The sequence below is a fragment of the Streptomyces sp. GbtcB6 genome (genome assembly GCF_019091475.1).
In the GTDB taxonomy this organism is placed as follows: Bacteria; Actinomycetota; Actinomycetes; order Streptomycetales; family Streptomycetaceae; genus Streptomyces; species Streptomyces hyaluromycini.
Genome location: NZ_JAGXJL010000031.1, coordinates 1 through 55,394, shown reverse-complemented (window position 1 = coordinate 55,394; position 55,394 = coordinate 1). Strand labels below are relative to the sequence as shown.

General features: G+C 69.4%; 51 protein-coding genes and 8 pseudogenes. 30 read left to right on the top strand and 29 right to left on the bottom strand.

The features are described 5' to 3' along the window. Positions 1 to 708 precede the first annotated feature (708 nt). Positions 709 to 861 (top strand): hypothetical protein, encoded by a 153-nt coding sequence (locus KVT45_RS56805; protein WP_254647945.1) that lies wholly within the window; start codon positions 709 to 711, stop codon positions 859 to 861. 380 nt (positions 862 to 1,241) lie between these two features. Next, complete coding sequence (locus KVT45_RS37875; RefSeq protein ID WP_217553723.1) at positions 1,242 to 2,201, top strand: hypothetical protein; 960 nt, start codon at positions 1,242 to 1,244, stop codon at positions 2,199 to 2,201. Between the two features lie 535 nt (positions 2,202 to 2,736). Here KVT45_RS37875 and KVT45_RS37870 read toward each other — a convergent pair. The 3 genes from KVT45_RS37870 to KVT45_RS37860 all read right to left on the bottom strand — a co-directional run bounded on the left by KVT45_RS37870 (position 2,737) and on the right by KVT45_RS37860 (position 4,703). Next, positions 2,737 to 3,483 carry a polyprenol monophosphomannose synthase gene (locus KVT45_RS37870; protein ID WP_217553722.1) on the bottom strand — a complete coding sequence of 249 codons (747 nt, stop codon included), beginning with the start codon at positions 3,481 to 3,483 and terminating at the stop codon, positions 2,737 to 2,739. A 147-nt stretch (positions 3,484 to 3,630) separates the two neighbouring features. Beyond that, a complete protein-coding gene (locus KVT45_RS37865) occupies positions 3,631 to 4,395 on the bottom strand; it encodes a hypothetical protein (RefSeq protein WP_217553721.1) in 765 nt (254 codons plus the stop codon). Then, positions 4,392 to 4,703 (bottom strand): PadR family transcriptional regulator, encoded by a 312-nt coding sequence (locus KVT45_RS37860; protein WP_217553720.1) that lies wholly within the window; start codon positions 4,701 to 4,703, stop codon positions 4,392 to 4,394. Before KVT45_RS37860 ends, KVT45_RS37865 begins: the two co-directional genes overlap by 4 nt. 82 nt (positions 4,704 to 4,785) lie before the next feature. Between KVT45_RS37860 and KVT45_RS37855 the strand changes: the two genes are divergently transcribed. Continuing rightward, positions 4,786 to 6,102, top strand: coding sequence for a hypothetical protein (locus tag KVT45_RS37855; RefSeq protein WP_217553719.1), 1,317 nt, complete (start codon positions 4,786 to 4,788; stop codon positions 6,100 to 6,102). A 352-nt stretch (positions 6,103 to 6,454) separates the two neighbouring features. Here KVT45_RS37855 and KVT45_RS57835 read toward each other — a convergent pair whose 3' ends face one another. The 6 genes from KVT45_RS57835 to KVT45_RS37830 all read right to left on the bottom strand — a co-directional run bounded on the left by KVT45_RS57835 (position 6,455) and on the right by KVT45_RS37830 (position 10,113). After that, on the bottom strand, positions 6,455 to 6,892 hold the full coding sequence (locus tag KVT45_RS57835) for a DUF6262 family protein (protein WP_302832618.1): 438 nt from the start codon (positions 6,890 to 6,892) through the stop codon (positions 6,455 to 6,457). After that, positions 6,882 to 7,526, bottom strand: coding sequence for a tyrosine-type recombinase/integrase (locus KVT45_RS37850; protein ID WP_254647944.1), 645 nt, complete (start codon positions 7,524 to 7,526; stop codon positions 6,882 to 6,884). The genes KVT45_RS57835 and KVT45_RS37850 overlap by 11 nt, the downstream gene beginning before the upstream one ends. Continuing rightward, positions 7,523 to 7,762 carry a site-specific integrase gene (locus tag KVT45_RS37845; RefSeq protein ID WP_217553718.1) on the bottom strand — a complete coding sequence of 80 codons (240 nt, stop codon included), beginning with the start codon at positions 7,760 to 7,762 and terminating at the stop codon, positions 7,523 to 7,525. The genes KVT45_RS37850 and KVT45_RS37845 overlap by 4 nt, the downstream gene beginning before the upstream one ends. A 356-nt stretch (positions 7,763 to 8,118) precedes the next feature. Further along, positions 8,119 to 9,042, bottom strand: a complete 924-nt coding sequence (locus tag KVT45_RS37840; protein WP_217553769.1) for a GNAT family N-acetyltransferase — start codon at positions 9,040 to 9,042, stop codon at positions 8,119 to 8,121. Between the two features lie 262 nt (positions 9,043 to 9,304). After that, the gene (locus tag KVT45_RS37835; protein WP_217553717.1) at positions 9,305 to 9,766 is read right to left on the bottom strand and encodes a hypothetical protein; all 462 of its coding nucleotides are present in this window, start codon (positions 9,764 to 9,766) and stop codon (positions 9,305 to 9,307) included. Beyond that, the gene (locus KVT45_RS37830; RefSeq protein ID WP_217553716.1) at positions 9,763 to 10,113 is read right to left on the bottom strand and encodes a hypothetical protein; all 351 of its coding nucleotides are present in this window, start codon (positions 10,111 to 10,113) and stop codon (positions 9,763 to 9,765) included. Before KVT45_RS37830 ends, KVT45_RS37835 begins: the two co-directional genes overlap by 4 nt. Before the next feature lie 61 nt (positions 10,114 to 10,174). On the opposite strand from KVT45_RS37830, the gene KVT45_RS37825 reads away from it, so the two are divergent. Further along, positions 10,175 to 10,957 carry an IS5 family transposase gene (locus KVT45_RS37825; RefSeq protein ID WP_217553768.1) on the top strand — a complete coding sequence of 261 codons (783 nt, stop codon included), beginning with the start codon at positions 10,175 to 10,177 and terminating at the stop codon, positions 10,955 to 10,957. Between the two features lie 193 nt (positions 10,958 to 11,150). On the opposite strand, the gene KVT45_RS37820 is transcribed toward KVT45_RS37825, so the two are convergent. Both KVT45_RS37820 and KVT45_RS37815 read right to left on the bottom strand, forming a co-directional pair. Continuing rightward, on the bottom strand, positions 11,151 to 11,852 hold the full coding sequence (locus tag KVT45_RS37820) for a response regulator transcription factor (protein ID WP_308310992.1): 702 nt from the start codon (positions 11,850 to 11,852) through the stop codon (positions 11,151 to 11,153). 107 nt (positions 11,853 to 11,959) lie between these two features. Next, on the bottom strand, positions 11,960 to 12,838 hold the full coding sequence (locus tag KVT45_RS37815) for a histidine kinase (protein WP_308310985.1): 879 nt from the start codon (positions 12,836 to 12,838) through the stop codon (positions 11,960 to 11,962). Positions 12,839 to 12,975: 137 nt separating this feature from the next. Between KVT45_RS37815 and KVT45_RS37810 the strand changes: the two genes are divergently transcribed. Then, a complete protein-coding gene (locus KVT45_RS37810; RefSeq protein ID WP_217553714.1) occupies positions 12,976 to 13,719 on the top strand; it encodes an ABC transporter ATP-binding protein in 744 nt (247 codons plus the stop codon). Further along, positions 13,716 to 16,061 (top strand): ABC transporter permease, encoded by a 2,346-nt coding sequence (locus KVT45_RS37805; protein ID WP_217553713.1) that lies wholly within the window; start codon positions 13,716 to 13,718, stop codon positions 16,059 to 16,061. Before KVT45_RS37810 ends, KVT45_RS37805 begins: the two co-directional genes overlap by 4 nt. Before the next feature lie 90 nt (positions 16,062 to 16,151). Here the strand turns inward: KVT45_RS37805 and KVT45_RS37800 are convergent. The 5 genes and pseudogenes from KVT45_RS37800 to KVT45_RS56800 all read right to left on the bottom strand — a co-directional run. Then, positions 16,152 to 16,352, bottom strand: a pseudogene (locus KVT45_RS37800) (IS5/IS1182 family transposase); the annotation flags it as partial. Positions 16,353 to 16,395: 43 nt separating this feature from the next. Continuing rightward, on the bottom strand, positions 16,396 to 16,665 hold the full coding sequence (locus tag KVT45_RS37795; protein ID WP_217553712.1) for a hypothetical protein: 270 nt from the start codon (positions 16,663 to 16,665) through the stop codon (positions 16,396 to 16,398). A 41-nt stretch (positions 16,666 to 16,706) separates the two neighbouring features. Further along, a complete protein-coding gene (locus KVT45_RS37790) occupies positions 16,707 to 18,119 on the bottom strand; it encodes a site-specific integrase (protein ID WP_254647943.1) in 1,413 nt (470 codons plus the stop codon). A gap of 118 nt (positions 18,120 to 18,237) precedes the next feature. Beyond that, positions 18,238 to 18,918, bottom strand: a complete 681-nt coding sequence (locus KVT45_RS37785) for a tyrosine-type recombinase/integrase (protein ID WP_254647942.1) — start codon at positions 18,916 to 18,918, stop codon at positions 18,238 to 18,240. A gap of 21 nt (positions 18,919 to 18,939) precedes the next feature. Next, the gene (locus tag KVT45_RS56800; RefSeq protein WP_254647941.1) at positions 18,940 to 19,224 is read right to left on the bottom strand and encodes a hypothetical protein; all 285 of its coding nucleotides are present in this window, start codon (positions 19,222 to 19,224) and stop codon (positions 18,940 to 18,942) included. Between the two features lie 445 nt (positions 19,225 to 19,669). Between KVT45_RS56800 and KVT45_RS37780 the strand changes: the two genes are divergently transcribed. The 3 genes from KVT45_RS37780 to KVT45_RS56795 all read left to right on the top strand — a co-directional run bounded on the left by KVT45_RS37780 (position 19,670) and on the right by KVT45_RS56795 (position 21,776). After that, positions 19,670 to 20,269, top strand: a complete 600-nt coding sequence (locus KVT45_RS37780) for an isochorismatase family protein (protein WP_217553711.1) — start codon at positions 19,670 to 19,672, stop codon at positions 20,267 to 20,269. A gap of 10 nt (positions 20,270 to 20,279) precedes the next feature. Continuing rightward, entirely contained in the window at positions 20,280 to 21,191 is a 912-nt protein-coding gene (locus tag KVT45_RS37775; protein WP_217553710.1) for a GlxA family transcriptional regulator, read from the top strand. Between the two features lie 372 nt (positions 21,192 to 21,563). Further along, positions 21,564 to 21,776 carry a hypothetical protein gene (locus tag KVT45_RS56795; RefSeq protein ID WP_254647940.1) on the top strand — a complete coding sequence of 71 codons (213 nt, stop codon included), beginning with the start codon at positions 21,564 to 21,566 and terminating at the stop codon, positions 21,774 to 21,776. Here KVT45_RS56795 and KVT45_RS57830 read toward each other — a convergent pair. Further along, positions 21,763 to 21,927 (bottom strand): annotated as a pseudogene (locus KVT45_RS57830) (transposase); the annotation flags it as partial. The gene KVT45_RS56795 and the pseudogene KVT45_RS57830 sit on opposite strands and share 14 nt — an antisense overlap. 313 nt (positions 21,928 to 22,240) lie before the next feature. On the opposite strand from KVT45_RS57830, the gene KVT45_RS37765 reads away from it, so the two are divergent. The 4 genes and pseudogenes from KVT45_RS37765 (at position 22,241) to KVT45_RS37760 (ending at position 23,989) form a co-directional block, all read left to right on the top strand. Beyond that, positions 22,241 to 22,786 (top strand): SMI1/KNR4 family protein, encoded by a 546-nt coding sequence (locus KVT45_RS37765; RefSeq protein WP_217553708.1) that lies wholly within the window; start codon positions 22,241 to 22,243, stop codon positions 22,784 to 22,786. Between the two features lie 122 nt (positions 22,787 to 22,908). Beyond that, positions 22,909 to 23,040 carry a hypothetical protein gene (locus tag KVT45_RS57825; RefSeq protein ID WP_302832617.1) on the top strand — a complete coding sequence of 44 codons (132 nt, stop codon included), beginning with the start codon at positions 22,909 to 22,911 and terminating at the stop codon, positions 23,038 to 23,040. A gap of 15 nt (positions 23,041 to 23,055) precedes the next feature. After that, positions 23,056 to 23,400 (top strand): annotated as a pseudogene (locus KVT45_RS56785) (DUF6228 family protein); the annotation flags it as partial. Between the two features lie 19 nt (positions 23,401 to 23,419). Beyond that, positions 23,420 to 23,989 carry a hypothetical protein gene (locus KVT45_RS37760; RefSeq protein ID WP_217553707.1) on the top strand — a complete coding sequence of 190 codons (570 nt, stop codon included), beginning with the start codon at positions 23,420 to 23,422 and terminating at the stop codon, positions 23,987 to 23,989. Between the two features lie 324 nt (positions 23,990 to 24,313). Here the strand turns inward: KVT45_RS37760 and KVT45_RS37755 are convergent, their stop codons facing one another. Next, positions 24,314 to 25,765, bottom strand: a complete 1,452-nt coding sequence (locus tag KVT45_RS37755; protein WP_217553706.1) for a PLP-dependent aminotransferase family protein — start codon at positions 25,763 to 25,765, stop codon at positions 24,314 to 24,316. A gap of 116 nt (positions 25,766 to 25,881) precedes the next feature. Here KVT45_RS37755 and KVT45_RS37750 point away from each other — a divergent pair, with 116 nt between their 5' ends. Beyond that, positions 25,882 to 26,475, top strand: coding sequence for a TIGR03086 family metal-binding protein (locus KVT45_RS37750; RefSeq protein ID WP_217553705.1), 594 nt, complete (start codon positions 25,882 to 25,884; stop codon positions 26,473 to 26,475). 378 nt (positions 26,476 to 26,853) lie between these two features. Here KVT45_RS37750 and KVT45_RS37745 read toward each other — a convergent pair whose 3' ends face one another. After that, entirely contained in the window at positions 26,854 to 27,057 is a 204-nt protein-coding gene (locus KVT45_RS37745) for a Dyp-type peroxidase domain-containing protein (RefSeq protein ID WP_254647939.1), read from the bottom strand. A 251-nt stretch (positions 27,058 to 27,308) separates the two neighbouring features. Here KVT45_RS37745 and KVT45_RS37740 point away from each other — a divergent pair, with 251 nt between their 5' ends. Together KVT45_RS37740 and KVT45_RS37735 are read left to right on the top strand one after the other, a co-directional pair. Beyond that, a complete protein-coding gene (locus tag KVT45_RS37740) occupies positions 27,309 to 28,484 on the top strand; it encodes a cytochrome P450 (RefSeq protein ID WP_217553703.1) in 1,176 nt (391 codons plus the stop codon). A gap of 178 nt (positions 28,485 to 28,662) precedes the next feature. Continuing rightward, a complete protein-coding gene (locus KVT45_RS37735) occupies positions 28,663 to 29,115 on the top strand; it encodes an excalibur calcium-binding domain-containing protein (protein WP_217553702.1) in 453 nt (150 codons plus the stop codon). 57 nt (positions 29,116 to 29,172) lie between these two features. Here the strand turns inward: KVT45_RS37735 and KVT45_RS37730 are convergent, their stop codons facing one another. Next, positions 29,173 to 30,507, bottom strand: coding sequence for an NAD-dependent succinate-semialdehyde dehydrogenase (locus tag KVT45_RS37730; RefSeq protein ID WP_217553766.1), 1,335 nt, complete (start codon positions 30,505 to 30,507; stop codon positions 29,173 to 29,175). A 134-nt stretch (positions 30,508 to 30,641) separates the two neighbouring features. Beyond that, a complete protein-coding gene (locus tag KVT45_RS37725) occupies positions 30,642 to 30,953 on the bottom strand; it encodes a hypothetical protein (protein WP_217553701.1) in 312 nt (103 codons plus the stop codon). Positions 30,954 to 31,232: 279 nt separating this feature from the next. On the opposite strand from KVT45_RS37725, the gene KVT45_RS37720 reads away from it, so the two are divergent. Continuing rightward, positions 31,233 to 31,856, top strand: coding sequence for a TetR/AcrR family transcriptional regulator (locus KVT45_RS37720; protein ID WP_217553700.1), 624 nt, complete (start codon positions 31,233 to 31,235; stop codon positions 31,854 to 31,856). A gap of 102 nt (positions 31,857 to 31,958) precedes the next feature. Here KVT45_RS37720 and KVT45_RS37715 read toward each other — a convergent pair whose 3' ends face one another. The 4 genes from KVT45_RS37715 to KVT45_RS57820 form a co-directional block, all read right to left on the bottom strand. Further along, entirely contained in the window at positions 31,959 to 33,662 is a 1,704-nt protein-coding gene (locus KVT45_RS37715; RefSeq protein WP_217553699.1) for an MFS transporter, read from the bottom strand. Positions 33,663 to 34,633: 971 nt separating this feature from the next. Then, positions 34,634 to 36,088 carry a WGR domain-containing protein gene (locus KVT45_RS37710; protein ID WP_217553698.1) on the bottom strand — a complete coding sequence of 485 codons (1,455 nt, stop codon included), beginning with the start codon at positions 36,086 to 36,088 and terminating at the stop codon, positions 34,634 to 34,636. Positions 36,089 to 36,424: 336 nt separating this feature from the next. Next, positions 36,425 to 36,925 carry a GNAT family N-acetyltransferase gene (locus tag KVT45_RS37705; protein ID WP_217553697.1) on the bottom strand — a complete coding sequence of 167 codons (501 nt, stop codon included), beginning with the start codon at positions 36,923 to 36,925 and terminating at the stop codon, positions 36,425 to 36,427. An 888-nt stretch (positions 36,926 to 37,813) separates the two neighbouring features. Then, the gene (locus KVT45_RS57820) at positions 37,814 to 37,936 is read right to left on the bottom strand and encodes a hypothetical protein (RefSeq protein WP_302832616.1); all 123 of its coding nucleotides are present in this window, start codon (positions 37,934 to 37,936) and stop codon (positions 37,814 to 37,816) included. 72 nt (positions 37,937 to 38,008) lie between these two features. Here KVT45_RS57820 and KVT45_RS37700 point away from each other — a divergent pair, with 72 nt between their 5' ends. The 7 genes and pseudogenes from KVT45_RS37700 to KVT45_RS37675 form a co-directional block, all read left to right on the top strand. Beyond that, entirely contained in the window at positions 38,009 to 38,947 is a 939-nt protein-coding gene (locus tag KVT45_RS37700) for a HEAT repeat domain-containing protein (RefSeq protein WP_217553696.1), read from the top strand. A gap of 360 nt (positions 38,948 to 39,307) precedes the next feature. Then, positions 39,308 to 40,846, top strand: a complete 1,539-nt coding sequence (locus KVT45_RS37695; protein ID WP_217553695.1) for a glycosyltransferase family 39 protein — start codon at positions 39,308 to 39,310, stop codon at positions 40,844 to 40,846. A gap of 241 nt (positions 40,847 to 41,087) precedes the next feature. Then, positions 41,088 to 41,300, top strand: a pseudogene (locus KVT45_RS58200) (putative immunity protein); the annotation flags it as partial. A 64-nt stretch (positions 41,301 to 41,364) separates the two neighbouring features. Beyond that, a complete protein-coding gene (locus KVT45_RS37690; RefSeq protein ID WP_217553694.1) occupies positions 41,365 to 41,604 on the top strand; it encodes a hypothetical protein in 240 nt (79 codons plus the stop codon). Next, positions 41,604 to 41,984, top strand: a complete 381-nt coding sequence (locus KVT45_RS37685) for a toxin Doc (protein WP_217553693.1) — start codon at positions 41,604 to 41,606, stop codon at positions 41,982 to 41,984. The genes KVT45_RS37690 and KVT45_RS37685 overlap by 1 nt, the downstream gene beginning before the upstream one ends. 297 nt (positions 41,985 to 42,281) lie before the next feature. Next, positions 42,282 to 43,019 (top strand): peptidase inhibitor family I36 protein, encoded by a 738-nt coding sequence (locus tag KVT45_RS37680; protein WP_217553692.1) that lies wholly within the window; start codon positions 42,282 to 42,284, stop codon positions 43,017 to 43,019. 308 nt (positions 43,020 to 43,327) lie between these two features. Then, positions 43,328 to 43,534: pseudogene (locus KVT45_RS37675) on the top strand (hypothetical protein); the annotation flags it as partial. Between the two features lie 36 nt (positions 43,535 to 43,570). On the opposite strand, the gene KVT45_RS37670 reads toward KVT45_RS37675, so the two are convergent. Then, positions 43,571 to 45,175, bottom strand: a complete 1,605-nt coding sequence (locus KVT45_RS37670) for a carboxylesterase/lipase family protein (RefSeq protein ID WP_254647937.1) — start codon at positions 45,173 to 45,175, stop codon at positions 43,571 to 43,573. Between the two features lie 71 nt (positions 45,176 to 45,246). Beyond that, on the bottom strand, positions 45,247 to 47,697 hold the full coding sequence (locus KVT45_RS37665) for a glycoside hydrolase family 3 C-terminal domain-containing protein (protein ID WP_217553691.1): 2,451 nt from the start codon (positions 47,695 to 47,697) through the stop codon (positions 45,247 to 45,249). Between the two features lie 186 nt (positions 47,698 to 47,883). Here KVT45_RS37665 and KVT45_RS37660 point away from each other — a divergent pair, with 186 nt between their 5' ends. The 3 genes and pseudogenes from KVT45_RS37660 to KVT45_RS58515 all read left to right on the top strand — a co-directional run. Further along, complete coding sequence (locus tag KVT45_RS37660) at positions 47,884 to 49,035, top strand: ROK family protein (RefSeq protein ID WP_217553690.1); 1,152 nt, start codon at positions 47,884 to 47,886, stop codon at positions 49,033 to 49,035. 516 nt (positions 49,036 to 49,551) lie between these two features. Further along, positions 49,552 to 49,926 carry a hypothetical protein gene (locus tag KVT45_RS37655; protein WP_217553689.1) on the top strand — a complete coding sequence of 125 codons (375 nt, stop codon included), beginning with the start codon at positions 49,552 to 49,554 and terminating at the stop codon, positions 49,924 to 49,926. A gap of 371 nt (positions 49,927 to 50,297) precedes the next feature. After that, positions 50,298 to 50,594 (top strand): annotated as a pseudogene (locus KVT45_RS58515) (IS3 family transposase); the annotation flags it as partial. Positions 50,595 to 50,698: 104 nt separating this feature from the next. On the opposite strand, the gene KVT45_RS37650 reads toward KVT45_RS58515, so the two are convergent. Beyond that, positions 50,699 to 51,664: a YafY family protein gene (locus tag KVT45_RS37650; RefSeq protein ID WP_308310984.1), complete on the bottom strand. Its 966-nt coding sequence runs from the start codon at positions 51,662 to 51,664 to the stop codon at positions 50,699 to 50,701. Between the two features lie 63 nt (positions 51,665 to 51,727). Between KVT45_RS37650 and KVT45_RS37645 the strand changes: the two genes are divergently transcribed. From KVT45_RS37645 to KVT45_RS56780, 3 genes and pseudogenes are all read left to right on the top strand, one after another. Continuing rightward, positions 51,728 to 52,114 (top strand): VOC family protein, encoded by a 387-nt coding sequence (locus tag KVT45_RS37645; protein ID WP_217553687.1) that lies wholly within the window; start codon positions 51,728 to 51,730, stop codon positions 52,112 to 52,114. Between the two features lie 111 nt (positions 52,115 to 52,225). Then, a complete protein-coding gene (locus tag KVT45_RS37640) occupies positions 52,226 to 53,311 on the top strand; it encodes a patatin-like phospholipase family protein (protein WP_217553686.1) in 1,086 nt (361 codons plus the stop codon). Between the two features lie 537 nt (positions 53,312 to 53,848). Beyond that, positions 53,849 to 54,121: pseudogene (locus tag KVT45_RS56780) on the top strand (TetR/AcrR family transcriptional regulator); the annotation flags it as partial. A gap of 42 nt (positions 54,122 to 54,163) precedes the next feature. On the opposite strand, the pseudogene KVT45_RS37635 reads toward KVT45_RS56780, so the two are convergent. Next, a pseudogene (locus tag KVT45_RS37635) lies at positions 54,164 to 55,174 on the bottom strand (IS1380 family transposase); the annotation flags it as partial. Positions 55,175 to 55,394 lie beyond the last annotated feature (220 nt).

Here is a 55,394-nt window from a genome sequence, read left to right as displayed (position 1 = left end):
AAGGCCGAACCACCAAGCAGTTGCACGGTACCCCGGACGTTCCTGGCCACGGTCTTGTGCCAGTACCAAGGCCCGGTAGGGGCGGAGTTCGCGGTATCGAAGGTCCAGCCCAACTTTCGCAGGACTGACTTCAGATGCGCGACGACCTGCGCGTCCGTGCCACCGCCGGTGAACCCCAAGTCCACCGTCGGCTCGTCCCACCCGTAAGTGGACGCAATCCCATCGCAGGAGTCCCACATCGGCTTGGCCGCGTACCTCGAAGAGATATGCGCCCCCGCTGGAGCGACGGCAAGCACCGGCTTGATCGCCGCAAGCAACCGTCCGCCCGGATCAGGATCCCCGACCGGCTGCGGTGTGCTGCTCCCGCACCCGGCCAGAACCACGGCTGCCGCAACCGCGACTGCTGAAGCCGCCACCCCGCGTCTCCACCCGTGTGCCGCCATCCTCACACCGTTGATCATGGCCTTCAGGACGCCCACCCACCCTATTCGGTTCCCCGCAGGCCACCCCCGCACAGGGGATGGCGGGTCCTGCTGCCGATCGTGGTGCTGTCCTGTCTGCTGCTCGCGGGCTGCAAAACCGGATTGCTGGGCGGCCTGTCGCCGTCCGGGAGCGCGACTGCATCGGGGACCGCCTCAAGCGCGAGCGGGGCGGGCTGCGGAGGCCGGGCGATCGCCGTGGGCGGCTGGCCCGCAGAAGAAGTACACGGTGCAGCAGCAGTCGGCCGCCGGATCGTGCCACTACCACTATGAGAAGGGCGAGCCGCTGGAGGACCCGGCCTGTACTCCGGGTGCGATTTCCCCGGCCGTCACCCAGGCCAACCTGACGACGACGATCTGCCGCAAGGGCGGCTACACCTAGATGTACGTTCCTCCATCTACGTCACCGGCAAGAAGAAGAAACCTAGCGCTGCCTCCTACGGCTACACCGGTGCCATGGGCGAAGCCGAGTACGACCACCTGCTATCCGGCGTCGTGACTGTATAGCGAGTCGATCCTCCTGTTCACAGCGTCAGCGGCGTGTCGCTGACGAGTGCTCGGCGCCCAGATGACCTGGAGTTCCTAGCTCGGATACCAACCGCAGCGTGGGGATCGTGGCCCTGCTAGCGTGCCGCCGTGCCTTCGGAGATACCCCGGCTCGTTGACGAGCTTGTCGCGCAGATGAGGTCTGGTTCGGCTCGCGGCTACCGGCGGGCGTTGTCGCGGTTGGGGGACACTGCGCGTGCGGGAGGTCCCGCGAGTTTGACCGCCGCGGTCGAGGCTCTTGCGCCGTGGCTGCCGGGTTTGGCGGGCGACTTCGCCAAGACGGCCGTCCTGGCGGGGGCGTGCGTCGAGTGGGGCGGTTCACCAATGGCGCTGGCCGACGTGCTGCCGCAGCGTGCCGCGGAGGCGATGATGCTCAACGATCTGGTCCCGGGGTGCTGGGCCGAAGCGGCTCCCGGGCGGCCGCTGCCGGAGCAGGTGAGCGCCAGTACGAAGCAGCTGGTGCAGGCTCTTGTCAGCCTGGCCAGACCGAAAGGGCGCCCGGACAAGGGGGACATGACCCGCATCGCCATGTCCTGGTTCGACATGGAGGACTGGCTCAAGGTGCTGATCACGGTCATGGCGCACGGTCCCTTCCGGGCAGCGGTGCCCACTGAGGTCAAGGCTGAGCTGCGGGAGTACGCCGCAGCGGTCGCCGACCGGTCGCAGCGCGCCGCCTGGGTCAGAGACCTGGCTGCCGTCCTCGACGACGAGCCTCTGGTTGTCCTCAACCCCCGTGCACGTAGGGGGTATGCCCTCACGATGAGCGGTGTCGGGGACAACTTCCAGCTGCACACCCTGCTCGCGGACCGGCTTATCGGCGACTCCGACCAAGGCATGGTTCCAGGAACGCGCCCCGACCGCTCGTGGGTCGCGGCAGCGACAGACGCCGACCCGTACCTGGGTCCCGAGAATCCGGCGCTCCGCCGTTTCCGCCTTTTCGACGGCCATGGCGCCTACGTCTACCCGGAAGGGGTGCCCGCCGACATCAAGCCGCTCGATGGCACCCGCGTGCTGGTACTGCACCCACCGCTTGGCGACTATGGCATGGGCCTCGGCCGGGTCTTCCAGAATATGATCCCCACCCTCAACCTTGATCGGGTCCTGGGACCGGACGAGGCGGAGTTCTGGCTCACCCGCATCGCCCCCGCCGTCGAGAACGACTTCATGGCTACCTAATAAGTCCGTTCTGGGGCTGTCGTCGAAGCGCGAGGAGCTCTCCGTGGGCCGCGGCGAGGGCGGCATCGCGTCGTGCCCTGCGGAGGGCCTCGACCTGCGGGCGCAGAACTGGGTGGCGGTAGATGAAGTCGGTGGACACGCCGGCCGCCCTGGCAATCGAGGTCACGCTTACGGGGTTGCGTGTCCTGCGGGCTTCCTTCAGTGCCTTCTTGACGGCGTTCTCCCCGCGTTCTCGGCGTCGGAGGGTGGCAGTCGTCAGGGCTTCGACGCTTCGGTTCATGTGCCCTCCGAGGTGTTCTGGGCGGTGTCGGGCGAGAGTTCGTCGCTGCGGGCCGCCGGCGCCGCGGACTGGCACGGTGGTGCCATCGGAGCGGCGAACACGCTCTCGGGGCCGGACAGGCCGTCAGTTAGATCCCGCTTCGGACACAGCGTCCGGCAGGGCTCGCCGGATGTCCTCGTCCAGCTCGTTGGTCGAAGGCCACCCCATGATCTGTTCAGCGACCTTCCGCCCTCGCTGTTGTAGGCAGAAAACCGCTCACAGACAGCGACGGTCCCGCCTGCCGAAGCGCAGCTTCCACGGGGTGAGTGCGGATTCGAGCTGCACACGGATGCTCATCTTCGAGGTCCCGTTCACTCGTTCCTCGAACCGGATGGGTACTTCGAGGATGGTCAGCCCGCGCTTGATGGTGCGGTAGTTCATCTCGACCTGGAAGGAGTACCCGTTGCTGCGGATCGACGGCAGGTCGATCGTGCGCAGCGTCTCGGCTCGCCATGCCTTGAATCCGGCGGTGGAGTCCTTCACGCCCAGGCGCAGGATCGCGTTGACGTACCAGTTGGCCCAGGCCGACAGGGCCTTGCGGTGCCACGGCCAGTCGGTGGCGGTCGAGCCGCCCGCGACGTAGCGGGAGCCGAGGACGACGGCGGCGTTCCTCGTCAGCAGAGTGTCGACCATGGCAGGGATTACCGAGGCCGGGTGGGAGAGATCGGCGTCCATCTGGACCACGACGTCGGCGCCCTCATCCAGCGCACTGGCCATTCCGGCGAGATAGGCGCGGCCGAGCCCGTTCTTGGCGGTGCGGTGCAGCACGCCCACAGCGTCCGGTGACTCGGCTGCGAGTTTGTCGGCGACTTCGCCCGTGCCGTCGGGTGAGTTGTCGTCGACCACAAGCAGATGCAGGTCGGGCATCGGCAGGTCCGCGAGCAGGCCGGCGAGGACGGGCAGGTTGTCCCGCTCGTTGTAGGTCGGTACGACGACAACGACCTTCGGGGGTGAGACAGGCATCGGCGTTTCCTCGGGAGGGGAGACAGGGAAGGTTCAGCGGTGCCGGTCACTCGGCGGTCGAGAAGCACTGGCCGCGCCCCCTCCGACATCGGATGAGATGCCCCGGGACGATCCGACGGGTAGGCCCGACCTTCGCTTCTGCTGGGGCTATGCCCTCTTGCGCCGCAGATCGTGGCTGACGCTGAAGGTTGCGGCGGCCAGGAGGCCCAGCGTCAGGGTCTCGGTGAGGGAGCCCGGATGAGGGACGGTCCGGAGGACGGCGAGGAGGTTCTGGCTTGCCGCGAGGGCCAGTCCTGTCCCGATGTACAGCAGGGCCGCGGACAGCCGACGTGTGGACGGCAGGGGAGTGGTCCGGGCGATGCGGGCGACGAGGGTGCACAGGCGCAGCGCGACGAATCCGAGCGTGAGCCAGTAGTAGAGGACCGCGGCGGCGTCGGCGAAGCCGGTGAGGTGGTCGGCCATGCCGCTCCATGCGATCAGGCACAGGGCCACGACCGCGGCGGTCGGTGCTGCCAGCGTGCGGATCGCTGCGGCTGTCAGGCGTCGGAGGGCTTCGCCTCGAAGTGGGGGATGCGGCGTGGCGAGGGCGATGCCGAGCAGGAGGGGGGCGAGCCAGAGGCTGGTGGCGGGGTGACGGATGTCGGCCGTGAGGGTGGTGGAGGGTTCGGCCGAGCGCAGCAGCAGCCCGGTGGTCGCAGTGAGGGCGAACAGTGCGACGGTCAGCACGCGGCGGGTCTGGCCGGTGACCGTCTCAGGCCAGTCGCCCGGGTGGAGCCAGAGCCGTGCGGCCCCCACGAGGGTGTCGGGCCATGAGCGGATGCCCGAGGCGGACACCTCGTGGCTGATGTCGTCGCCCCAGCGTTCGCGGACGGCCGGTGGGTAGAGGCGGGTCAGGAGTGTGGCCGCGTTCATGCCGGAGCGGTTCCGAGTGCGCGCAGGCCGGCGGCGGAGATACGGGCCATCTGCTGGAGTTCGGCGCGCAGTTGGTCGCGGCCCGCGTCGGTGATCTGCATGGTGCGGTGGCGTTCCTGCGTCTCGGCCGCCTCGTCCGCGGGCCGGATCAGCTCGCGTGCCTCCAGCCGGGACAGCGCTCCGTAGAGACTGCCGGGGCCGAGTTTGCGGCCCGTGAGCTCTTCGATCGCGGTGTTGATGGCGTAACCGTGCAGCGGGCCGTCCGCGAGGACGGTGAGCACGAGCATCTGGGCGTCGTTGCTGTGCATGGGTCTCCTTGCCTCCGGTTCCACATGCTACGAGGCTCGATACTACTTGTCACGTAGTACGAGATGCGTACTATGACGGCCCATGGAACACGTGGAGGAGAATGACCGGGCCGCATCGGCCGTGGTGTTGGTGAGTCTGGGCACGGCCGGTGTTTTCGAGGCGTTGACGCTGCTGGCGACCCAGGACAAGACGGTCAGGGCGGCCAGCCCCTGGCAGGACGACCCCTATGACGTGGCGGTTTCCCTGACCCAGTTCACGGTGCCCGTGCTCGCCTTGGTGATTGCGTTGCGGCTGCTCGCGTGGCAGGCACCAGGTGGTGCGGACCGGGCGTGGCAGACGGTGCGTGCCGTGGCGGCGATGACTACGCTGGTCGGACTCACGGTGGTGTCCGAGTGGGCCGCGGTCATCGCCAGGGTGCCGGCCCCGGTTCCGGGGGCCTGGACATCAGCGCTGATCGGCGGGCTGGTCGCCAACTCGGTACTCACCGCGGTATCAGCGGTACTGCTCGTGCGATGGCACCGCCGGCGGGCCCCGTCCGGCAGGTGGCGGTACGACTGGCTCGGCGACGCCCTCTTCGTCTGCCGGCGGATTCCCGTGCCGCGGCGCTGGGTCGGTCCGGATGTCGCAGCCTGGGTGCGCCGTCACGCGATGACGGTGTTCGTCACGCTGAGCACGCTGGCTGCGGCGGCCATCACCGGTGCACAGGCCGTCGGCGAAGACTGGACGGATCCGCTGCTCATCGCCTGGTTTCTGATCGTCGCGGCGACCTCCAATCTCGCGTTCTGCGTGATCAGCAACGCGGTCGCCGGATTCATCGCCCGGCCGCCGCGCACCCGGACCCGTCGCATCACCGAGGTGTCGGTGGTGGCCGGATGCGTCGCGATCAGTGCAGCGACGGCGTTCCGTGACGCACTGTGGCCGGTGTTCGGGACAGGATCGCTGACGTCCGCCCAGGCCCATCCTGTAGCGCAGATCAGGCATGATGCTGGTTCCCTGACCCGAGGTCTGGCGGGGTACCAAGGGCCTGTCGGGCAGCGGCCAAAAATCGTTTGCGGTGTTCTGTTTGTGCTCGTACTTCGTCCAAAGCCACGTCCTGCTGATGAGGCTCATCCGAGGGACGCTCCCGCAGGGCGACATACCGCTGGTGCTCGAGTCCTGCGGCTCTCGTCAGTTGCGCCGCGCGCTCGTCCACAGGTGAAGGGCCGACAACCGAAATGCGCGCGGCCTGCTCTTCCATCGCGCGCACCTGGGCGCCCATCGCGTCCACCTCGCTCGCTGAGGGCAGGCCCTCCGAGAGGCGGGCCTCACGACCGGACTGATCACTTCGTGACCGCCGCTCTTCAGCGGCTCGGAGACTCTCGGTGGCCACACGCGCGAAGCCGTCATAAGCGCGCATGAAGCCTTCGTAGGCTTCGAGACGTTGTTGCCGTAGCCAATGAGCATGCTCGGCATCAGCCTGGTCACGCACCTGCTGGTGCGTGGCCCGCGCAGTTCGCTCTGCCCCCGTTCGCGCGCCCCAGGCCGCCGCGGCACCCCCGATGGCGGCTCCCACCAAACCGAATGTGCCAGTGACTATCGCTGCTATCTCCTGATCCACGCAGAGATTGTGGCGTGCCCCGTCGACGGTGCGCGTACGTTTGCTGACGCGGACCAGGCCGCAGTCACGCGTGCGGGTCCCTCGCAGTTGGGGGATGATCACTCCTCAGGCCGGGGAAAGATCTCCAGTAGCCGCCGATGCGGCAGGCCCTGCTCATTCGTGAACAGCCCACCCGGGATTGCTCGCACCCGCTCGTGGCGGGCCCGTACGAGTCGTCGCGGTGCGTTGTTCGCTGAGTGCACGGGCGAGTTGCTCGCGAGGTTTCTGGTTCTCCTCGGTGAGCCGCCGGATGCGGGCGGTGGCGGCTTCGAGTCGCCGCAGCAACGAAGCATCGGAACTGCGCTGACATGCAGGAATGGGGGATGCTGGGTCTCGGCGGCGGGCTGTACGTAGTCGCTCGATCTCCGCCCGCAGGTCCGACTGGGCACAGAGCCAAGACCGGGACACTCCGGCCCACTTCGCAACGGTCTCGAAGGTGACCGGCTCACCCGCCGCGTCGAGTGAACGAAGGGCCTGGACGGCCTTGGCGCGGGTGTACTCGCTGCGGCGGCGGGCGGCATCGACGATGTACTGGCTGTTGTCAGCTCGCATCGGCGGTCGCCTCCGACTGCCCGGGGTCGGACTCCAGACCGGCGATGATTTTCTCCAGGTTACCGAGGACATGGCGGTTTATCTCGACCACGCGCGCTCGGCCGCGGGCCTCGGCGACCGAGATGATCTGCGGCAACTGCTGCCGTTGCTCGCGGTGTTGCGGCAGGAACTCGGGGGTAGTGACGAACATCGGGCATGTCAGGCAAGCATTGGCATGCGGACAGACCTTCTGAACCGGCAGGCCGCAGTAGCCGTCGGGCAGGGCCTGGGTCAGGCGGCCGAGCCGCTGCTTGGCCGAGGTGGCCGCGGCCAGCGGGCCTTCGGGATCGACGGTGACGCTCTCGCCCTTGATGTTGACCTTGCGGGCCTTCTCCCAGTGCCGGCGGACCGTCGTGTCGTGCAGCCGTGCATAGTGGGCGGTCATCTCGCCGGAAGAGTGATCGAGAAGGACACGTACGACTTCCTGCGGAACATCCCGGTTGATCAGCCTGGTTCCAAAAGTGTGGCGCCATTGATGGGGTGTCAGATGCACTGCCCTGCCATGTTCGTCACGGACGTCGCACCGCTCCAGCCAGCGATCGAGCTGCCTGCGGTAGGAGTGTGTAGTCAGTGGCCGGGTGCCGTCAGGGTTCATCCGCGCTCGCCCGGATCCTCCAGCCGGACCTCACGCCAGTCCAGGTGTCGCCGGTCGAGGAAGACGAACCAGTCCTTCAGGCCATGGGTGTATGCCTTGATCGTGTTCGGCGACCGCTCGATGCCGGCCAGGTAGGCCGGATAGCGCTCGATCGACTCGACTATCCCGCCCTCATCGCCGAGGACCGTCCATGACTCAAGCGACGAGTCGGGCATCAACACCCGTTGCACCAGCATCAAACCTCCCGGAGAACTGCCTGGCGGACGGCGGTGGATAACCACCTCCACCACACAGATCTCCGCCCAACCCGGGCTCGTGCTGCATGTCATGGACACACAGCCGAGGACTCAAGAGAAGCTGGACGAACCGCTCCGGGTACCCGAACTCGATCAGGTGTGTGATGTAGGTGTGCCTTGTGTCCGCAGAGGTCGTGTGCGGTGAGCTCGTGTCGCCTTTGAGTAGGTCCGTTGCCGGGACCGCTTTCGCGATGCTGGGAACGACACGTGTTGCACTCCGACCTTGTTGGTGTGCTGTAGATCACCGGCTGGGGGTGGGCGGGGACACCGTCTGCGGAGCCCCGCCCAGTAGTCGATCAGCTCCAGGTCATGTTGATCTCACGTCCGAAATTGATGTATCCAGCGCGCCGGAAGGCGTTCGCCATCGGGATGTTGCCGAGGTCTGTGGACGCGCGGATGCGGGGGACGTCCTGCTCGGCAAGGATTCGGGTGCCCTCGGCAAGGATGTCGTCGATGTAGCCGTTGCCGCGGTGTGAGGGCAGGACCGCGATGTAGGCGATGATCGCGTTGTAGTCGTTGCGGGCCGGGATGACGAACCCCACTGGCTCTCCGTGGGGCAGTGCTGCGATGCGCCACCAGTCCCGCGGGCTCGCGTAACGCGCCAGCTCGTCCTCGTAGTGCCGGACGGCCGCTTCGTGCACTGACATCCGGGTCAGGTCGTCACGGCCATGTGCGTCCAACGTCCCGTCCAGAACCGAGGCCATCAGAGCCACGAGTTCCTCGCCATCGTGGACCGGCCGGAAGATGAGGCGCCCGTTGGGCTCGGGGACTGGCGATTCCGGACGCCATTCCAGGCGTAGTCGTTCGACGAAGAGGCGGGCACCGGTCCGTTCAAGTACCGTCATGCGGTCTTCGACGGCTTGTCTCGTCACCGCGTTCTCACGCCAGTCCGGCGGGATGAGTCGGCTGTACTCAGGGTGACGGGACCCCTTCGGGAGGGTGGCGGCCATCGCGGTCTGCAGAAGTCGCACCCCGATGTCCACGTGATCGGAGCCAGAGGCGCTGTCTTCGATGTCGAGGATGTCCAGGATGAGCGGTGCGTCGCCGGCTGATCGGCTCCACCAGGCTGCCCTGGCGAGCAGGCGGTCACCGCGCAAGGCGACCCACATCCACTCCGGACGTCGGCGGCCGTCGGATAGGTCGTCCGCCAATTCCTCGTTGAGGTCGTAAGGCAGTTGGGAGAAGAGGTCGAGTTCTTCGCGTCCGGTGATCGGACGCATGGTCAGGTCGTTCGTTTTCACGGTCAAGGCACGCTCCGGTGAAGGCGCCCGTCCGCTCCGGGGTCAGACGCGGTCTGCACCCCGGGAGGACACAAGCGCGGTGATCATGGGGATCATGGGCTTATCCCTCCTCTCACTGTCGTGGCCCCCCAACCCTCGTGGCGGGGGTCCAGCGGTAACGTCTATCCAACCGCAGCCCTCGTCCGCAAACCCTTTTCGATCACCCTGCTTCCGGCAGTGCCGAACAGCGAGCCCGGTGCTGTCAGCTGCAGGTTCCAACCACCGTGGTTCGCGGCGCGGGAAGGCGGCCCACCCGGCTTGTCCCGGCGGTGGACTCTCGCAGGCGAACGATTTCCTCGTGCTGTGCGGCGAGCCGGGCCAGGGCCTGGGTGCGGAAGTCCGTGAGCTCATCGATCGCCTGCTCCGATGCGGCTAGCCGTTCCCGGAGCTCGGTGTTCTCCGTCTTGAGGCGGGTGATCCGGGCTTCGCGGGGGTCGGGAATGTCGCCGGCCTGCTGCAGGGCTTGAAAGCGTCGCTCGAACTCGACGCGGAGGTGAGAGTAGGGGCGGGTGCCGTAGAAGGCGGTGCGGTCGACCGCCGCCTTGCTGGCGAGGGTCTTGATGTCGCACTTTCCGCCTGGCGGGAGCTCACCGCGCAGGAGGCGGTCTATGGCGGCCCGGATGCGGTTCTCGTTCTCGGTTCGCTGGGCTGCGGAGATTCTCATGCGGACTCCTCGGTCGTGCTGGTGCTGGCGGCGTCGATCTCGGCGACGACCCGAAGGGCCCGGTCGTGATCTGCCTGGAGCCTGGTGCGTTCGGTCCTGCGTGTGGTGCCGAGTTGGCCGATGAACGTCTCGGTGCGTTCGGCGTGTTCGCTCCAGACCGGCCGATGGCATGGGTGATGGGTGGCCTGCGGGCAGCGGGCGGAGTCACACATCCCGACCAGCGGACGGTCCGCTGTCGGGGTGCCGGCCAGCTTGAGGCAGAGAGCCCGGGACGGGTCGGTGAACCAGCAGTAGTTCGCAGGCCCGAGATGCAGGACCTTGGCGCGTTTGGTCAGTAGGTTGAGCACGTCGCGGTCGTTGTGCTGGAGCTTCGGGGCCGAGGCTGCCGCGGGGTCGAGCTTCTCGTCGATGCTGGCGCCGGAGTTCCACCCGGGGCATCCGCTCGGCTGCCACCGTCGGCGTGTCAGCGACCGGATCGTCTTCGACAAGATGCTGCAACTGCTGCGCTTCGGCTGTTCTTGCGAGGTGATCGCCGACACGACCTGCTCGGCCACGACGATCCGCAGCCGCCGCGACGAGTGGATACAACTGGGCGTGTTCGCCCGGCTCAAGCAGATCGCGCTGGAGTGCTACGACCGAACTGTCGGCCTTGTCCTCGACCAGATCGCTGTCGACGCAGCCATCACCAAGGCTCCCGGAGGCGGCGAGGCCGCCGGACGCTCACCGGTCGACCGCGACAAACAGGGACTGAAACGCTCGGGCATGACGGACGGATACGGCATTCCTCTGGGCCGTGTCCTGGCTGGCGCCAACCGACACGACTCCCCGCTGCTCGCCCCGACCCTGGACCGCCTCAACGACCTCGGCCCGTTGCCCGGCGACATCACCGTGCACCTGGACGCCGGCTACGACTCGGACAAGACCCGTGCCCTGCTCGACGAACGCGGCATCCACGGCCGCATCGCCCAAAAGGGCGAGAAGGCGCCGATCCAGGCCGGCCGACGGTGGCACGCCGAACGCACTCACGCCTGGCAGAACGCCTTTCACCGCCTCGCCCGCTGCTACGAGCGCCACGTCAGCGTCACTGATGCCTACTTCGACCTCGCCGACACGATCATCACCGTGCGCAGCCTGATCCGACGGGCATGGACGACACACCGCTGGGACGAACGTCCCAACCGTCGACCATGACCACACGCCTACCCGAGCGATCTCTTAACCCGAAATTGTCATCCACTGGCCTGTCCCGGCCGTGCCGGAACAGGCGTGGGCCGAGCACGCCAGCCTGAGACAGTGATAGTGCCCGAAGATCTCACGGGATGTCGCACAAGACCGGGGTCAACCGGCCCGGGGCGGGCCTACGCAGCGTGCCGTGGAAGCGGTGTCAGTCGGCGGTCAGGTCGGCAGGGGTGATCAGGCCTGTCTCGTAGGCGAGGACGACGGCCTGGGCGCGGTCGCGGAGGGCGAGCTTGGCGAAGATCCGGGCGACGTGGGTCTTCACGGTGGACTCGCTGAGGGTGAGGGCTGCGGCGAGCTCGGTGTTCGACAGGCCCCGGCCCATCAGGGCCAGCACCTCGAGTTCACGGGGGGTCAGCGGAGCCAGGTCGCGGTGGATCGCGGGGGTGCGGGCTGCGGCAGCCGCAGCGGCGGGGCTGTGTGCCGTGTCGGTCCGGCCGGCGCTGTGGGTCGTCGCGTAGCGCTCGATGAGGCGGCGGGTGATCGAGGGGGCGAGCAGTGCGTCGCCGGTGTTCACCAGTCGTACGGCTGCTGCAAGGTGGGCGGCGGTGACGTCCTTGAGCAGAAAGCCGCTGGCTCCGGCGGCGAGCGCCGCGTAGACGTAGTGGTCGAGGTCGAAGGTGGTGAGCATGAGCACCCGGCAGTTCGGGAGCAGCCCAAGGACGCGCTTGGCGGCTTGAAGGCCGTCCAGGTGGGGCATCCGGATGTCCATCAGGAGGACGTCCGGGCACAGTCGTTCGGCTTCCGTGACGGCCGCCATGCCGTCGGCGGCCTCGCCGACGACGTCGATGCCGCGCGAGGTGAGGATGAGGCGGAAGCCGGTTCGGATGAGTTCCTCGTCGTCGGCGATGAGGACGCGCGGGGCGCCGGTGTCTCGGCTCGGGTTCGCGTCCGGGTCCTGGGAGTTCGGGACCCGGCTCGGGGCGTGGTGGGCGCCGCGGTCGGCGGCGGACTCGGTCACGGGCGCTCCAGGGGGATGCGGGCTCGGACGCGGTAGCCGCCGCCGATGCGGCGCCGGGCGTCGAAACGGCCGCCATAGACGGCGACGCGCTCGCGCAGACCGAGCAGGCCGCGCCCGGCGCCGTCGTCCCGGTGCTTGCGGGCGCCCGGTTCGGCACCCGTGTTCGCGGGGTCGGCGGACAGCACGCTCGGTCCGCTGTTGAGCACCTCGACCCTCAGACTGTGGTCGGCATAGCGCACCGCTACAGCCGCCTTGCCGCCGTCGCCGTACTTGAGCGCGTTGGTCAACGCCTCCTGGATGATCCGGTAGGCGGTGACGTCGATGCCGGGCGGAAGCGGGCGCGGTTCGCCGGAGATCCGCACCTCGACCGGGAGGCCGGCGAAGGCGATCCGGTCGACGAGGGTGCCCAGTTGACTCAGGCTCGGCTGCGGTGCGAGTCCGGAGAGGTCTCCTGCGCCGTACGACTCGGCCCGGTCCTCCTCGTCGTCTCCGTCGGGTGACGGCGCCAACAGGCCCAGCAGATGGCGCAGTTCGGTCATCGCGTCGCGTCCGGCACCCTCGACGGCTCGCAGCGCGGTCTCCGCCTCGCCCGGCAGGGTGGCCAGCACCTCGCGAGCGGCGCTCGCCTGGACGACCATCAGACTGACCTTGTGGCTGACGATGTCGTGGAGTTCGCGGGCGATGCGGGCGCGCTCGGCCGCAACCGCCGTACGGGCGGCGGACTCCCGCTCGCGTTCCAGCAGCCAGCCCCGGTCCTCCAGGACCCTGCGGTGACGGCGGCGGACCCGCCCCAGCAGTACGACAGCGCTCCCGGCCAACGCCAGGCTCACCGTCGCGAGGGCGATGAGCAGCCACCCCGTCCTCGATGTCCACACGGCCTCAATCGTGCCACGCGGCCGGCGAGCGGGCGTCCACCTGCGGGTCCACTCCGTACATCCCCAGGATGACCACCGGCACTTGTTACTTCCGGGGGCTGACGCCCGGACGGCCCACGCCGCCTACCGTCCCTGCCATGACCACCGAAGACATCAGCGGCACGGCCCTGGGGGCCGACCCGGCCGCCGTGCGCGACCACGAAGTCGTCCGGGTGAGCGGCCTGCGCAAGGAGTACGGCGACACCGTCGCCCTGGACGGGGTGGCGTTGGAGATCGGCGCCGGGGAGGCAGTGGCAGTGATGGGCCCCTCCGGCTGCGGCAAGTCGACCCTGTTGAACATGATCGCCGGCCTTGACCGGCCGAGCGCCGGCTCGGTGCGCGTGCACGGCGAGGAACTGAGCCGGATCAACGAGACCGGCCTCGCGCTCTTCCGGCGCCGCCGCATCGGCATGATCTTCCAGTTCTTCAACCTCATCGACGACTTGCCCGCGATCGACAATGTCGCCCTGTCCGCGCAGCTCACCGGATCGCCGGCCCGTCAGGCCCGGCGCCGAGCACTGGAGTTGCTGGACGAACTCGGCATCGCCGACCGCAGGAACGTCTACCCCGCCGCGCTCAGCGGAGGCGAGCGCCAGCGGGTGGCAGTGGCCCGCGCGTTGATGAACCGCCCCGCGCTGCTGCTGGCGGACGAGCCGACCGGTGCGCTGGACAGCCACTCGGGCGAGCAGGTGATGGACCTGCTCATCGACCTCAACGAACTGGGCCAGACCCTGCTGCTGGTGACGCACGATCAGCGGCTGGCGACGCGCTGCGCCAGCCGCCTGGTGACGATGGCAGACGGCCGGATCACTGGCGAGCGGACCCTGGAGCGGTCGGCATGAGCGCGGTGTGGCGCGCCTCGCGCGCGGCCGTGCGCCGCCGTCGGCTGCAGACCTCCGTGATCGGGGTGGTGGTCCTCGTCTCCAGCATGGCCCTCGTGGTCGCCCTGGGCCTGCTGGACGTCGCGTCCGGACCCTTCGATCGGCTCTTCGGCCAGGCGCACGGCGCGCACGTCGTGGCCACCTTCGACGCGGCGAAGGTCTCCGGCGCGGAGCTGGCACGGACCGCGCACCGTTCGGACGTGCGGGCCTCGGCCGGGCCGTTCCCGGAAGCCGTGGTCGACATGCCGCAGAACGCGGCCTCCAAGATGCCCTGGATGCCGTCCGGCCCGCTGACCGTGGTGGGGCGGTCGGAGCCGGGTGGCCCGGTCGACCGCCTTGACCTCTTCGCCGGGCACTGGGCCACCGGTCCCGGAGAGATCGTCCTGGCGTCCATCGACGGGCCCGGCGCGGGCAAGGGGCCGGACTCGCCGATCGGCAATCGGATCCGGCTGCCCGGGCTGCCGCCGCTGACCGTGGTCGGCCTCGCGTCCAGCGTGAGCGGGACCGCCCAGGCTTGGGTCTCCACGCAGCAGATCGCGGCCCTGCACCCCACGACGTACCAGATGCTGTACCGGTTCGACCAGGCCGCGACAGCCCGTCAGATCACCACGGACACCGCCGCGGTGACCGCCGGCCTGCCGTCCGGATCGCAGGTCTCCGGCCAGTCGTATCTGACGCTGAAGGCGCAGATCGCGTCCAAGCCCAACGCCTTCGTGCCGTTCCTTATGGCCTTCGGCATCCTCGGCCTGCTGGTGGCGGTCCTGATCGTGGCCAATGTGGTGAGCGGTGCCGTGGTGTCGGGCTTCCGGCACATCGGGGTCCTCAAGTCCCTTGGATTCACGCCCAACCAGGTGGTCGCGGTCTACCTGGTGATGATCTGCGTCCCGGCGACGGCGGGCGCGCTCGCCGGTACGGCCCTGGGTGCGGTGGTGGCGCGGCCGCTGCTGCACGTGGTCTTCCAGGGCGCGGACCTCGGCACGGTGAACGTCGCGCCGGCGATCGGCTCCTGGGTGTACGCGACCACGGCGGTCGGCATGCCGGCCGTGGTGCTGCTGGCCGCGCTGATCCCGGCACTGCGCGCGCACCAGCTCTCCGTGGCCCGTGCGATCAGCGCGGGCAGCGCACCCAGTGGCGGACGGGGGCTCGCGGTGCAGCGGTGGCTGAGCGGGGTGCGGCTGCCGCGCTCGGTGAGTCTGGGCCTGGGCCTGCCCTTCGCTCGGCCCGGACGGGCGCTGCTCACTGTCTCCGCGGTCCTGCTCGGGGTGGCGACGGTGACGTTCGCCACCGGCCTGTCGGCCACCATGGTCTCCTACGGCAACGCGGTCGAGGGCGTCGGCAAGGTGCAGGTGATCGTCGGGCGAGGGGAAGCCAGGTTCGGGCAGACCGCCCCGAAGCACGGCGACGTCGCGGCCCAGGCGCTGCTGCGCGGACTGCCGCAGGCGGCGGACGTGTCCGCCGTGGGCTTCGCCGACGTGCGGCTGCTCGGGCAGAGCGAGGACGTGTCGATCGAGGGCGAGCGCGGGGGACGGTCGGCTCTCCAGGACGACCTGGCCAGGGGCCGGTGGATGCGGGGGTCCGGCGAGGTGGTGGTCTCCGGCCGGTTCCTGTCCAAGTACGGCATGCGTCTCGGTGACTCCTTCGTCCTCGGTGCGGCTGGCGGCCGGCGGGAGCGAGTGACCCTGGTCGGGGAGGTCATGTCCGGGCCAGCGGACTGGATGCGCGCGGACTGGGCGACCCTGACCGCCCTCGCACCGGGCGCGCAGGCCAACCAGTACTGGGTGCGACTCACCCCCGGAGCCGATGTCGGCGCCTATGCGAAGGCCGTCCGGGCCGCCGACCCTGGTCTCTACCCGGACGCGAAGACTTCGGTGAACGCCGGGGCCCTGACGGTGATCAGTTCCGCGTCCGTGCTGACCCTGATGCTGACGGTGGTCGCCGCGATGGGGGTGTTCAACACCGTCGTACTGAGCGCCCGGGAGCGGCGACGCGACCTCGGGATGCTCAAGTCGATCGGCATGACGCCACGGCAGGTCACGGTGATGATGGTGGTGTCCATGGCCGGGCTGGGCCTGGTCGGCGGGATCCTGGGGCTGCCGCTGGGAGTCGCGGCGTACCACGTGGTGGTCCCGATGACCGAGCGCAGCGCCCACCTCACCTTCCCGGACCGGATGCTGGACGTGTGGCACCCCGGGTCGATGACGCTGCTGGCGCTGGCCGGGGTTGCCATCGCCGCACTGGGCGCGGTGATACCGGCGCGGGCGGCGGCACGGCAGACCATCGCCCGAGTCCTGCACACCGAGTGAAGGCCGCGGCGCATCGGAGGAGGGCCTCTGCCAGAGCCCTGGCGGCCCGGACCGAGCCCGCGGTGGCGCCCACCCCGTCCCTGGTCGCCCCGAGCAGGTCGTGTCGGCGATCGCCTCGTAAGAACAGCCGAAGCGCAGCAGTTGCAGCATCTTGTCGAAGACGATCCGGTCGCTGACACGCCGACGGTGGCAGCCGAGCGGATGCCCCGGGTGGAACTCCGGCCTCGCGGGCAGCAGCGCCGTGAAGTGCTCCCACAGTGGTTCAGTGAGCCATGATGGCAGGGCGGGCACAGGTCCCCCTAAATGATCACAGAGCGTTGCAACTCCATGATCGCTATGACCTGCGCCCGCCCCGCAGCCAAGGCCCTCCACCACCCCTATCCGCGCGACCTCTAAGCTGGACAAGGCTGCTGGTGAAGCCCTGCGCGGCCAACGTCCGCACCATGCCCCGGATCGCCTGGACGTAGTGGTTGACCGTGCCGGCGGTGTCCGCGGTGCCGTGCGGGTGGATCAGGTCCACCAGGCCGGTGGCCAACTGCCGGGCCAGCAGCGGGTTCGGCAGGCCGTCCAGCGAGAACTCCGCGCGGCTGCCGTCGCTGAACACGCAAATGATTCCTGGGGGTTGGTCGATGAGCATGGTCGGCATCAGGCAGCCCCATCCTCGATGTCATCGGCGAACTCGGCGGCGGCTTCCCGCTCGGCGGCAGTGTTGTCGGTCAGTCCGGCCGCTGCTCCGGCCCCCTCGTATGCCTCTCGGAAGATGCGGGTCGTATCCAAGCGTCGGAGGTACTTTTCCGTGGTGAGTACGGTGGTATGTCCAAGAAGATCACGGAGTATCAGCAGCGGGTCGGTCTTGGTGAGGTAGAAGACCAGGGCAGCGTCCGCGTCGGTGTCCCGTACGAGTTTCGCGGCCTGCCGGTAGTGCCCGGTGACCAGGTATTCGAGGGCCCTCATCGAGAAGGTGTGGCGAAATCGATGGGGCCAGACGTGCGGGAACCGCGGCTCGAAGCGGGCCCGGATCCGGTCGGAGGTCCGCTCGAAGACCGTGGCCCACGCGGTGAAGGGGCCGCCGCCGTTCTTCACGGCCAGCAGGCACGAGCCGCCATCCGGGGCGACCAGTCGGCGCCGCTCTGCCGGGGTCAGCGATGCCCAGGGCCGTCGGATGCCGTTGATCAGCCCGCCCCTCGCGTCGGGCTCGGTCGCCATCAGCGGCTCACCCCACCGCTGCAGCGGTCGCCAGCGGGTGCCCTCGGCGGTGGCGGCCCGGTCGAGCTCCAGGTAGTCGTGTACTGCGGCGAGAGCCTCGTAGGAGATCCAGGTGGTGCGGAACTTCTTGCCCTCGGTGATCCCGGCCGGCACCGGGAACGGGATCGGCACTGTGGTCGGCGCGGGCGGCAGTGCGGGGATCTCCCAGGGCAGCAAGTGGGTGAATTCCTGTAGCCGCATCCCGGTGACCAGTGCGAGATCGCCGACCGCGGCGTTGCGGGTCAGCTCCCGGCCGTTAAAGCCGGTGTCCCGCGAACCGTCCGGGGCCAGCCCACGCAGCCCCTTGCGGAACAACTCGGTGAAGTCCGGCTCCAGGTACTTGATCGTCACGTGCGGCTTCGGCGTGCGGCGCACCGCAAGGTTCACCTTGACCTCCCGGCCGGTCCCGGCGAACAGGGCCCGCGCGGAGCGGTAGGTGAACGGCTCCGCCGTCGCATACCCCTCGCTGATCGCCCACCGGTAGAACAACGACAGAATGCTCATGTGCTGGCCCCACGTCGTCGCCGCGAACCGGGCCTTCAGCGGGCCCGCCGCCCGGTGCTCGGCGTAGCGGCTCAGCCCGGCCCTCAGCCGTACCCGCGAGTCGAACTGGCCCACTCCGTGTACGGCCAGGAACTCCATCCACTCCTTGACGGCCCGCGCGTAGTTCTCCCACGAGCTCGGCGCCGGCGCCCCGCTGGCCGGGAGCTCACGCAGCCACCGGTTCACCACCGCCGCCGAACGCGGCGCGGCCGGACCGTCCTCGAAGCACAGGTCGTCGTCGACGAGCACGGGCATCCCCTCGGGGATCAACGGCCGATGCTCGATGTCCCAGGGCTCCCCAGCCCCGGGACGAAAAGAAACTCAGGATCACGGGCGCCGACACTAGAAACACCACACGGCTCAGCGCAAAGCCCAAACTCCCAGGCCATCAAACCAGTTGATGCCAATCACCACACGAAAACGAAGCAGAGACAATGTGCCGCAGGCAGTGCAGCTCCAGCTCTTCCGGCAGACCCGCGTGGCCGCGGATCGCGGCGAACACCTCGTCCAGCCGTCGCAGGCCCAGACGCGCGCGCCGCTCGGTCACCCAGAGTGCCGGTTGCCCTCCGGGCGAGAAGCCGGCGCGGACCTTGTCCACCCATTCTTCGAGGACCGGCACGATCCAGTCGACCTCCGGCACCGTGAGCACCGTGCGCCGCTTGGGCGGGCTGCCGCGCGGGGCCTTGCCGAACTGCACCTTCAGCGCACCGACCTGCCTGTACTGCTTCGCCCGCGGGTTGTGCCGCAGGTCCGGCAAGTCCAGCGTCGAGGTCTCGCGGCGCCGGGTGCCGTACGCGTACACCTGCTTGATCATGGCCGCGTCCCGCCACGCGGCCGGCAACCCCTTGCGGCGGCGCTTGCGCTTCACCTCAACGAGGTCGTCAGCTGCGTCGAAGAGAGTCTGCAGTTCGTCGTAGGTAAGCGCCCGCCGTCCGGGCCGGCCCTCGTACTCGGCGACGTGGTCAGTGGTAAGCCAGTCAGGGCACACCTGTACCGGGACCTGCCCGAATACCTCCTCGCAGGCGGCCGCCCAGCCGTAGCGGCGGTCGCTGACGAACGCGCAGGACATCTGCAGATCGCCTTGCTGCCCTCACACAGTCGAATGCGCCAGCGGCGCGGTGCCCGACAGCTGGTGGGAGAAGTACGCCTCAACGTTCTCCGGGGTCCACTCCCACGGGTACGTCGCCGTGAACAGCGCGAACCGCCGCACCAGGCTCAGCCGGTCGGCGATCGTCTTCTTCGTCAGCAGCCGGCTCCGGTGCTGTTGCTCCCAGCCGCGCAGCATCGCGTCGAACATCGCCGGTGCCGGGTCCAACGCCCGCACGTTTCCCGAAACGATCAGCCGAAACGCGCCCGGCATATCGACAGTCTGCACAGCCACTCCCACGGTTGCACCTGATGCAACATCGTGGCGTTGGACCTGTAACCCCGAGGCCAGACATCCTCACATCACCTGAACGAACGACCCACCCGCGTGCCTCCGAGCAGGTCACAGCCGTGCCCGCTCCACGCGGAGTTGGTGCATCTACCGCAACACCGCCGCCCCGGAGTCCCATGCCTCAGCCGGCGGGATCGGGTGTGGTACGCACCTCTGAAAGGACGCCGCCGACGTCCGCGCCATGAACGACGTACACCAAGTCCGCTGCGTGAGTGTTGCGTTACCCGGCACAGCAGCGAGATGCCTCTGACCGCGATGGCGGAGAGGGTGTGGTGGCGAATACGCAGCGAGTGGTCACGGCTCCGACTGTGACCGGATCGGTCCGTACCCGGACCCGATGAGGCCTGTCGCCACTCCAGCCCCGCCGGTCAGGCTTGGGGTCATGACCCGAGCGCTGATCGTCATCGATGTCCAGGAATCCTTCCGCGCCCGCCCGCTGTGGGAGACCATCTCCAACCCGAAGATCGCCGACCAGGTGGACCGACTGGTCCGGCTCGCCCGCCAGGCCGGGGACCTGGTGGTGTGGGTGCTGCATTCCGAGCCCGGCAGCGGCGATGTCTTCGACCCCGCCCTCGGCCATGTCCGGCTGATGGACGAGTTGCAGCGCCGGGACACGGAACCGCTGATCCACAAGACCTCGCACAACGCTTTCACCACCACCAACCTGCAGCAACTCCTCACCGAGCGCGGCATCCACGAGCTCACCGTCTGCGGCATCCGGACCGAGCAGTGTGTGGAGACCACCACCCGCGTCGCGAGCGACTTCGGCTACCAGGTCACTTTCGTCATCGACGCCACCGCGACCAACCCGATCCCGCACCGAGACGCTCCCGCCGAGCAGAGCGTCGCCGAACTGCTGTCGGACCCCCGGACCCTGAGCGCCGAGGAGATCATCAGGCGCACGGAGTACGCCCTTGCCGGACGCTTTGCCACCATCACCACGGTTGGGCAGCTGGAAGCCGCGGCCGAGCCTCGGGCATGATGACCGGATCGTGAGCCACATCGCCTTTCTCCTGGTGTCCGGAGTCCATCTGCTGGACCTGGCGGGCCCCGCGCAGGTCTTTTCCACGGCCTCCGACTTCGGGCACCCCTACACACTCAGCTACATCGCCGAGCAGCCGCTGGTCCCCACCGCCCAGGGCCTGCCCTTGGTGGCCCAGACCGACTGGCCCGAGCTCGGCCCCGAGGACTTGATCGTGGTGCCCGGCTGGCGGGCGCGCACCCTGGCAGGCAGTCCTGCCATCGGCACGGATTTCCTGCGGTTCCTCCGAGACCACCACGCCAGGGGCGGCACGGTTGCCAGCGTCTGCGCCGGAGCCGAGGCGCTCGGCCGAGCCGGCCTCCTCGACGGCCGCCGGTGCACCACCCACCACGATGTGCAGGACGAACTCGCACGCCGCTACCCCAGGGCGACGGTCATTCGCGATGTTCTTCATACCGCCGACGACCGGGTGGTGACCTCGGCCGGTATCGCCAGCGGCATCGACCTGGCCCTGCACCTGATCGCCACCCGGCACGGCCCCGCCGTCGCCGCCCAGGTGGCCCGGGACATGGTCGTCTACGCGCGGCGCAACGGCCATGAACCGCAGGCCAGCGCAATGCTCAGATACCGATCCCACCTCGACGACACCGTGCACCACGCCCAGGACCTGCTCGATGCCGGCTACGACCAGCCACTGCCCCTGTCGGCCCTGGCCACGAACGTGGGCGTGAGTGAACGTACCCTCACCCGCCTCTTCACCCGCGCCACCGGCGGCCTCACCCCACTGCGCTATCAGCAAACCCTCCGTCTCGAACGCGCCGAGCACCTCATCAGCCATGGCGCCACGGTCGATGCCGCCGCCCGCGCTGTCGGCTTCGAGGACCCCCGCATGCTGCGCCGCCTACGAGCTCGCAAGCACTGACCAGCAGCAGCGCACGCCAAGACGACATGCCGACCACTCCTGGCGGCGGGGGCGGGACCTTGCCTCTCTGAGCCATGGGTGCCGATGTCATGCCGCTGAGGTCCACCAGGCAGCCCGTGACTTTTCGCTGCACGTGCGCGAGTGCGTGGACGATCGCTTTACACCCAATGGGACTGGGGGGCGGACTGTGTCCTTGGGGGAACTGGCGCGGTACAAGTCAGGGTGTGGCAGGCCACACCTCAAGTGGGTGGCGGACCGCAGTGACCGGGTGGGCAGTGGCGCGACATGGTCGTCCGCATGACAACAACGTCACGATCCGCCGGCGCACACGGTCACTCCCGATCCGCAGGTGTTCCTGGTCGGGCACTCGCGGTGCTCGTCGTTCTTGCCGTAGTCCTCGTCCCGGCTTTCGTCTTCGTCCCCGGCCCGTTGGCGGCGAGCATGTCCGGTGGCGGCTTCGGCGACCGGCGTCACCTCGTCGACGAGCTCTCCGAGTCGTTCGTCGGCTATTGGAGTTCCGGCGAACGGAGCCTTTCCCCGGACTTGGAGAGGGTTGTTGACAGCTGGCTGCGGATTCTGCGGTGAGTTCGCGGGACATTTTTTTGGCCATTGCCCAGTGGATCATCGTCCGGGATCTCTGTGGGAGGGTTTCGTAGTCCCGCGCGAGGCGGCGGTGCTGCATGAGGCGACCAAAGGTCCGCTCGATCACCCACCGCTTGGGCAGCGGCTCGAACCCCTCCGAGGCCCCCGCAGTGGGCGTTAGCGCAATCGCCCGGCCGCACCGTCCGCCCCTGGCGTGAGAGTGAGGGCTACGACCGGGCCCGGTGGCACGCGGTGACCTTCTTGGACACGGCCACCGAGTCCGAGTACCGCCGGCGCGTCACCGAAGCCTCCGGAGTGCCGAATAGTCGTGAACACCGCGATGTCCGCCACGGAACTGCGGACAGAGCCACGTAATTCCCCAACGGCTGCGTCAGCTTCCCCATTCATACGTTCGAGCCTGACGTTCTCGCACCGGCTCTGTCAGCCTCTTCTGCCAGCATGCTGCCGTGACAACGACATCACCCGATCAACGCCCTGACGAGGCCACCCTGGAGTTCCTGCGCTCCGCATTCGAGCCGGAGTGGCGCGAGCCGGCGCTCGGAGACGACGCCGTCTTGGTGTGGGAATCCGAGAACAGGGTCGTCCTCCCGGAGCCGTATCGGAGCCTGGTCGCCGAGATCGCCAACGGGTCATCGCTCGGTCCACCGGAAGACGGCGGCCTCCTGCCCCTCGGCTGGCTCCCCCCGGACTGGCCCGACCAGGGGGACCGGGATCCGGCCGCCCTGTTCCCGCTCCAGGACACCTGGGCCTGGGAAGGCGAGCCCCTCGCCGAAGACCACCACGAGCGCGTCGCCGCCGTCTACAACCACGGTTCTGTCGTGCTGGGCACCGACGATGGACTCTCCTACTGGGTCCTCGTCGTGACCGGTCCCGAGCGAGGCAAGGTCTGGCTCGTCACCGATGTCGGCGCGTACCCGTATCCCATGCCGAAAGCGCTCGGATTCCTGGAGTGGGTGCGGCGCTGGCACGCCGGCGACGGCTGGTGGGACTGACCGCAACCCGCACGGAGCCCGGCGCACTGCAAAGGAGCCGGGCCCGAACCCTTGAGTGGGGAAGCTGACGCTGCCGTTGGGGAAATACGTGACCGTCGACACTGCTCGACCTGGTCAACGCCATGGACCCCAAACTTGTCGCCGCCGCGTTCGGCATGGACCCCGAGGCCACCATGATGATCTATCTCGCCGACCGCGTCGATCGCGACCGCCTGCCCGGCCCGGAACCTCGGTGCCGGGCGGCGACCGGCTGACCTACTGTTCAGCGGATGAGCACTCACGACGTCGGCTGCAACGAGTTGACCGAGGTGGTCGTCCACTCCCAGGACAACCTGGTGGTCAGGGTGAGGTTCTGTGACCGTTTCCGTCCGGACGAAGACTGCGTGCGCCACGCCATTGAGGCATGCGCGCCCGGGCTGCATGCCCGTGTCGACGAAGTGGTCGCACGGACCTGGGACGCGGACCTGGTGACCTTCCTGGAGGAGCTGGCCCGAGACTTTCGAGGATGGGACGGAGAGCGTGTCTGGCAGAACAATGATCGCGACCTCACCCTGAGAGCGGTCTTCCGATCGGGCGGGCACGTGGAGTTGACCTGGACTCTTCGACCCTGGCCGACCACCGCTGGTGGCGGGGATGCTGCTGAACCGCCCAGGGGAAGGCCTCCGCACCGAACCCGGTGCCGACCTGGTAGAAACACTTCGAAGAGGGAGGAACATGGGCGGTTTCAAATGCGGATGCGGCGCGATCTTCAGCGGTTCCCACAACCCCGGCCGGCAGTTCCGGCTCGTCCCTGACGAACTCTTCGACCAAGTCGTCTGGCCCGCTTCCGCCGACCTCGACACCGAGGAGCGGCAGCGCGCCGTGGAAGCCTCGTTCTCGTCGTTGTACGTCTGCGGCAACTGCGGGCGACTGCACAGGGAGGGCGAGAACGCAGCGATCCTGTCGTACGTCGCCGACGTCTGCCCACCCCGCATCTGGGCCGACTTCACCCAGCGCGACGACATCGGCCGTATCCTCCTCCGCCAGGACAGGAGCCTTGCCGATATCCGCCGCCACAACCTCCTCCTCAACCCGCCTTTGCCTGTGCTCCTCTACGACGAATCAGGTGCCGAGGCGTCGGGGAAGGCAGAATTCGGCCTGGACACTTCCGGCAGGCACGACGAAACGCTGTGGGCGGTCAGACTCGACGACCACACCGCCTGAGGATTCGGCTGCAGGCCCGAAGCCGGGCGTGAAGGCGCAACACAGGTCATCGGCCGTGGCGGCCGGTCAGGGGCGGCACTCGACCATCAGCGCCCGGGTCGGGCCGGGCTGGTCCGTACCCCCCTCACCAGGACGGTTCGCGGAACGCCTACACGCAAGGACCCTGACTTGGGGTCCGTTCCCGTCGGCCGGTGTTCCGTTGAGAGACCCCCCTACGGAACCCAAGTCGTTCCGCCAGGGCCGGAGAAGTCGTAGAGAGCCGGCCGTCCGAGCTCAGCCGCCCACCACCGGGCACAGGCCCCAGCCAGGCACCTCCGCACACGTTCAGGGCTCCCTCGGCTCGCCGAGCGTGCGCTGGAGGCCCGGCTCGATGTCCCGGGCGCTGATCGAGCCGTAGCCGAAGACGAGGCCAGGGCGTGCAGAACGGTCCGCAGCCACCTCGGCCAGGGTGTGGACCGCCACGCCGGATGCCCGGGCCCCACGGGCCCGCGCCGCGAGGGCACCGGGGTCGGCGAGAGGGCCCCGGGTGAACGCGGTCACGTGCAGGCCCGCGGCGGACGGCACCGGCTCCGCCAGGTCCGCGAAGCGGCCGGTGAGCGCACCGACGACGACCTGGTGCCGGGCCGCGTACGTGTGCTGCATCCGGCGGATGTGCCGGGCGAAAAGCCCGTCGTCGACGAAACGCGCGAGCGCCGCCTGTGTGGCGACCGCCGTATGCCAGTCGGCGGCGTACTTGGCGGTGCGCAACGCCGTGCGCAGCGCAGCGGGCGCCACCAGGAAACCGACACGCAAAGAGGGCATCATCACCTTGGAGAACGACCCCACATAGATGACATGGCCGCCCCGGTCCAGACCCTGCAACGTCTCGACCGGCCGCCCGCCGAACCGGAACTCGCTGTCGTAGTCGTCCTCGATCACCGCCGCGCCGTGCCGCCACGCCCACCGCAACAGCGCCGTTCTGCGCCGCAACGACATCGGCATGCCGAGCGGGAACTGATGGGCAGGGGTGACGTACACCGCACGGGTGTCCGGCGGGATGGCGTCCACCAGCAAGCCCTCGGCGTCCACCGCCACGCCCGTGACCACGGCACCCTGCGCCAGGAACGGCAGCCGGGCCGGCGGGTAGCCGGGCTCTTCGACAGCCACCCGGTCGCCCGGTTCCAGCAGCACCCGCCCGATGAGGTCCAGGGCCTGCTGCGTGCCGGTGGTCACCAGCAGGTCGTCCGGGCCGGCCCGCACACCGCGGGAAAGCCCGATGTGCCGGGCGAGCGAGGCCCGCAGCCCGGCATGGCCGGCAGGATCGCCGTACCCGACCGTCCCGGCCCCCGACAGGCGGAGTTCCCGGGTGATCAGGGGGCGCCAGGCGTCGTACGGGAAGAGCCGGGCGTCCGGCAGACCGACCCGGAAGTCATAGGCCGCCGCAACGGGCCCCGTGGCCTCCGGAGCGGCCCACGGGGACAGACCCGCCCACAGGGCACGGGGGCGCAGTCCTGGGCCGGTGGCGTTGGTGGCGGCCGCGGCCTCGCGCGCGGGCAGGCCCGCCGTCCGCACGTAGGTACCGGAGCCGACCCTGCTGTCCGCGTAGCCCTCGGCGACCAGCCGTTCATAGGCGACACCGACGGTGTTGCGGGCCACCGCGAGACGGCGGCTCAGCTCCCGGGTCGCAGGCAGCGGATCGCCGGGCCGCAGCAGCCCGTCGTGGATCGCGGTGCGCAACTGGCGGTAGATCTGGCCCGACAGATCGCTCTGCCCGTCGAGCCTGACGTACACGTCCATCTCGGCTTTCCGCCCGCGGCTCGGCTGCTGTCGGCCTTCAGCACGGCAATTGGCTCAATCATCTGACACCTTATTGGACCTGGAGCCGGACCGCTGGGTGATCGTACGCTCCGGCCATGGACATACGACAACTCGATTACCAGGCGCTGCTGTTGACCGGGCAGCTCGTCTCCCGGGTGAAACCCGGCCACTTGACGCGGGCGACACCGTGCGCGGACTGGACCCTGTACGGCCTGCTCCGCCATCTGGTCACCCAGAACAAGGGGTTCACCGCCTCCGCCCACGGTGCGGGTCAGCCGTGGGCCGTATGGCGAGAAGGTGACCTCGGCGACGACCCGGCCGGAGCATATGAGGCGTCGGCGGACGAGGCCACCGCGGCGTTCGCGGAAGACGGCGTACTCGAGCGGCAGTTCGCACTGCCGGAAGTGGGCGAAGGCTTCGCCGTCCCCGGAAAGACAGCGATCGGCTTCCACCTGCTCGACTACGTGGTGCACGCCTGGGACATCGCGATGACGATCGGCGCCCCATGGGAACCCGCCGCCGAACTCACCACCGCCGCACTGCGTGTCGCCGCCCTGGTCCCGGACGAGGGCCGCGGGCCCGGTGCGCCCTTCCGCCGACGGCTCGCCGTCCCCGACGACGCCCCGCAGACCGACCGGCTGCTCGCCCTGCTCGGCCGCGACCCCTCCTGGACATCCGAGCCGTACTGAGCCTGTTCTGTACGGTCTGAACAGGTTTCGCGGTCATGCTCTCGGCCCACCCCACCCTCGTACGGCGGCCCGCCGTCCCCTCCGCGAGCAGCGACCGGCCACCGCCGACGCCTGACCGGCATCGAAGTGCTCGGCCACGCAGTCGCAGGAAATGCCCACTCATACGGCAAAGCCCGGCGTTCGCCGAGTTCGAACGGACTGAGGAGGGACGCCGGATCGGATGCGGATACGCACCATCGGCCAGGACTTCGCCCACGGGGACTCGCTGCTTCCGCCTATGCCCTTCACGAGGACGTGGCTCGGCCGAGGCACTTGCCGCCATCGAGCGAGGGGACCGGACACCGCATTCCCTCGCGTCAGGAACCAGGCCGTTCGTCCTCAGGACAGTGCTGTCAGCCAACCGCCTCCGGGCGGGGGAACGAAGAAGTGGCCCCCGCCGGCGGTGAGGGTGTATGCGGCCATGGCCTCGCCCTGCAGTTGGCGCTGCACGGCTTCGAAGCCTTGCGTGAGGTCGCGTTGGAAGCAAGGCAAGATCAAGCCCTGGGCGCCGGTGCCGCGGTGCTCCTCGTGCATCGCGCCCATGCGACAGCCCCTTCGTCTCCGTGCCCCGGTGCCGGTCCCGGTGCACCCCATGCTTTCGCGAGGACGCGCCCCGCTCATCTCCGTGGCCGTTCCACCGACTCCGGCCACCCACGCCCGCTCCCGCGCCGACGCTCGCGGCCGGGCCACCCGGCGCCGCCGGATCCACGCGCCGGGGCCTGTGAACGGGCGGACAGGGCGCCGTGGTTACGATGCCCCGTGAACCGTTTTCCTCCTCCCGGCCTGACAGCCCGATGAGCACCGCCGTCTCGTTTCCCCTCGGAGCCTCGACCACGCTCGCCGAACTCGCCCGGGATCCGCACCCGCGACTGGCACTGCTCCGCGCCCACGAACCGGTGTCGTGGCTGCCCGAGCTGAACGGCTGGCTGGTCACCCGCCGCGACCTCGGGCTGGACGTGATGAGGGACTCCACCACCTTCACCGTCGACGACCCCCGCTTCACCACCGCCCAGGTCGTCGGACCGAGCATGCTGTCCCTGGACGGCGCCGCGCACACCCGCCACCGCGAGCCCTTCGCAGCCCCCTTCCGGCCCCGAAGGGTGCACGACAACTTCGCAGCGTTCATAGAACGGGAGACCGACCGCCTCATCACCGCACTGGAACCGGCGGGCGCCATCGAACTGCGCCGCGCCTTCGCCGGACCGCTCGCGGTGGCCGTCGTCACCGACGCCCTCGGGCTGGTCGGGACGACCACCGACACGGTGCTTTCCTGGTACGACGCCATCGTACGGTCGGTCTCGGACATCACCGAGGGCCTGGAGGCGGGCCCGGCGGGTCCCGCCGCATACGCACAGCTGCGGGCCGCCGTCGAGGCAACCGTCGCCGACCCGCACGCCTCTTCGCTGCTCGTCTCCGCCGCCGGGCAACTGGACGTGCCCGAAGTGGCCTCCAACGCGGCGGTGCTGATGTTCGGCGGCATCGAGACGACCGAAGCGATGATCACCAACGCACTGCTCCACCTGCTGCAGAACCCCGCCCAACTCGCCTTGGTGGAGGCCGATTCCGGCCTGCTGGACGGAGCCGTCGAGGAGTCCCTGCGGCTGGAGCCCGGCGCGGCGGTCGTGGACCGCTATGCCACCCGCGACACCGTGCTCGGCCCGGCCGCCATCCGCCGCGGCGACCTGGTCAGCGTCTCTCTGACAGGCGCCAACCGTGACCCGGCCGTCTTCGCGGACCCGGACCTGTTCGACGTCCGGCGCGCCGAAGCCCGCCTTCAACTGGCTTTCGCCCACGGCCCGCACCACTGCCTCGCCGCCCACCTGGCCCGCCTGGAAACCCGCATCGCTCTCCAGCGCCTGCTCGAACGCCTCCCCGGACTCCGCCTCGACCCGCAGCGGCCCGCCACCCCGTACGGCCTGGTCTTCCGCAAGCCGGCCGCCCTCCACGTGCTCTGGGATGTTCCGGCCTGATGACCCTCGACGGCCGAAGGCCGACCGGCGCTGGAGCAGCCGAGGTGAAACTCGGGCAGATGCCCCGGCGCAGGGCGCGGCGGGCGTCCGTCACGAACAGGTGACTGCTGCCTCAAAGCCGTACCACCACCCCACCTGCCGACTAACGTCATCGTTCTCGTAGCAACCAGGGGGGAAAATGAGCAACCCGTACAACATGCCACAGCCCACTGGATCCATACCCAAGTGGGCTCGCAAAAGGGTCGTACTGCCCGCCCTCGCCGTTGCCTTCATTGTCGGCGTCGCCGCCGGAGGCAACGGCAACGATGACAAGAAGGCCGTCGCGGACGACAAGCCTCGGCCCACTGCGACCGCCACGGTGACGGCGACGGCAACCGCAACGGAGACCGCCGCACCCGAGCCGACGCCCACCGTCACCGAGACGAAGACGGTCAAGGTCAAGGTGACCGTCACCGCGGACTCGGCCGGTGGAGACTCCGTGAGCTCCGACGACGACAGCGGTGGCGGCGGCAGTACCTACTACGCCAACTGCACCGCCGCCCGCGCCGCCGGGGTCACCCCCCTCTACCGGGGCGACCCCGGATACGACTCGCATCTCGACCGGGACGGCGACGGCGTCGCCTGCGAATGACAGCGGCAGGCCCGCCCGGGGGAGGGGGATACGGGAAAGGCCTGCCATCGGAGCGGCTCAGGCCACCGTGCGGATCAGCTTCTTGTTGGTGAACTCCTCGATGCCGAGTCGGCCGAGTTCCCGGCCGAAACCGGAGCGCTTCACCCCGCCGAAGGGCAGCTCGGCACCCTCCGCGCCCACACCGTTCACGAAGACCATGCCGGCCTCGATGCGGTCGGCGACCCGCGCGGCCTGCTCGGGGTCGGTGGTGAAGACGTAGGAACCGAGGCCGTACGGGGTGTCGTTGGCGATCCGTACGGCGTCGTCCTCGTCGGCGGCCGGGAAGACCATCGCGACCGGTCCGAACAGCTCCTGGCGGGCCGCCGCGTGCTCGGTGGTCAGCCCGGTGAGCACGCCCGCCGGGAAGAACGCGCCCTGCCGCTCGCCGGAGCCGTGCAGGGTGGCGCCCTCCGCCACGGCCTCGCCGACCTGCCGGGCCAGGGTCTCGGCGGCGGCCGCCGAGGAGAGCGGCGCCCCGGTGGCGGAGTCGAGCAACCGGGCCGTGAACCGCTCCACGAACGCGTCGTACAGGTCCGCCACGACCACGAACCGCTTGGCGGCGTTGCACGCCTGGCCGGTGTTGTCGAGGCGGGCGGCAACTGCGGAGTCGACCACGGCGTCCAGGTCGTCGGTGGACAGCACCACGAACGGATCCGATCCGCCGAGTTCCAGGACGACCTTCTTCAGGTGCCGTCCGGCGATCTCGGCGACGGCGGCCCCGGCCCGCTCGGAGCCGGTGAGCGAGACCCCGTGCACCCGGGGGTCGGCGATCACGTCGGCGATCTGCTCGTTGGTGGCGTACACGTTGACGTACGCGCCCGCCGGGAAGCCCGCCTCGGCGAACAGCCGCTCCAGCAGCGCCGCCGTACCGGGACACTGCGGGGCGTGCTTGAGGACGATGGTGTTGCCGACGGCCAGGTTGGGGGCCGCGAACCGGGCGACCTGGTAGGCCGGGAAGTTCCACGGCATGATGCCGAGCAGGACGCCCACGGGACCGCGCCGCACCACGGCGGTGCCGGCTCCGGAGGTCACGTGGAGGGGCTCGTCGGCGAGGAACTCCTCGGCGTGGTCGGCGTAGTAGTGGTAGATGTCGACGCAGAAACCGATCTCGCCCTCCGCCTCGGCGAGCGGCTTGCCCATCTCCCGCACGATGCTCGCGGCGAGTTCGGCGCTGCGCTCGGCGTGCAGGTCGCCCAGACGGCGCAGCAGCGCGGCGCGTTCGGCCACGGAGCTGGTCCGGCCCCAGGCGCCGGCGGCATGGGCGGCGTCGACGGCCGCGGTGACCTCGGCGTCGGTGGCGGTCGGGTAGGTCTCGACGACCTCGCCGGTGGTCGGGTCGGTGACGGCGTACATGGTGTCTCCAAAGGGCGGGGGGCAAAGGGGAAGCCGGGGGTCGGGGTTCGAGCCGGCGGACCACACCGCGACCTCACGTATGTCCAGGCCCGTCCCGGGGTCGAGAACGACGGCCGGGGAGAGTTGCGACGACATCAGGAGGCCATCCTTTCCTCAGTGTGGGGCGTGGGTGCCGGGTCGGCGAGCTTGGTGTGGGGCCGGAAGTGCTTGAGCGGGTCGCCTTCGCGCAGGTTGATCTCCAGGTACAGCCGGCCTTCGCCGAGGTGGGCGACCGGGGTCGGCGACGCGACCGTCGAGGCGAGGCAGATCCAGCCGACCGGCCGACCCGGCCAGAGCCCGGCCGACCGTTGTACCCACTGGCAGACACCTCCGGTGACCGCGAACCGGGACGACAGCTCCGCATGGACCACGCCGACGAGCAGCTGCCCGAGGAAGGCGACGGCCACCACCCACGGCCCAGGTCGACACGGTCCGCCTCGGCGCCTTCCGGCAGCCGTACTCGGCGAGCTCACCGACCTCGGTGGGGGAGTCGTTCACGTGGGTCTCCTGACGGTGCTGCGCCGACGGCCCGGTCCGAGAAGGCGCGGCCTGAGACGACCGACGAGGCCCGACGCACACCGGCCGCCACCTCGCCGCACCGCTGTGAGCGGCGGTTTCCGGTCGATCCCGCTTATTGGGCGGTCGACCAATTGCTTATTGGTCGTCCACTCAATAGCATCCGCTGTATGACGTCAAGAGCTCCGGGCAAGCGCGTCCGCAAGGCGCCTGCCGAACGCCGCAACGAGATCGTCGCCACGGCGGCGCGGATCGGGCTCACCGAGGGCCTGGAGTGCGTCACCCTGCGCCGGGTCGCCGACGAGCTGGGCGTCCAGCCCGGACTCGTGGGCCACTACTTCCCCGCCGCGGACGAGTTGGTCGCCGAGGCGTTCACCCACGCCACGATGGCGGAGCTCGACGGCCTGCTGCCGCCGGAGCCGGACGGCCCCCTGCGCACCTTCCGGAGGTTCTTCGGCCTCACGTCGAGCGCCGAGTTCGACGACGTCAGCAAGCTCTGGCTCAACGCGCGGCACCTGTCGCGCTACCGTCCGGTGCTGCGCGACCACGTCGTGAAGCAGGAGCTGCTGTGGTGCCGGCGCCTGGAGGAGCTCATCACCGCCGGGACGGCGACCGGGGTCTTCGCCTGCGCGGACCCCTGGGGCGCCGCCACCCGCATTCTCGTCGCGATCGACGGCGCCAGCGCCTACATCAACACCAGCGCCGACCAGCGCAGGACGCCTACGGCGGACATGCCGCGTACCGTGGCCGAGTCCGAACTGGGCCTGCGACGCGGCATGTTCCTCACCGACTGAGCTCTTCTCCCACGCACGGGCGACCGCCCGAGTGCGGTATGCACCCCACCCGCCGACCGCCTTCGTGCCGCAGGCGGCCAGGTCCTGCGCCCGCCGCCCCGGTCACTCCTCGGCGGCGAGGAGGGCCAGCTCGCGGTTGACCGCAACTTGGTGCGCCTCCGCGTCCATGCGCGCCTTCTTCGGGCTCCAACGACCCGCCATCACGAAGACGAAGGGCAGGAAGAGCACCTGGCCGCCGACACAGATCCACCACCAGGTGCGCCATTCGCCGGGCCCGTCCTTCGACGCCTTCTGGACCTTGGCGCCGTACTCCTGCAGCACCTTCAGCTGCGGCGCCGCCTTCTGCACGACGGCGAGGTTCTCCGCGCCGACCTCCCGGACGGCACGGGCGTTCAGCGCGGGCGGGACGGTGGTCGGGGTGTACTTGTTCAGCTCGGCGAAGATCTCCGGGTGCGCGTCGACGATGGCCACCGCGGGCGCCGCTTTGGCCGAGGCGGCAGTGACCTCGGCGCCGTGCTCCACGAGCGGGGTCACGGAGGTGACCAGTACCGGGATGAAGGCCGCGGAGACGGCGACCACGATGCGCACCGTCCAGCCCCACACGGCCAGGCCCGCCGCGGTCGCCGCCGGGTTGTGCTTCTCCACCGTCTCGGTGAAGCTCGCCATCCAGGGCGCGTAGGCGATGCCGCTGAAGACGCCGATGCCGACGAACAGCCAGGCGAAGGTGTAGTAGTCGGTGGTCGGGTGGGTGGCACGGGTGGCGAAGACCGCGGTCACCACGACGGAGCCGACCGCGCCGACGATCATGAAGGGCTTGCGGACCTTCAGCCGGTCCGAGAGCAGGCCGACCAGGACCAGGGCGATGGCGTTGGCCACCCAGTACCAGTTGGCCAGGGCGTTGGTGCGCTGCTCGCTGTAGCCGAAGACGGTCGCGAAGTAGACGACGAAGTTGCCGACAGCCGCGTAGTACAGCAGCAGGAACACAGCGATGGCGAAGGCCGAGCCCAGCACGTCCAGGCGCATCATCTGCCGCCACTCGCCACGGCGTACCGCCTCGGTGTCCAGCCCCTTGGCGCGCGCCTCGACCAGTGCACGGTCCCGCAGCGTCACCATGATCTGGTCGCGCAGCGCCGGGGACAGCTCGCGCAGCGCGAAGACCGCGACGATGAAGACGACGGCCCCGGCGATCGCCGAATAGCGCAGTTCGTCCTGCCAGGTGGCGCTGTCGAGGGTGTTGCTGGTGACGGTGGTGACGACCAGGGAGCCGATGACCGGGCCCATCGTCCAGTACCCCATCGCGGTGGCCCGGCCGAGTTGCGGGGAGAAGTCCCGGATCAGCGCGGGGGTGGCGACCAGCACGATGCCCTCGATGAAGCTGACGAGTGCGAAGAGCACCAGATAGGTGGTCTTGTTCGCCGAGTTCGGCAGCCCGAAGAAGACCAGCAGCGCGGCGATCAGCAGTCCGTAGACCACCAGATTCGCCCGGCCCCAGCGGTCCGCCAGACCGGCCACGAGCGAGGCGAAGGCCCCGATCGCGTTGCCGATCACCGAGACCCAGATGAAGTAGCGGTACGTCATGCCGAAGTGCGTGATGATCGATGTCGCCACCGCGTACTGGATGTACAGCATGTAGTACAGGACGACAGTGGTGACGACCACGATCGCGAGATACGCCATGCGGCGACCGGTGGGCGGATAGTCCGCCAGTTCGCGGCGGTACAGCCGGGCCAGCGGGCCGCGGGCGCCTGTGGACGGTACATCGGGCGCGGGTCTGTCGGCGTCGAACGGCGTCGTAGCGGCGGACATACGGCTCCTCCCAGGGATACCCGGAAACCAGGTGCTCGCGTAGACGCGGCGAGAGTGCGCGGCGGCCCGGCTCCGAGAGCGTGGCCAGAGGCTAGTACCGACTAGTCGGTACGCCTAGAGGGCTGCACGAGTCCATTCACCTGCTTCATCCCCGGCCGCTGATCCGCCAAGGACCTCGGCCGCCGGCTCGACCTTGATCGCCTCCGGAAAGGCGCCGCTATCACCCCCCCGCATGGGACGGCAACGCCGAAGAGTTTTGTGTAGAAGTCGAGCAGAACATCCTGGCCGGCAGCCACGATCACTGGCTGGATGGTGGTCATGGCACTTCTGTCGAGAAGGGACGTGTTGCTGGATGGCCCGTTGGAGGACGGTGAACTCATCGGCAGACCATTTCGCCGGACGCCCCACAACACAGACTGCCGCCCACGACCAGCACGAGCACCCCGAAACGAGGACCCGCCACCTTGCTGACCCGCTACTTCACGATGGCGGGAACTTCCCTGCTTATGGCCACCCGCCCTCACCAGGGACGCCGCATCGTCCTGGAGGCCGTCCTCGGGCAGGATGTCAGCTCCCTCGCGGAGGCCTGCCGTAGCGGACCGCCGCGAATAGTGGACCGAATATGGGGGACACAGGCCTTGGCACCGGGGCCGGATGCCGTCGTCGGCCGCCAGATCGCAGACGGTGAAGGCGGCGAGCCCGGCGCGCAGGACTCCGTCCTGCACGGGTCCCGGCACGAAGGGACCGGTGCCCGGGCTACCTCGGCTGGAAGCTGCGCAGTACCGACGCGAACGGCCTGCCGTTGGCGCCGCCTGACGGCGAGTTGGTTGCAGGGCCGAGCCCGTCAGGACACATGAAAGGCACGTCGGTCCGCGTTCGCCGACGAACATCTTGTGGCTCAGGGGACAGCCGGCGACAGGACCGCTCCATTACCGCCCGTCCTTGAGCCCATGACGGCACCCTGGGTTCGGTCAGAGCAGTCGCCGGATGTCACCGCGTACCCGGTAGAAGCCGCCGGCCGCCGTGTGCAAGGAGTCCACGACATAGCGGGCCCCGGGCTCGCGTATCCCCCTTGGGAACTGGACGTTCAGTGACTGGTCGTAGCCGTCGGACACGACGTGCACCCGGACCCGGCCCGACTCCTGGACGCACTCCACGACGATCGCCCCGGTGGGCGCCTGCGCGACGGTTGCCACCGCGCCTACGGCCGTGGCCGGTGCGTAGGCCGGCATCGCCGCCGCCAGCTTGATGTCCCGAGCCACCGGCACCGTGCCCTCCTGAGCCGCCGTGACGGCCGCCTCACTCGCGTCCACGCAGACCAGCGAGCCGTCGGTGGTCACCAGGTAGAGCCGCTCGTCGTGGTACTGCATCGACAGTGCCGAGCCGTTGCCCGTGCCCAGCTTCCACAGCCGGGTGCCGTCCTGCGCGAAGCAGTAGACGGACGAGGACGCGTCACCGGCGAACACGAACCGCCCGCCGGGTGAGGTCGCGCACGAGTACACGGCGCTGTCGCAGGTGTACGTCACCTCGATCGCGCCGGTCGCCTTCGACAGCCGCTGGACCGCCTTGTGGGCGGTACCCGCATACACCACGTCGCCGTCCTGCCAGCCGAACAGCACCCCTCCCTTGGTGGGCGTGTGCCACAGCTCCCGGCCGCCGTCGGGGGCGTAGGCCGTGACGCCTCTGGTGTGGCCGTGGTAGACGGCCCGTTCGTCGGCGCGGACCATCCAAGCCTGCTCGCCCTGGCTGCGACGGGCCCACTGGTGCTCGTCCTCGTGGTCGATGACGGTGAGCCGGCCGTCGCGGTCGGATACGTCCAGCACGCCCTCGTGGATGTCCAGCCAGAAGATGTCGACGTCCGCCGCGATGTCGTAGGCCACGAACGGCAGTTTCGAGGACAGGTCGTACACCCTGCCGTCGTCACAGCCCGCGTAGATCCAGAAGTCGTCGGCGACCAGGCATTTCACGCCGTCCGGCAGGCTGAAGCGGGCCAGCACGCCGCCCTCGTGGTCGAGGGTGTACACATCGCCCGACTGGTTGCCGACCCAGCAGCGGTCGTCGTCGACATGGATGCCGAACGCCGCGGAGCCGGTGCGAAAACGCCAGAGCACGGGCGCGGCGGAACGCGCGGTGGAGGGGGCCGAGGCGACCTGACGCCGGGTCACCGACCGCGGCGCGCGCTGTCCCAGTACAGCGGGGGCGTACCCCTTGCGGACCTTCTCGCCGACCTTCTTCGCGGCTGCGGCCCGTGCCTTCTCCGCCGTCGCGAACGTCGTCGTCTGCGACTGTCCCTCGGCGCCGATCCGGCCGTACCGCACCGTCACGACCAGGTCGGCGACGGTCACCTCGTAGAACTTGTGCGCGGCACCGTCCTCCTGGGACAGCTCCAGATACGTCGTCGACACCGCGGCGGAACCGATGGACATGGCAGACCAAACCCCTCCCCATAACGGATCCGCCGTCTGGCCCGCGGATCCCACTGATCGAACCGTAGTCGGAGGCACTGACAACGGCCTTCGCGGAACGCCCTGCCAGGTCACCGGGGGTAAACGCACCCCACCGGTGATCACGAACTGTGCCCGCGGCCCGTAACTGTCGGGCCGCAAGCGGCACTCGTCCCGCTCAGGCGCTGCACGCCGGGGATTGCTCCAACGACCTGCGGTCCCGTTGCAGCGGCCTGGCCCGATTCGCTTCTCGCCCCAGGCGATCCGGCCTGCCAGGGTTACGTGCCCGACGAATTCAGACGGCCGGAACGCGCTCTCCTACGACAGACAGCGAGTGAGCCACACCAGTTCGTCACGGCCATCCGCCGACACATGGTCGCGCTCGAACCCGAGCTTTTCGAGGACACGGAACGACGGCGCGTTCCAGGGGCGCACTGTCGCCCACAGCCGCTTCCGTCCGGTCGTGGTCGCGGCGTCGAGCACGGCGAAGGCTGCCTCAGTTGCATAGCCCTGTCCGTGCACCCGCCGGAACAACTCGTACGCGATCTCTGGCTCGTCGACAGAAGCCCGACCGACGGTGAGCCCGCAGTACCCGATGAAGTCGCCGGCATCGCGGCGGACGACGGCCAGCAGAGCAATCCCGGTCAGCGCCGATGCGGAGCGCTGCTCCTCGATCATCCGCCGGTTGTGCTCTGTTGACGGCATACCGTCGCCCCGTTCGGCAACAAGCATGCGATGGGCCTCGACAACGGACTCGGTCCACGGACGCAACGTCAGCCGAGCGGTTTCGAGTCGGAGCGACATCGGCGGATACGGCATGGCAACACACTATCGACGCCCGGCCTGCGCACCCGAGCGACATTGAAACCCACCGGCATCGAGAGGCCAAGCAGACCTTCCGACGACATACGAACTCGGTGACAAACAAGACTCGTTGAGGGGCATGCAGGCAACCGGGCCTCTCAGTTCTCCAGGAGACGCCGACGCCACCACCCGCACGCACCCCACGAACTTGCCACCATGAGGTGAGGACTGACGGGAACAGTCCGGCGGTCGAATTCGGAATCGAGCTTGGAAACGAGCCTGCCAAGATCCTCTCGAGCACCGCAGGGAAGCCACAACAACACGTCCTCCAGGCGGTCTCGGGCCACGAGAGGATCACAGCACTCGCAGTCCATGACCGGATCCGGCAGCACGCGTCCCGGCTGTCTCAGATACCAGTGGCACTCGGCCAGGGCAGCAGCCACAGCCCCTGGCCACAGTCGGTCCTCTTCCAGCTTCCGGATCGCTACGCGAGTTGCCGCAGTCACACCGCGGACCCGGCGAACCGGAATCTCTCTTCTGGGCCGCCAACGTTTCGCGCGCAGCCCCTTCGGACGCCTACGCGGCATCGGCCTTTCGGATCAGCATGCCGGCATCCTGCCACGGACCGAACTGCCTCCGCACGTGGTCATCAAGAGCCCGCACCACGGTAGTCGCTCTTGCTTCCCATCGACATTCATGTTGCCGCCGTGCCGAAGGTGTCGTCCCCGGGACGCGCCGGTTGTCAGTGCTGCCTGGCATGGTGTGGATCACGTTCGACGGACTTCATGACATCGACTGGGCGTCGATGCAGGACGCGTACGGCTCGGCCTAAGAGGTGCCGGCGCTGCTGCGGGCGCTGCGCTCTCCGGACGCCGAGGAACGCCACGGGGCTCTCGACCGCTTCTACGGTGCGGTCCACCACCTGCGCGGGAACCACACCCCCTCCTCCTGCTCGTCGCTGACCAACTCTCCACAACCGACCAGGAGGTCACCGCCGAGGCCGCAGCCGTCCTGGAGTCCTGCCATCCGATCGCCGCCCCTGCCCGGGAGGCACTCGCCGCGCACATCGACGCCCAACGCGCGGCACACGGCGCAGGTGTGTGGGCCGCACCGCAGGCGCTGCTGCGCAGAAGCCACCAGGAAGCTGTCCGGGTCCTGGCGCGCCTGGGCGACGCACGCGCGCTGCCGAGTCTGCTGGCCGCGCTGGACAGCGACGTCGACGCCTGGCGTGCGATCCAGGTGGCACCGTATCTGCCGCAGGCGGCCGACGAGTTGGTGCCCCGGCTCTGCGACCACCTGCGCCGGATCGACCTTTCCCAGCAGCGGACCGAGATGAGCGCCAACGCGATCCTCTCCGCCCTGGCCGCGCTCGCGGACCCGGCCGCGGTTCCTGCGGTGGCGGACACGCTCGGCGCCGCAGCGCACCATGGGCAGCACAACATCACACAAGCAGCCCTGAAGGCACTGCGCGCGTTCGGCCCGGCGGCAGCCGGCGCGCAGGACATGATCCGGTCGCTGACCGCCGCCACCAACGCGCGCGTACGCCCTGAGGCCGTCGCCGCGCTGTGGGCTGTGAGCGGTGACCTGGCCGAGGCCATGCCGCTCCTGCTCGGCCTCCTCGACGACCACACCAGTGACGCGGCTGAACTGCTCGGCGAAATCGGCCCGCACGCCTCCGCCGCACTGCCGCGCCTGCGCACCCTCCTGGTGCACGACTACGACTGGGTCCGGCTCCGTTGCGCGGCCGGGCTTTGGGAGATCGGCGGCGAGGAGGAGGCGCCGGCCGTCCTGGACGCCCTGCTGAGGGCCATGGCCGAGAACCCCGCGACGGCCAACCACGTCGTGACCTGCCTTGACCGCATGGGCCCCCTCGCGGCACCGGCCCTGCCCCTGCTCCGCGAGCAACTGGCCCTGCCCCGACGCGGCGGCAGATTCCAGAACATCGACCACGACGAGGAACTCCAACGCATCGGCCGTACCCTCATCGCCCGGCTCGACCCTCCAGCACCGGGCGCACCCACCGTACGAACGGCCTGAGGGGCGTCCCCTTCGCCGTCGGCTCGTCGGACTCGGGACATGTGGCAATGAGTTCTGTATGCCCCGGCCATTGAGCTGCGGCATCGGTGTCCGGGGGCGACCAAGCCACCCCCTCAGGTGCCGGTTCGCGGATCACTCCAGGTCTTCCCACTCCCAGGGCGCTGCTGACCACCACTCGGCCGGGCCGCTCGGCCCGCCACCAGCCGGCCCTCGGGGTCGGCAGGGAGCGCCGGTCGGAGGCACTTCACCACGCGTGGACCGGGTGCGTAGGGTACGAGCGGCCTGGAAGCCGTGCGCGCCGGGCCGCCTCCGGCCGCGCAGGCGACGCGACCGAGGGGCCGAGGACCGGGGGCAGCGGGGATGACGGACGCGACGGACGTGGGGCGGGGTGCGGACGGCGAGGTCGGCGGGCGGATCGCACCGCTGGACCGGCGGGTCTTCGCCGTCGCGGGAGTGGTCTTGGCCGTGCTGATGGCGCTGTCCCCGCGCTACGGCTTCCACATCGATGAGCTGTACTTCTTGGACTGCGCCCGGCACCTCCAGGCGAGCTATGTGGACCAGCCGGCGCTGGCGCCGCTGCTGGCCCGGGTCTCGCTGTCGCTGTTCGGGGTCTCGGAGGCGGGCCTGCGGCTGTGGCCCGCGCTGGCCGCCGCGGGCACGGTGGTCGTGGGCGGGATGACCGCGCGGGAACTCGGCGGCGCGCGGCGGACCCACCTGCTCGCCGCGATCGCGACCGCCACCATGCCCGTGCTGCTGGGCGCCGCGCACATCGCCAACACCACGGCGTACGAAGTGCTGGCGTGGGCGGCGATCGCGCTCGTGGTCGTGCGGATCGGCCGCACCGGCGACACGCGGTGGTGGCTCGCCGTGGGAGCGCTGGTCGGCGTCGGCGCGGAATTCAACCACCTCGCGGCGATCTTCGGGGCCGTCCTGCTGGCCGCCACGCTGCTCGGCCCGGCCCGCCGGACCGCGGCCGACCGCCGACTGTTCGTGGGCGCCGCGACAGCCGTGTCACTCGTGCTGCCGGACCTGTGGTGGCAGGCGCGGCACGGCTGGGCGATGTTCGCGATGACGCGGGCGCTGAACGGGGAGAACGGAGGCCCGGGGAACATCCCCACGTGGATCGTGGGGCAGCTCGGCATGTCCTGCCTGGCGATGACGGTGCTGTGGGTGGCGGGCCTGCGGTTCCTGTGGCGGTCCGGCCGACCGGTGTGGCGATGCCTGGTGACCGCGTACGCCGTGCTGTTCGTGCTGTTCGCCGTGACGACCGGGGCGCAGGTGTACTACCTGGGCGGCCTGTACGTGTGCCTGCTGGCGGCCGGGGCCGTGGGACTCGACGGGTGGCTGCACTCCCGCCAGGGCCGGCTGCGCGGCCTGATGGTCGGAACCGCCGTCTCGGCCGCGCTGCTCGCCGTGATCGTGCTGCCGGTGCTGCCGCCCTCCGACGTGGCCTGGACGTACGGCATCAACACGAATTCCGGGGAATCCCTGGGCTGGCCCCAACTGGTGGGCACCGTAAGGCAGGTATGGACAGGGCTCCCGCCCGATCAGCGTGCGAACGGGGTGATCTTCGCGGCGGACTACGGCGAGGCCGGCGCCATCAACGAACTCGGCCGCGGCACCGGACTGCCCACCGCCGTGAGCGCCCACAACACCGACTGGTGGTGGGGGCCCGGCAACCCGCACGCCACGACCGTGGTGGCCGTCGCCCCCGGCCCGGACCACGCCCCTGAGTACGCCACCCATCTGCGCCAGTACTTCCAGCACGTCCGCGTGGCCGCCACCCTCTCCAACCCCGACGGCGTACACAACGCCCAATGGGGCGGCCACGTCTACGTCTGTACAGGCCCCCGCCGCCCCTGGGCCGAGACGTGGCCCGAACTGCGCAACTACGCGTGACACCGCCCCCGCCCCAACGGTAAGAGCCCGACGGCATGAAGCGTCCTCACCTCCGCACCAGTGCTGATCAACGCCTGACGTGCGCCCCTGCCCGTCGTCGTCCGCGTCCGACTCGGGCGCGTCCGGGGCACGCGACGAGCGCAGGGCGTCGGCGGCCGGGGTGGAGAGCAGACTCCTGCCGGGCGGCGGCCGCTGTCCCCGCAGGGAGCGGAGCCGATGTGCGAAGGAGAGGGCGCACCTCATGATCCTTCCGAAAGTCCGGAACCCTCGCTTCGTGACGATCCGCCGTGGTGGGACGCTGACTGATGCCGATCACCGTCTCCTCGCTCTGTGGGCGGCCTCGTGCGCAGAACACGTCCTCGGTCTCTTCGAGTCGGCCCAGCCTGGGGACCGGCGAACGTGCCCCGGGGTACGCGGCGAGGTCAAGATGATGCAGGCTCGCGCGGCGGGCGGCTGGGTTCGGTGAAGCACCGCCGTCCCGCTTCACTGGAAGGCACCTACTAGGTACCATCACGGGTATGCCATCCCTGAACGTGTCCTTCACCGAAGAGGAACTCGAAGGCGTGCGGGCCGCGGCCGCCGCCGAGGGCAAGAGCCTCAAGCAGTACCTGCACGACCTCGGAATCCGCGAGATGCAGCGCAAGCAGTTCGTCGCCGGCGCGACCGAATGGGCCGAGCGGCTGCGCGGCGAGTTCGACGAGGCCTTCCCCGACGAAGTGCCGCCCGCCGAGCGCGGCAACGGGGCCGCTGCCGCCTGATGCCGCCCCTCTACATCGACGTCTCCTGGCTGCTCGACGTCCAGGAGAACGCGCTCGGCCACGACGACCTGACCGTGGCGGACTACTCCGCGCTGGTCGCCGCCGTCGCCCGCCACAAGACCCGGCTGCCCACCCTCGCCGCCGCCGACCCCGACACGGCCTGGCGCGCCGCAGCCCTGCTGCACACCATCGTGCGTCTGGAACCGCTCCCGCACCGCAACAGCCTCTACGCCGCGTTCATCGCCGCCCAGTACATGGCCCAGGCCGGCGAGGGCATCGATCCCCCCTACGGCGCGCTGCCCGACCTGGTCCGCAAGGTCCGCGACACCCGCATCAGCGTCCAGGACGTCGCCGGCCGGCTGCGCAGCTGGAAGCTCTAGGCGCCCGCCTGCGCGAGCACATCGGGCCGTCGAGTCCGGGTGCTGATGAAAAGCTTTCTTTGAACTCCACCCCGCTGGACGTCATCCAGTGGGGTGGAACGCTGTGAAAGCACGCCACTCGATGATCGGAATGCTCTGGGCTCTCTGGTCGGGCCAGGCGAGTCGAATCATTCAACTACAGACAGTAACGTTATTGTCGCTCACGGTATTGAACGGGCCTTCGAGGGACCTCAGCGGATGCAGGGGGCCAGCCGCCTCCTGCCCGGGCCCATCAGTCGTCAACAGGAAGGCAGACACGTGAGCGACGAGAGCGCACAGCTGATCTACGGCCAAGGAGAGGAGGTGTGCCCCGAGGGAAACTTCTGCCTCTACCGGGCCGTCAACTTCAACAGCGGCCAGACCCCGGGGGTCGGTGACAAGATCCTGGCCATTCCCGTGGGCACGTCCGTCAAGGACTTCTCCGTGTACGGCTTCGACCACAGTGCCGACGGGGTGAGCAGCGTTGTCAACCGCACCGACGAGGACAACGCGCTCTTCTCGGCCGCCGACCAGCAGGGGCATTCGTTGCCGGTGGGCCGCAGGTCCTCGGTCGCGAACCTGGCGAAGATCGCCATGGCCGACAGTCCGAACGGCAGTTGGAACGACCAGGCCCAGTCGGCGCTGGCGGCCCCCTTCCTGGGAAACCTGATCGTCGATCAGGAGTTCCTGAGCAAGTGGCAGGACTGGGAGACCCAAAAGTGGATCTACTCCTACCGGATCACGGTACGCGCCGCCGAGGAACGCGTCGTGAAATGGGCGCTCGGCTTTGGTGACCTGCCCGAGGGGACCTCCCTGTACAAGGGGTTCACCGATGTCTTCTGGGGCCAGATTCTGCGGGACGGCACCGAGGGCAGCGTCCTGCTCGGCTCCCCGGCGAGCGGCGGACACACCATCGACCCCGGCACCGACCTCGCTATCGACATCCAGGTGCTCTACGCGAAGGAAAATCCCGCCAACGAACACCTCACGAGCCTGAACGCCCAGCAACTCGGCTGAGCGCAGGCACCACGCCTCCCACCTGAGGGCCGTTCCCCACCAGGGGGCGGCCCACGCGGTCTGGCGCCTGATTTCCCCCTTTGCAGTTACTGAGCTTTTTCAGAGTGGCCAGTGATCCGGTGACGCTGATGGCGTGCGCGAGGAGGACCGGGCCTGGCCCCGTCGAGACGGCTGAACCGCTCGGTGGTGCCCTGGGCGCCGACAGGGGCCGGCGGCCTCCCGGTGAGCAGACGGGCTACCCCGTCGAGGAGGACCTGGGGGTGATGGAACCCGGCCTCCGGTCCCACCACTCGGCGCGCGGGCAGCACGATCCCGCCTCCCGCTGATACGACCGAGGCCGGGTCCGCGGAAGGACCCACACCCCGGCACTTCTCCGCCTGGCCCGCCAGCGGATCAGCGCGCTGTTCGCGATGCTCCGCGGCCCCCGGCGGCAACCGCGTGGCATCCAGACCGCCGCGCCGGTGGCCGTCCAGAGCTCGGCCCGGCCCCAACCACGACGATCATCTGCTTGTTGACGGGAGGTCATTGGCCTGGTCGAACGCGTCGTGTCTTCAGGAGTTGTGTGTGACCGGCATGGTGTCCCAGAGCGAGCACTGGTGTTCCGCGGAGAACTGGGCGTCGTCGATCAGGACACTCCTGCCTCCCGCCCGCAGCGACAGCGTCAACCCCTTGCCGCTGTGGTAGGCGGGCCAGGCGAACTGCCGGGCGACGTGCGGCCGGCCGGTCTTCGTGAAGGCGCCCCAGTACTGCGTCATCTCGCGGGCGAGCCGGCGCTCGTCGGTGTTGAACAGCGGAGCGATCGGCGTGCCGTTGTCGAAGCTGGGCCAGATGTAGGCGAGTTCCGCGGCGTGACCGGCCCCCCAGACGTAGCCGGGTATCTGCGTCAGACCCGGCCCGGTCCGGTGGTCGAACTCGTACGAGTAGGTGGGGGTGTACCGCTCGAAGGCCCCGACGAGTGAGCGTTGCCCGCACCCGCCGATCCCGCCGATCATCCCCGAGTCGGTCATGATCGCGCCGACGAGGTACGCCGCGGTGTACGCGTCGGACGTCCCGGGCCAGGGGTAGCGGGCTAGGACCTCGTCGGCACGGTCCCCGGCGACGCGCTGGACGAAGGCGAGGTAGGCATCCTTGCCCGCCCCTGTGTAGCCCTGCGCGAAGGTGCGGCCCTCGTCACGGTTGGCGCCGACGAGCACCGGCACGCGGGCGAACCGCCCGCTGTCCACCGCCTCGCGTACGTTGACCGGGAACGTCGAGGTCCCGTCCACGAAGGCGGCCGAGAAGGTCCGGCTCGCGTCGAGGAGAGAGCCCGCCGAGGCCGACCGCAGACAGCCGAGGACGGCCGCTTGGTCGGTGCCGTCGCAGCCCGCCTGCCGGGCGAACGCCGATCCGGTGGTCTCGGCCTGAGCCTGCGGCTCGCTGGGGCAGGAGCCGCTCTGGATCACGGCGCGGGCGAACAGACCGCGCGAGCCGGGCGACACCAGATGTCCGCAGACGGACCAGCCGCCCGCGGACTCGCCGTCGATGGTCACCGCGGCCGGGTTCCCGCCGAAGGCCGCGATGTTGCGCTGCACCCAGCGCAGCGCGGCCTGCTGGTCCGTGAAGCCGTAGTTGCCGGACTCGCCGCCCTCCTCGGTGAGGGCCGGCAGTCCGAGGAAGCCGAAGACGCCGAGCCGGTAGTTGAGCGAGACCCCGATGACACCCGTCTCCCGGACGAGCTTGGACTCGTCGTTCTGTGCGCCGCTGCCGTTGGTCAGGCCACCGCCGTGGATGAACACGTGCACAGGAAGACGGTCGCCGGCCCGCACTCCCGCCGGCCGCCACACGTTGATGTCGAGACAGTCCTCGGTCTCGCTGCGCGGGCCGTTGCCGCTGGGCAGTACGGGGCAGGGGTTGCCGAAGGCGGTGGCCTCCCGAACGCCGGTCCAGCGCGCCGCGGGCCGCGATGGCTTCCAGCGCAGGGAGCCGGTGGGGGCCGCCGCGTAGGGGATGCCGACGAACCGCTCGACGCCTTGGGAGACGGCGCCGCGCACGGCGCCCTTGTCGGTCGGCACCACTTTCAGCGCACTTGCGGACGCCGTCGCGGGCAGCAGTCCGACGGCGGTCATGGACAGGATCAACGCGCCGCCCAGGGCAGTACGGATTCTGCTGGCAGTCATGGAGACCTCTCTGGCGGGATGCCGGCCGTGACGGTGCGGCCGGCACGCGTGGTGGGGGAGGATCCGCGCGGTCAGCGGGTGACGCCGACGCTGCCGTGCAGGGGGAGCGTCCGCGACGAGGAGCCGACCCACACGTCCCGTTTCCCGGTGCCGAGCACCCAGGCATGGGAGGACGTGTTCCAGTACTTCAGCTGCTGGGCGTCGACCCGGATACGTACAGTCTTCGACTGACCCGCGTGCAGACGCACCTTCTGGTAGCCGCCGAGCGAGCGCACCGCCTGCGGCGCGGTGGTCCCCGGGCTCGCGCCGACGTAGACCTGGGCGACCTCGGCACCGTCGCGGGTGCCGGTGTTCTTCAGGGTGAACGAGACGGTCAACGCGCCGTGACTCTGCCGTACCGCGAGGTCGCGATAGGCGAAGGAGGTGTACGACAGTCCGTAGCCGAAGGGGAAGAGCGGGGCGGCCTGCTCCTTGTCGTACCAGCGGTAGCCCACGTAGATGCCCTCGGTGTAGTTCTCCTGGTCGTCCACTCCCGGGTACCTGAGCGGGTCGCCGGCCACCGGTGTGGCGGACTCGCTCGCGGGGAACGTCTGGGTGAGCTTGCCCGAGGGGTTCACGTCGCCGAAGAGCAGCCCGGCGGTGGCCTCGGCCCCGTTCTCCCCGGGGTAGTACATGTCGAGCACCGCCTTGACCTTGGACAGCCACGGCATGGTGATCGACGACCCGGTGTTCAGGACGACGATCGTGTTCGGGTTGGCGTCGGCGACGGCGGAGATGAGCCCGTCCTGGTCGGCCGGCAGGGAGAGGTTCTTCCGGTCGAAGCCCTCGGTGCCGTCGTCGTAGGCGAACACGACGGGGGTCTTCACCTCGCGGGCCAGCGCCACCGCCTGCTCCCGCGCGGCCTGCGCGGCCTGCGGGGTGACCCAGTTCAGCCGGACCTTCGTCGGTCCGCCCTGGATCGCGAGGGCGCCGGCCTCGAAGCTGTGCGCTCCCGCCGTGAGGTGCACCGTGGCGCTGCTGGAGCCCAGGAAGCCGGTGATGACGCTGTTCCCGTCGATCCTCACCAGGCCGTACGCGGCGGGAAGGTCGAAGACGAAGGAGTAGTCGCCGTCGGTGGGCACGGTGAGGGTGCCGCTGTAGTAGAAGGAGGCGTCCGGTGTGACGGGGATCGTGCCGTCCGCGTCGACCTGCAGGGCGGGGCTGAGGGCCGAGGCGGGGATGGGGACGCCGGTGTTGTCGTCGCCGGTCGCGTAGCGCACCGTGGTGTGCGGGCCGGCCCGTTCCGTGATGGTGTCCAGCGGCGAGGCCGCGGAGTCCGGTACGACGTTGGAGCTGCCGCCGCCGGTGACCTTCGGTGTCCTCGCGGTCGGGCCGATGAGGCCGATGCTGGTGTCCTTGCCGGTCAGCGGAAGCGCTTCGCCGGTGTTCTTCAGCAGGACCGCGCCGGATTCGGCCACCTTCTGCGCGACTTCCGCGCCGCCTTTCGGATCGCGTGCGGGCCGCCGGGCCGCCGCACCGTCGAGGAGACCGAATTTCGCCATCTGCTGCAGAATGCGCGCGACCGAATCATTCAGCTCCGAGACCGGAATAGTGCCGTCGGTTATCGCGGTCTTCAGTTCCTCGCCCAGGAAGACGCCGCTCGGCATCTCCTGGTCGAGGCCGTTCACGATGTCGGTCGTCGCGTGGGTCGCGCCCCAGTCCGACATGACCCAGCCCGTGAAGCCCCACTGCTCCTTGAGGATCGAGTCGAGCAGTTCCTCGCTGCCGCAGCCGTGGCTGTCGTTCACCGAGTTGTACGAGCACATCACCGCCCCGGCGCCGGCCTTGACGGCGGCCGCGAAGGCGGGCAGTTCGATCTGACGCAGGGTCTGCTCGTCGACGTTGACGTTCACCCCCATGCGGTTGTCTTCCTGGTTGTTCTCCGCGTAGTGCTTGACGGTGGCGATCAGGCCCTGGCTCTGGACGCCCTCGACCTCGCCGACCACCATGCGGGAGCTGAGCAGCGGGTCCTCGCTGAAGGTCTCGAAGTTCCGCCCCGCGTAGGGCACCCGGATGGTGTTCGTCATGGGGGCGAGCAGGACGTCCTGGCCGAGCGCACGGCCGTCGCGTCCGATGGTCCGGCCGAACTCACTGGCCAGCCGGTCGTCGAAGGACGAGGCCAGGGCGACCGGTGCCGGCATCGCGGTGGCGTGCTCGTTGACCCGGACGCCCGCCGGGCCGTCGGTGAGCCGCAGTTCGGGGATGCCGAGGCGGGGCACCCCCGGGATGTATCCGGCCTGCCCGAGCGCCTGGGGATCGGTGCCGCCATGGACGAAGGACAACTTCTCGTCCAGCGTCATCCGGCCGATGAGGGCGGCGACGCGGGCAGACACCTTGACGGTCACACCCTCGCTGCCCGCGCCCGAGGCGCCGGGAGCCACGGCCGCGCTTCCGGCCAGTACCGCCGCGCTCACTCCTGCGATCAGCGCCGTACGGCGTAAACGGCTGCCGCGGCGTCGTACCGATCTCCGATCGAGCTCCATGCGGACTCCTCACCACTGAAGTGCTCGACGATTTATGTCTCCGCTGGACAGAATTCGAGTCAAAGCAGGTGGCTCTATAAAAGATCGAACGTTCAAGGAGGTTAAATTCGCACATTCGATGCGTCAACCCTCTGGAATTCCGTTCTTGCCAGACATAAATTGACGCCCTCACCAGGGAGGTGACACGTGTCTCCACGTGACGAGATCCTGACCCATGTCCGGCGGCACGGGAGCGCGTCGCGCCCCGAACTGCAGACGGCGCTCGGCATGAGCCGTCCGGTCGTCGCGGCCGTCGTTCGCGACCTCCTCGCCGACGAGTTACTGACCGAGCACCAGGGGGAGAACAGGGGCGGCCGTGGGCGCCCCGGCCGCCGCCTTCGGCCCCGCTATCCGGCGGGCGCGGTCGTCGGAGCGGACGTCGGCCACCGGCATCTCACCGTCGCCGCGGCCACCCTCGACCTGACCGTCCGGGCCGAGCGGCGAGTGGCGATCGATGTGGACACCCGCCCGACCGCGGCCCTGGACGTCACGGCCGACATGATCCGGCAGACGGTCCAGGAGGTCCGGCTCACGGTCGACGGGCCCGTGAACGCGTGCGTCGTCGGCATACCGGGGCCGCTGGACATGAGCAAACGGGCCATCGCCTCGCCCACCATCCTGTCCAGCTGGTCCGGGCTCGATCTGGCGGCCGAACTGGGCTCCCGGACGGGACTGACGGTCTCCCTCGACAACGACGCGAATCTCGGAGCCCTCGCCGAACACCGGCACGGTGCCGCCGAGAACCGCGGCAACCTCATCTACGTCAAGGCGTCCGACGGCATCGGGGCGGGCCTCATCGTCCACGGGATCCCGGTCAGCGGAAGCTTCGGGGCCGCGGGCGAGATCGGGCACACCCAGGTGATCCCGGACGGAGACTGGTGCCGGTGCGGCAACCGCGGCTGTCTGGAGACCATCGTCTCGGTCCGCCAGGTGCTCCAGCAGATCCGGCACTTCTACCCGGGCGACACCGACCTGCGGTCCCGGCTGCCGGAGATCGCCCACCACCCGGTGGCCCGGAAGATCCTCGCCGAATCCGGCCGTACCCTCGGCCGCGTCCTGGCCAATCTGTGCGCACTGCTCGACCCCGCGGCCGTCATCATCGGTGGCGAGATGAGCCAGGCCGGCGAGGCGTTCGTCGACGGCGTCCGCGACTCGATCGAACGGCTCGCCCAACCGGGCTTCGACAATCGCGTCCGGGTCGCCGCGTCCGCCCTCGGCACCCGCGCCGAGCTGATCGGGAGCCTCACACTAGCCCGGGACATCGCCCTGCGGGACGGGGCCCGGCGGGCGGAGGGCTGATCGGAGGCGGATGTGCCGGCGGGTCGTTCTGCGCTCTGACGGCCGGGGTGCCACTGGCGGACCTTGGGCATCCCCACCGGCCACCGGTGGTCGTACAACCTCGCCGTCGCCGTCGCCGTCGCCGTCGCCGTCGCCGTCCACCGTCCGCCGTACGAGCCCCGAGCGCGCTTTTGGACGGGTGACGGCCGTGACACCTCGGACGATCAGCCGCCAGAAGGCGGACATGTAGCGGCCCACGAAGTTGTCGTTGGGGTCGACCACCTGACCGCCGTCCCACTCGCCAGGCTCCGGCACCGGCTTCGTACGCTGGATCGGCGCTGATGGTCGTCGCCGACCAGGTCAGTGGCTCTGCCTGCAGACAGGATGGGAGCTCGCCGTACCATCGAAGAGCGATCGACAGGTTTCGCGGCGTGGCCTCACGCCCGCGCGTTGCCCGTGTGAGCGATCAGCTGGACCGTCTACCTGGCCGTTTCGTTGCCCGATCGCTTTGAGGCTCGGTACTGGCCCATGGTGTGGGTGGGCTTCGACGTCATGCTGCTCGTGTCGCTGGCCGGCGCCGGCGTGGCCGTTTGGCTGAGACGGCAGGCCCTGGTTCCGATGTCTTTCGTGGCAGCCACACTCCTGGTCTGCGATGCCTGGTTCGACGTTTCGTTGAGCCGGGGGCGAGGCGACGTATGGGGAAGCGTAGCCTCGGCCGTGCTCGTAGAACTGCCGCTCGCTTTCTTGCTCATCATGCGCGCGCACCGGGTGCTGAAGATCTCGGCTCGCCTGGCTTGGCGGCGACTCGACCTGGCGGGCGAACCTCCACCGCTGTACAAGTTGCCGTTGTTTGTCGCTCTGGCATCCTCAAGCAGCATCCAATCGGACTTGAAGGAAGCCAAGGACGTCTGAACCGCTGCGGGTCTGATGGAGGCTCGATTCCCTGAGAGGACCGAGTCATGGCCCGTCCGTTCTCCTACCCCACTGAGCTTCGCGAACGAGCGGTGCGCATGGTTGCGGAGATCCGACCGAACTACCCGGCCGAGAGGGCCGTGATGAAGGCAGTCGCGGCAAGGCCGGGCATCGGTGCGGCAGAGACGGTGCGGACCTGGGGCCCGCAAGGCTGAGGTAGACACCGGCCAGCGGCCCGGCACGACGTCCCAGGAGGCCATGGAGATCAAGTGGCTGCGAGCCGAGAACGCCGAACTGCGACGGGCGAACGAGATCCTTGAAGCGGCTTCGGCTTTCTTCGCGGCCGAGTTCGACCGGCCGTCGAAGCACTCGTGGCGTTCATTGACGCTCACCGAGAGGTGTTCGGAGCCGAGCCGATCTGCCGGGTCCTGACCAGCCACGGACTAAAGATCGCGACGAGCACCGACTACGCCGCCAAAAACCGCACCCCCAGCGCCCGGCCGCTCCGCGACACCGAGGTGAAGACGCAGATCAGCCGCGTCCACACGGACAACTCCAGCGTCTACGGAGTGCGAAAGGTCTGGCGGCAGCTGCACCGCGAAGGCATACCAGCGACCCGCTGCACCGTCGCCCGGCCGATGCACGACCTCGGTCTTCAGGGCGCCCGACGAGAGAAGAAGATCCGCCCTCAGCGGCGACGGCGAACAGAAAGAATGCCCTGTAGACGGTTTCGGCGCCGGTTGGGATCGGTGCTCGTGCTCGGCGTGATCCTTTACGAGGGCAGGTTGCCGCCGTTGTCTTCGAACAGTTCTCGGGTGCGGTGCAGGAGTGCCTGCCTCACGTTGTCCGGGGACAGCACTTGTAGCGGGGTGCCCAGGCTGAGCAGGTATGCGGCGAGTTCGTCGGCGTCGTTGCCGCCGATCTCGACGATGGTGCCCTCGGGGCCGTCCGGATGGTGGATGCCGGCTGTGGGCCGGACCAGTCGCAGTGCTGCGTCCAACGGCAATGGCAGGCGGACCCTCACGGAAAGCGGGTAGGTCCCGCCGCCGATGCTGCGTGAGACGAGAACCGCCGGGTCGGGTGGGTCGATGAGTTCCACCGTCTGCCCCGTCGGTTGTGTGTGCGTCACCCGGTCGGCCCGGAACGTCCGCCACTGGTCGCGCGCCACGTCCCGGGCGACGAAGTACCAGCGGCGCCCGGTGTGCACGAGGCGGTAGGGGGCGACGTCGCGGACCGTGGCCTTTCCTTCCCGGTCTCGGTACGACAGGCGGGTGCGCTCGCTGCGGCGGCACAAGACGGCCAGTTCGAGCAGCATGCCCGGTGTGATCTGCTGCTCGTCGTGCCTGGGTGTGTAGGCGAACGCGCTGTCCAGTTCGCCGAGCCGGTCCGCGATCCGCGGGGGCAGTCCCTGCCGCAGTTTCAGCAGCGCGGACAGCGATGCCTCCTCGCTGCCGAGGACGCCGCTGAGTGCGGCATCGCGCAGGGCGACGGCCACAGCGAGTGTCTCCTCGTCGTCGAGGATCAGCGGCGGCATACGGGTGCCGCTCCCCAGGCGGTAGCCGCCCCAGGGGCCGGGTTCGGACTCGACGCCGTAGCCCAGTTCCCGCAGCCTGGCGATGTCCCGGCGGACGGTGCGTTCGGTGACCTCCATCCAGCCGGCCAGCTCGCGGGAGGTCCACGACGGCCGCGAGGACAGCAGTGAGACCAGTCGCAGCAGACGGGCGGAGGTACTGATCACATCTCGAAGTATCGTCCATGACCCGGACAGAACCTGTCCTGATCCCGGCATAGCGTCGTTTCCATGAGCACCGAAACCACTTCCGCTCCGGCGATCCGCTACGCGTCCGTCACGTTCGACTGTCCGGACCCCGCCGAGCTGGCTCGCTTCTACGGCGAGGTCCTTGGCCTGCCCGTGCGCTTCTCCAGCGACGACTTCATCATGCTCGGCAAGGAGGGCTCGACCGGACTGAGCTTCAACCGGTTGGCCGGCTACCAGCGTCCCACCTGGCCGGACCCCGTCCAGGAGAAGCAGGCCCATCTCGAACTGGGTGTCGACGACCTGGACGCCGCCCAGGCACGATTGCTCGCCCTCGGTGCTGTCGAGGCGGCGACTCAGCCTCACCCTGATCTCTGGAGGGTCCTGCTGGACCCTGCCGGCCATCCGTTCTGCATCACCACCCTGGGCTGAGCAGGACCGGCCGACTGCTGACCCGTCCCCCCGTGCCCGGCGGGAGCCGGTGAAGACGCGGCAGTCCTGCCCGGGGCACAGCCGAGCGTCCGCACGGCGGGGTGCCTCGCCATGTCCACCATGCCGTCGAACTCCGCGACGGCCCATGAGGTGCGCCGGGTTCTCAGGGCATTCGCCCAGCGACCGGGCCTGCGAAGCGAGTCCTCGTGTCTTCGGATGCAGGCCGCCGATCCGCTGACGACTCCGGACGGCCTGGCCGTCCGCACGGCTGACTGGGCCATTTTGATCGCGGAACTGGAGAAGGTCATGACTGCACAGAACGGTGAACCGACGCGTGCGTTGGTCCTGGGCGGCGGCGGCCTGGTGGGCATCGCCTGGCAGACGGGTTTGCTGACGGGCCTGCGTGAGGCCGGGCTCGACCTGGCCGACGCCGAGGTGATTCTCGGCACCTCGGCCGGTTCGGTGGTCGGGGCCCTGGCGGCCTCCCGCACCGACGTCGCGGCCGTACAGGCCAGGATGGCCGCCGTGGCCGAACTCGTGGGCGCCGAGCAATTGGCTGCGGGCTTCCAGAACTTCATGACCGCGGTCTGGCAGGCCGATCTGGAGACCGACCGCGAGCAGGGGCTGCGCTCGATCGCAAAGGCCGCCGAAGGAACGAAGACGATCGATGAGCGGGCTTACCTGGGCCTGTACGAAGCGTTTGCCGGCCTGCCCTGGCCCAGCGCCTACCACTGCACCGCCGTCGACGCCGAAACCGGTGAACTGGTGGTGTGGGGTCCCGAGTCCGGTGTGCCGCTGCAGAACGCGGTGGCGTCCAGTTGCGCCGTTCCGATGATCTATCCGACCGTCACCCTCAAGGGGCGCCGCTACATCGACGGAGGGCTTGCCAACCACCTCAACGCGGCCGCTGCACCCCGGACCGACCGCATGATCGCCATCTCCTCCGTTCCGTTGGGCGTCGACGTGCCCGGCATGCCCCCCGCGATGGGCAGAAACGCTGACCGCGAACTCGCCGCCGTCGGCGCGGACAGGTGGCTTGCCACGGTCGAGCCGCTCGGCAGCTCGGAGGAAGGCCGGGTGGTCAACGCCATGGATCCGCAGGCGGCCTCTGAGGCCTATGCCCTCGGCCTGCGCCAGGCTGAAGTAGAACTCGACCGTCTCACCGCCGTCTGGACCGGGCAGCGCCCACCGGTCTGACACGGCCCGGCACCCCGATGGAATCCGGGGCACGGGCGGTGGTGAGAGTTGATGGCACCACTGCCTGCGCTCCTCCATCGCGTCCACTTGGTTACCTGGGTCTGGGCAACCCTCGTGACTCGGTTGGAGGTCCGCGCTGTCACGGCGTGATGCGGCCCGGTCGAGCCGGATGCCGGAGCTCGCCGTGCATATGGACGATCTCGCTGTCAGCTTGGGGCTGGCCGTCCAAGAGCTCCCGGAGGAAGCCTTCGACCCGGTGCTTGTGCTGTTGGCCCGGCTCGCTGCCCGGCGGCATGGCCGAGCCGCGTTGCTGCGAGCACTGACTCGATGGGAGCGAGCGCCCGCGGCGATATCAACGCGATCTGACTCGCCGTCGGCGGTCAGCAGGCTCGCTGGTCACTTCGTAGTTCAGAGAAATCGCGGCCGCCGACGACGCCCCCGCGCTCGCCTTCCAGTAAATGCTCGCCGGCAGATGGGCGACGGTGACAGCGGAGCGGACGGCCCGAGGCGCGAACGAGCTTGGCGTACGGCTGCGCGACCGCCAAGCTGGGCATGGCCGAGGCACTGCGGGCCGTCGTCGAGTCCGGAGTAAACCCCTACGCGCACAGCCGGGAAATGATGCCGGAAGCACTCACCTCGCTCATGGACGCCGGCGTCACTGCCGGAGCGATCCGCTCCGACACCAGCGCGACCGACATGTTCGCAGCCCTGACCGGCATCGCCCTCGCCTCCGGAAAGCCCGACCAGCGCGCCAAGGCCGAACGCCTCCTCGACCTCATGCTGGACGGCCTGAGCACTAACCGAAAGTGACATCACCACCCGCAGTTCCTGGGCCGCGATCGCGGTGTCGACGGTGTTGGTGGCGAAGCAGGTCAGGCGCATGCCGTCGGCGTCGGTGAACCTCAACTGGGCTCCAGGGTGGGGTCGTTCCTTGCGTACGATCAGCCGCATTCCGGTCGGCCATCCCTTGAGGACGTCGCCGGCCAGCTCGGCTGCCCAGGCTCCGTCGCGGACCTGACCGTCGGGCTCGACCGCCGGGGTCCAGGCCGAAGCCGGGACCTGAAGCACAGCGTGGTGGACCGCGTCGGTGATCGTCATCCCGACCGAGTAGGACAGCCACCGGCCGCGCGCGGTCAGCCAGTTCAGGAACTCGTGGGTGCCGCCGGCGGAGTCGGTGCGGATCAGGGTTTGTCGGCCGCGCCGGTAGTGCTTGGGGAGCTGGGCCAGGGCCAGGCGGGTGGTAGTGATGTGGTCGGCGGCGGTGTTGCTGCCCGCGTTGCCCGGTCGCAGCAGCCCGGCCACAGGTTCCCCGGACCCGGTGGCTCCGTGGTCGACGAACGCGACCAGCGGGTGGTGCCCGAAGGTCCGCTTCCATGTCGCCGCGGCGTCCTGCTTCTCGGAGTGCGCCAGCACCAGGACCCCGTCGATGTCCACGATGACCTGGCCACCGGTGTCGGGGGCGTCGGTGCCGGCCAGCTTCCACACCCGCTCGCGGACCTCGGCCCTGGCACGGCGGATCGCCGTCAGTGCGCGGGGCCCGGCGGCGGCCAGGGTCTCGACCAGCCTGGAGACAGTGGCGTCAGAGGCCACCGGCCCGAACACCTGCGGCTCGGCCCGCAGCACCGCGACATCCGACAGACAGTCCCCGCCCACCGCCACCGCCAGGGCGAGGTCCAGCAGCATCTTGCCCGGGTCGTGCACCGCACGCGGCTTGCGCCACGGCGCCAGCGCCGCCGATATCGCCGTGTCCAAGCCGGACTTACGGACGGTCTCCAGCAGCAGCACCCCGCCGGCCTGCGTGACCACCGCGCCACCGTTGCCCTGAACGCGGACAGGCGGATACGACCCGATACGCTTCTCCATCTGGAGACTGCTTCTTTCCTTGCAGCGGACAAGACCCTAGACAAGTCCCATCGTTGCAGGTCAGAAGCACTCTCCGTTTATTAGATAAAGACCCGGACAGACCCGCTCGTGAAAGCGCGAGGCTAATACCGCTGCGCGTACCAGGTCGGTTGCTCGCCGAACATGCCCTTGAAGTCGCGGATGAAGTGGCTCTGGACGGCGTAGCCGAGGTCCGCCGCCA

What these genes read in the sequence shown, in the direction of transcription:
- KVT45_RS37845 (WP_217553718.1), bottom strand. Translation starts at nt 7,762, where the DNA reads ATGCTGGTGCAACGGGTGTTGATGCCCGACTCGTCGCTTGAGTCATGG.
- KVT45_RS37745 (WP_254647939.1), bottom strand. Translation starts at nt 27,057, where the DNA reads ATGGGCGCGATGCACGAGGAGCACCGCGGCACCGGCGCCCAGGGCTTG.
- KVT45_RS37640 (WP_217553686.1), top strand. Translation starts at nt 52,226, where the DNA reads ATGTCCACCATGCCGTCGAACTCCGCGACGGCCCATGAGGTGCGCCGG.
- KVT45_RS37730 (WP_217553766.1), bottom strand. Translation starts at nt 30,507, where the DNA reads ATGTACGCCGTCACCGACCCGACCACCGGCGAGGTCGTCGAGACCTAC.
- KVT45_RS37760 (WP_217553707.1), top strand. Translation starts at nt 23,420, where the DNA reads ATGCTGCTGAACCGCCCAGGGGAAGGCCTCCGCACCGAACCCGGTGCC.
- KVT45_RS37710 (WP_217553698.1), bottom strand. Translation starts at nt 36,088, where the DNA reads ATGTCCATCGGTTCCGCCGCGGTGTCGACGACGTATCTGGAGCTGTCC.
- KVT45_RS37860 (WP_217553720.1), bottom strand. Translation starts at nt 4,703, where the DNA reads ATGCACAGCAACGACGCCCAGATGCTCGTGCTCACCGTCCTCGCGGAC.
- KVT45_RS37870 (WP_217553722.1), bottom strand. Translation starts at nt 3,483, where the DNA reads ATGCCTGTCTCACCCCCGAAGGTCGTTGTCGTCGTACCGACCTACAAC.
- KVT45_RS57820 (WP_302832616.1), bottom strand. Translation starts at nt 37,936, where the DNA reads ATGGCAGGACTCCAGGACGGCTGCGGCCTCGGCGGTGACCTCCTGGTC.
- KVT45_RS37840 (WP_217553769.1), bottom strand. Translation starts at nt 9,042, where the DNA reads ATGCGTCCGATCACCGGACGCGAAGAACTCGACCTCTTCTCCCAACTG.
- KVT45_RS37720 (WP_217553700.1), top strand. Translation starts at nt 31,233, where the DNA reads ATGACGTCAAGAGCTCCGGGCAAGCGCGTCCGCAAGGCGCCTGCCGAA.
- KVT45_RS57825 (WP_302832617.1), top strand. Translation starts at nt 22,909, where the DNA reads ATGGACCCCAAACTTGTCGCCGCCGCGTTCGGCATGGACCCCGAGGCC.
- KVT45_RS37810 (WP_217553714.1), top strand. Translation starts at nt 12,976, where the DNA reads ATGACCACCGAAGACATCAGCGGCACGGCCCTGGGGGCCGACCCGGCC.
- KVT45_RS37785 (WP_254647942.1), bottom strand. Translation starts at nt 18,918, where the DNA reads ATGTCCTGCGCGTTCGTCAGCGACCGCCGCTACGGCTGGGCGGCCGCC.
- KVT45_RS37755 (WP_217553706.1), bottom strand. Translation starts at nt 25,765, where the DNA reads ATGGACGTGTACGTCAGGCTCGACGGGCAGAGCGATCTGTCGGGCCAG.
- KVT45_RS37805 (WP_217553713.1), top strand. Translation starts at nt 13,716, where the DNA reads ATGAGCGCGGTGTGGCGCGCCTCGCGCGCGGCCGTGCGCCGCCGTCGG.
- KVT45_RS37835 (WP_217553717.1), bottom strand. Translation starts at nt 9,766, where the DNA reads ATGAGAATCTCCGCAGCCCAGCGAACCGAGAACGAGAACCGCATCCGG.
- KVT45_RS37715 (WP_217553699.1), bottom strand. Translation starts at nt 33,662, where the DNA reads ATGTCCGCCGCTACGACGCCGTTCGACGCCGACAGACCCGCGCCCGAT.
- KVT45_RS37850 (WP_254647944.1), bottom strand. Translation starts at nt 7,526, where the DNA reads ATGAACCCTGACGGCACCCGGCCACTGACTACACACTCCTACCGCAGG.
- KVT45_RS37855 (WP_217553719.1), top strand. Translation starts at nt 4,786, where the DNA reads ATGGAACACGTGGAGGAGAATGACCGGGCCGCATCGGCCGTGGTGTTG.
- KVT45_RS37670 (WP_254647937.1), bottom strand. Translation starts at nt 45,175, where the DNA reads ATGACTGCCAGCAGAATCCGTACTGCCCTGGGCGGCGCGTTGATCCTG.
- KVT45_RS37865 (WP_217553721.1), bottom strand. Translation starts at nt 4,395, where the DNA reads ATGAACGCGGCCACACTCCTGACCCGCCTCTACCCACCGGCCGTCCGC.
- KVT45_RS37690 (WP_217553694.1), top strand. Translation starts at nt 41,365, where the DNA reads ATGCCATCCCTGAACGTGTCCTTCACCGAAGAGGAACTCGAAGGCGTG.
- KVT45_RS37780 (WP_217553711.1), top strand. Translation starts at nt 19,670, where the DNA reads ATGACCCGAGCGCTGATCGTCATCGATGTCCAGGAATCCTTCCGCGCC.
- KVT45_RS57835 (WP_302832618.1), bottom strand. Translation starts at nt 6,892, where the DNA reads ATGCGAGCTGACAACAGCCAGTACATCGTCGATGCCGCCCGCCGCCGC.
- KVT45_RS37695 (WP_217553695.1), top strand. Translation starts at nt 39,308, where the DNA reads ATGACGGACGCGACGGACGTGGGGCGGGGTGCGGACGGCGAGGTCGGC.
- KVT45_RS37735 (WP_217553702.1), top strand. Translation starts at nt 28,663, where the DNA reads ATGAGCAACCCGTACAACATGCCACAGCCCACTGGATCCATACCCAAG.
- KVT45_RS37740 (WP_217553703.1), top strand. Translation starts at nt 27,309, where the DNA reads ATGAGCACCGCCGTCTCGTTTCCCCTCGGAGCCTCGACCACGCTCGCC.
- KVT45_RS37705 (WP_217553697.1), bottom strand. Translation starts at nt 36,925, where the DNA reads ATGCCGTATCCGCCGATGTCGCTCCGACTCGAAACCGCTCGGCTGACG.
- KVT45_RS37750 (WP_217553705.1), top strand. Translation starts at nt 25,882, where the DNA reads ATGGACATACGACAACTCGATTACCAGGCGCTGCTGTTGACCGGGCAG.
- KVT45_RS37665 (WP_217553691.1), bottom strand. Translation starts at nt 47,697, where the DNA reads ATGGAGCTCGATCGGAGATCGGTACGACGCCGCGGCAGCCGTTTACGC.
- KVT45_RS37825 (WP_217553768.1), top strand. Translation starts at nt 10,175, where the DNA reads ATGCTGGCGCCGGAGTTCCACCCGGGGCATCCGCTCGGCTGCCACCGT.
- KVT45_RS37645 (WP_217553687.1), top strand. Translation starts at nt 51,728, where the DNA reads ATGAGCACCGAAACCACTTCCGCTCCGGCGATCCGCTACGCGTCCGTC.
- KVT45_RS37685 (WP_217553693.1), top strand. Translation starts at nt 41,604, where the DNA reads ATGCCGCCCCTCTACATCGACGTCTCCTGGCTGCTCGACGTCCAGGAG.